Raw genomic sequence first — 45,862 nt, 5'->3', positions numbered from 1 at the left:
GGGGTGGGGTTAGTGGGTTTTGGCGTTGGCTTCGGCTTGGGCCTTCATTCGGGCAGCGCGGTCGATGTCGGCCTGCTGGACGGCCGCTACCGAACCGAAGATGCTGACCGCCTGGTAGTAGGTCCAGGCCAGGCTGTAGCAGGCCGGCCGGACGACCGAGTTGTACGTGGTGCAGACGCGCTTCAGGTCCTCGTAGAAGGCGCTGTCGAGGCGGGACTTGTTGGCGGAGAACTGGCCGACCGCCTTGTAGTTGCGGTAGCCGAAGTCGTGTCGGTAGCAGCCCAGGTTGAAGGTGAAGCCGAGCGGGTTGTCCGGGCTGGACGAGCAGTAGTCGGTGGACCAGTTGAAGTTGTACTCGGCCCAGGGTGCCCGGTTGACCCGGGCGCTGTTCCACGAGTTGTAGCTGGACGCGCTGGTCTGGGTCCAGCTGGACAGCACGGAGAGCCGTTGGGCCGGGGTGACGGCGGCGGCGGGGGACGCGATGGCGAGGGTGGCGAGCAGCGCTAACGCGCCCGAGGCGATCAGGGTGGCGAGACGTCGGGGCACGGGTTACCTCCGCGGGGGTGAGCGGGTGGGACGGAAGTTACCGGCGGGTTACCGGATGTCGATGAGTGTCGATCAGCTGATCAACTAGGCGGTATGCGTATCGCCAACTATTGGTGACATGCGTTGAAACAGACGAATGCCGGCGGGCTGGCGGGGCTCTCGTTCGCCGACCGGTCCAGTGCGGTCAGTCGGTAGGTGTAGCGCCGACCAGGCCCGGCCGAGGTGTCCACCCAGGACTGGTCGTTGCCGGGCGTGGCCCGGACGGTGCCGACCAGGTGCGCGGCGTCGGCAGTGGCGCACCGACCGGGCAGCGTGGTGCCGTCGAACCGATAGATCGCGTACGAGGTGGCGGTGCCGAGCGGACCGACGCCGTCGGCGGGCTGCCGCCAGGTGAGCCGGACCCCGTCGGCCTGCCGGATCGCCTTGCTGACCACCGGGAAGAGCAGCGGCCGGGCCGGCAGGTGGGGCATGGCCGGCACCAGGGCCGGGCGGGAGTAGTGCTCGCCCGCGTAGATGTCGGTGGCGCCGAGGCGGTTGGCGCGCACCTGCACCGCGGAGAAGTGCACGTTGCCCTGCACCTCCGGGTACGACCGGTTGAGCGTCAGGTGGTCGGACAGCTCACGCGGGTTCTGCCAGTACGGCCCGTACGCCGGGTCGCCGCTCTTGTAGTCGGCCTGGCCGATGTAGAGCTGCACGCGGGTGCCGCGCACCGTCTCGGCCCACCACGGCACCAGGCGCGCGTAGTCGGCGGCCGGGTACTGACCGATGTACCAGTAGAGCTGCGGCACCACGTAGTCGATCCACTCCTGCTTGATCCACTTGCGGGTGTCGGCGGAGATGATGTCGTACGACTGGCTGCCGGTGGTGTCCGAACCCAGCGGGTCGGCGGTCTTGTTGCGCCAGATGCCGAACGGGCTGACGCCGAACTTCACCCACGGCTTCGCCGCCTTGATCTTGCCGTTCATCTCCTGGATCAGCAGGTTGATGTTGTCCCGCCGCCAGTCGGCCCGGTCGGTGAAGCCCCGGTTGTGGGCGGCGAAGGTCGCGTCGTCCGGCACCTGGTAGGTGCCGCTGGGGTAGGGGTAGAAGTAGTCGTCGAAGTGGACGCCGTCGATGTCGTACCGATTGACGGCGTCCATCATGGCGGTCTGGACGAACTCGCGGACCTCGGGAATTCCGGGGTTGTAGTAGAGCCGGCTGCCGGCCACGCCGGCCGGTGGGTAGGCGAAGGTCCAGTCGGGGTGCTGCTGGGCCGGGTGGCCGGGGGCGAGCTGGGTCAGGTCCGCACCGGCGCCGCCGGGGGCCGGCATGGAGACGCGGTACGGGTTGAACCAGGCGTGGAACTCCAGGTTCCGCTTGTGCGACTCGTCGACCAGGAACGCCAGTGGGTCCCAGCCCGGGTCCTGGCCGCGTACCCCGGTCAGGTATTCCGACCAGGGCTCGTACGGCGAGGGCCAGAGCGCGTCGGCGGTGGGCCGGACCTGCACCACGACGGCGTTGTGGTGCAGTCGCCCGGCCAGGTCGAGCAGCTCGCGGTATTCGGCCTGTTGGGCCGCGATCCGGTCCGGGTTGGTCTGGGACGCCTTGCTGGGCCAGTCGATGTTGACCACCGAGGAGATCCACATGGCCCGGAACTGCCGTTTCGGGGTGGTCGGGTCGGTGGCGCAGGTGGCGGTGCCAGTGGTGTCGGCCGCGCTGGGTGCGGCGCTCGCGGGGGTGGCGGTGACGAACGTGCCGAGCAGGGCTGCGATCAGCCCGGTGACTCCGAGTCGGGTGGCTTTCATGCGGTGTGTCCCTTCGTTGGGGCTCCCGGATGTTTCGCGCGGTGCGCGGCAAGATTCGCCGTCGATGTCCGCGTTGCTGGTAGGAAATTTTCACAGTCTGGCCGTCGCCGCAAGAGTTCGCGGTTGACCAATCGCGCCGGTGGGTAGCAACGGCGGTCACCGGCCGCCACGGGGGTGGTCGCACGGTGGGAGGGGTGACCGGGTGTCCGTGCTGCGCACAAAACCAATCAAGGACGTGATAGCCCAAGGTGAGGCGGACGGCAGCGACGGCCAGCTGGGGCTGAAGCGACGGCTCGGCGCGATCGACCTCACCGGCTTCGGCATCGGCATCGTGATCGGCACCGGCATCTTCACACTCACCGGGATCGAGGCCCGGGACAGCGCCGGGCCGGGCGTGGTGATCTCCTTCGCCATCGCCGGCGTGGTGGCCCTGCTCGCCGCCCTCTGCTACGCCGAGTTGGCCTCCAGCGTGCCGACCGCCGGCAGCGCCTACACCTACGCGTACGCCACGATGGGCGAGATCGTCGCCTGGATCATCGGCTGGGACCTGCTGCTGGAGTTCGCGCTCGGCGCCGCCGTGGTGGCCCGAGGCTGGTCCGGCTACCTCGCCGAACTGCTCGACCTGCCGACCCGATGGTTCGGCGAGGAGGGCAGCACCGTCAACGTGGGCGCCATCGCGATCGTGCTGATCCTCGGCATCGTGGCGATCGTCGGCATCCGCGAATCCGCCCGGATCACCAACCTGCTGGTGCTGGTCAAGGTGGCCATCTGCGTCTTCGTGGTGGTAGCCGGGCTGTTCTTCGTCAAGGCCGCCAACCTCACCCCGTTCATCCCGCCGGCCGAGCCCGCCGGGAGCGGCGACGACGGCATCAAGCAGCCGGTCACGCAGGCGCTCTTCGGGCTGGAGCCGTCGGTCTTCGGCTTCGTCGGGGTGCTCAGCGCCGCCGCCGTGGTCTTCTTCGCGTACACCGGCTTCGAGGCCGTGGCCAACCTGGGCGAGGAGACGAGGAAGCCCAAGCGGGACCTCACCCTGGGTCTGCTCGGCACGCTGCTGATCTCCACGGTGCTCTACATCGGCGTCTCGCTGGTGGTGGTCGGGATGGTGCCGTACACCGAGATCGACCGGGGCGCCCCGATCGCGTCGGCCTTCGAGTCGGTCGGCGCGGGCTGGGCGGCAGTGTTGGTCTCCATCGCCGCGGTCGCGGGCCTGACCAGCGTCATCCTGGTCGACCTGGTGGCGATGGGCCGGATCGGCTTCGCCATCGCCCGGGACGGGTTGATCCCGCCCTCGATCGCGAAGGTGCACCCGCGCTGGGGCACCCCGTACCGGATCTCGGCGATCATGACGGTGGCGGTCGCGCTGCTGGCCGGCTTCCTGCCACTGTCCGCGCTGGCCGACCTGGTCAGCATCGGCGCGCTCTGCGCGTTCGTCCTCGTGTCGGTGGCGGTGCCGATCCTGCGCCGCAAGCGGCCCGACCTGGAGCGGCCGTTCCGGGTGCCGTTCTCACCGGTGCTGCCGATCGTCTCGGCGTTGGCCTGCTTCTACCTGATGCTCAACCTGTCGGTGGAGACCTGGCTGCGGTTCCTGGCCTGGATGCTGCTCGGCGCGTTGATCTACTTCGGCTACGGCCGCCGCCGCAACCGGCTGGCCCAGCACGAGCCCGCCGTGCAGGAGGGTCGCTGACGGTATGGTGCGCCCGTCACCTCGGGGAGGTTGCGGCGTGCGACACAGACTCAAGGACGTGGCCGAACGGGCCGGCGTCTCCGTCAAGACCGTCTCCAACGTCGTGAACGGCCACGTGCACGTACGACCGGACACCCGGGCCCGGGTCGAGGAGGCGATCGTCGAACTCAACTACCGGCCCAACCTCTCCGCCCGTCACCTCCGCAAGGGACGCACCGGCGTGATCGCGCTGGCCGTTCCGGAACTGGACATCCCGTACTTCGCCGAGCTGGCCCGTCACGTGGTCAGCGCCGCCGCCGAGCACGCCTGGACGGTGCTCATCGACCAGACCGGCGGCCGGCGTGACCAGGAACGGGTGCTTGCCTCCGGTATCACCGACCACCTGATCGACGGGCTCATCCTCAGTCCGTTGGCGCTCACCGCCGCGGACCTGGCCGGTCTGGACGGCACTCCGATGGTGCTGCTCGGCGAGCGGATCGAACACTGCCCGGCGGATCGCGTGGTGATCGACAACGTGGCAGCGGCCCGGGAGATCACCAGCCACCTGATCCAGTTGGGTCACCGCCGGATCGCTGCCATCGGCGCGCAGCGCACCGACGAGGGTGCCAGCGCCCGGCTGCGCCTGGCCGGCTACCGCGACGCGCTGCGCGCCGCCGGCCTCGACCACGACCAGGACCTGGTGGCGTCCGCGCCGGCCTGGCACCGCGCCGACGGCGCGGCCGCGATGCGGGGCCTGCTCACCTGCGGGGTACGCCCCGACGCCGTCTTCTGCTTCAACGACACGCTGGCCCTCGGTGCCCTGCGGGCGCTGCACGAGGCCGGCCTGCGGGTGCCCGAGGACATGGCGGTGGCCGGCTTCGACGACATCGAGGACGGCAGGTTCGCCACCCCGACCCTGAGCACCGTCGCCCCGGACAAGGAGCAGGTCGCCCGCCTGGCCGTCGAACTCCTCGCCAACCGCCTGGAGGGTGATCCCACCGTCTCCGCCCGGGAACTCCGCGCCCCCTACCGCCTGGAACTCCGCGAGTCCACCCGGACCCGCTAGTCGAAGAAGCGGGCCAGGTGGGACTGCGGTGCCGCGTCGGCGTCCTGGGGAAGGGGCGTCAGGTCGGCGAAGATCGAGGCGCCGTCGCAGCCCGCGTGCAGTGGGTACCAGCGCGGCGTGCCCGGTGGCCGCAGTTGGCAGATCCCCTTGAACGTCTGCACGTCCATCAGCCGGACGTGGGTCGGGTCGGCCACCGCGTTCACATGCCCCCACCAGGGGCTCATCACGTGCAGCACCCCACCGGGGCGGAGTACCCGATGACACTCGTCGACCAGCGGCAGGAAGTCGATCAGGTGCTCCAGGATGTGCACCGCGAAGAGGACGTCCACCGAGTTGTCGGCGAGCGGCAGCGAGCCGGACAGGTCCGCCACGGCATTCACGCCGGGTGCCGGGTAGATGTCCAGCCCCAGGTTGCTCGACCACTGCTTGGTCGGCCCACAACCGAGGTCCACCACCACCGGCGCCCGCCCGCCGATGCCGACCCGGCACCAGACGCCGTAGACACCGGCCAGCCGCCCCACCAGGTCCCGCACCAGCCGTAGCTGGGTGGGATCGGCCACGTCGCCGCTCAGATGGGCCACCCCCCGGTCGAACCGCACCTCGACCGCCAGGTCCCGCAACCGATCATCGTGGCGGACCTGGTCCGCCCACGCCTGAGCGAGGAAATCGTCGATCGCCCGCAGCCGGTCGGCCGAGGGCGGAGTCTGTGCCAAAGCGACCATTCGGGCCACCTCCCGCCGCGCGATACCCGCAATCGCGCCCGGTATGCCCCGCTCGCCCGCCTCGTTGCCGACTTCCGGTGCGCGGCCTGGCGCGGTCGGGTCAGCCGGAGAGGGTGCGGCGGCCCCCGCGCATCCGCTGGCGAGGCGGCGGGTCGGCGGGCTTCGGCCGCTTGAGGTGGTAGCGGTGCAGTTCGTGGTTGCCGGGCAGGGACGGGTCCTCGCTCATCGCGACCAACTCCCAGCCCTGGTCGCCGGCCCGGTTCAGGTGGGCCAGCGAGGTGTCGCCGTACGGCGTCACGTCGACCATCGAGCCGTCCGGCCCGTACCAGACGAAGACGACCTCCCAGCCGAGGTCGTTTGTCGCAGCCTGGCGGCGGCGGACCAGCAGGGCGTACTCCCACTTGAGCATGGCGTCATTCTCACCCCGCGCCGGCCCGCGGGCACGGATCAATCTTCGGCGATCCGCCCGGCGTCGACCCGCAGCCGCCGGTTGGTCTCGATGGCGGCCAGCATCCGCCGGTCGTGGGTGACCAGCAGCAGCGTCCCGGGATAGCTGGCCAGCGCCGATTCGAGCTGCTCGATGGCGGGCAGGTCCAGGTGGTTGGTGGGCTCGTCCAGCACCAGCAGGTTGACCCCACGGCCCTGGAGCAGGGCCAGCGCGGCCCGGGTCCGCTCACCGGGGGAGAGGGTGGCCGCCGGTCGGGGCACGTGCGCCGCCCGCAGGCCGAACTTGGCCAGCAGGGTCCGCGCGTCCGCCGGCGACAAATGGGGTACGGCCGCCTCGAACGCGTCGATCAGCGGCACGTCGCCGAGGAACAGCCCCCGGGCCTGGTCCACCTCGCCGACCACCACGCCGGGCCCGAGCGAGGCGGTGCCGGCGTCCAGCGGCAGCCGGCCCAGCAGCGCGGCCAACAGGGTGGACTTGCCCGAGCCGTTCGCCCCGGTCACCGCGACCCGGTCCGCCCAGTCGATCTGGAGGTCGACCGGGCCGAGGGTGAAGCCACCACGGCGTACCACTGCTCCGCGCAGCGTGGCCACGACGGCGCCGGCGCGGGGCGCGGCGGCGATCTCCATCCGCAGCTCCCACTCCTTGCGGGGCTCCTCGACCACGTCGAGCCGTTCGATCAGCCGTTCGGTCTGCTTGGCCTTGGCGGCCTGCTTCTCGCTCGACTCGCTGCGGAACTTGCGGCCGATCTTGTCGTTGTCGGTGGCCTTGCGGCGGGCGTTCCGCACGCCCTTCTCCATCCACCCACGCTGGGTACGGGCCCGAGCCTCCAGCCCGGCCTTCGTGTCGGCGTACTCCTCGAAGTCCGCGCGGGCGTGCCGGCGGGCCACCTCGCGCTCCTCCAGGTAGGCCGCGTAGCCGCCGCCGTAGTGGTTCACCTGCTGCTGCGCCAGGTCCAGCTCCACGACCCGGGTCACCGTGCGGGTGAGGAACTCCCGGTCGTGGCTGACCAGCACCGTGCCGGCCCGCAGACCGGTGACGAACTCCTCCAGCCGCTCCAACCCGGCCAGGTCCAGGTCGTTCGTCGGCTCGTCGAGCAGGAACACGTCGTACCGGCTGAGCAGCAGCGACGCGAGCCCGGCCCGGGCCGCCTGGCCCCCGGAGAGCCCTGTCGTCGGGTGGTCAAGGTCGACAGCCAGCCCCAGGTCGGCGCTTACCTGCTCGGCGCGTTCGTCGAGGTCCGCGCCGCCGAGGGCGAGCCAGCGCTCCAGCGCGTCGCCGTACGCGTCGTCGGCACCCGCCGCCCCGGCGGTCAGCGCCTCGGTCGCCGCGTCCAACGCCGCCTGCGCGGCGGTCACCCCGGTCCGGCGGGCCAGGAAGTCCCGTACCGTCTCGCCCGGCCGCCGTTCCGGCTCCTGCGGCAGGTGCCCGACGCTCGCGGTGGGCGGGCTGAGCCGCACGCTGCCGGCCTCGACCGGCAACAACCCGGCGAGGGTACGCAGCAGCGTCGACTTGCCGGCCCCGTTCGGCCCGACCAGCCCGACCACGTCGCCGGGGGCGACCACCAGGTCCAGTCCGGCGAAGAGCGGGCGGTCGCCGTGCCCGGCGGCCAGGTCCTTGACGATCATCGTGGCGCTCATCAGGACGGCAGCCTATCCGGCCGCCCGCATACGACCGGCCGGCAGCGGGCAGACTCAACGACGTGGTGACCACACTGGCGATCGACTGTGGCGGCGGGGGCATCAAGGCGTCCGTGCTCGACGAGGCGGGAACGATGCGGGCCCGGCCGTTGCGGGTGCCCACCCCGTACCCGTTGCCGCCCGCGCTGTTTGTCCGGACCCTGCGGGATCTCGGCGGGCGCCTGCCAACGGCGGACCGGATCACTGTCGGCGTACCCGGGATGATCCGGCACGGAGTGGTGGTGAGCACCCCGCACTACGTGACCCGCAACGGCCCCCGCACCCGGGTCGACCCGGACCTGCTCGCCGAGTGGTCCGGCTGGGACGCGCGCGGTGCACTGGCCGACGCGTTCGGGGTGCCGGCGCTGGTGCTCAACGACGCCGAGGTGCACGGCGCCGGAGTGGTCGCCGGCACCGGCTGCGAGCTGGTGCTGACCCTGGGGACGGGGCTGGGCAGCGCGCTTTTCGACGGCGGGGTGCTCGCGCCGCACCTGGAGTTGTCGCACGCGCCGGTGCGCTGGGGCACCACCTACGACACGTACGTCGGCGAGCCGGAACGGCGGCGGCTCGGCGACGCCTTCTGGTCCCGTCGGATCCGCCAGGTGGTGGACGGGCTGCGCCCGGTGTTCCGCTGGGACCGGCTCTACCTGGGCGGGGGTAACTCCCGACTGATCCGGCCCGAGCAACTGGCCCGGATGGGCGACGACGTGGTGGTGGTGCCGAACACCGCCGGAATCGTCGGCGGTGTCCGCGCCTGGGAACTTTCTGCCGGACGCCGGGACGCCCGCACCTGACCCTTCGGCGGCCGTCGGCGGCCCGAACTGACCTGATCTCGACCCCGGGAACAGTCGCCAAACTCCCGGTGTTGTGCCAGCGTCGGAACAGGTGACGGTGCGACCCGAGGAGGTGGCAGATGGATCTTCTGGCGGACTACCGGCGGGCGACCATGTTCTTCGAAACCGGTGACCCCAGCGGGGCAGCCCGACTGCTGGAGCCGATCATCGACGCCGAACCCGGCAACGCGGCGGTCCGGCAACTGCTGGCTCGGGCATACTTCCAGTCGGCCCAGCTCAACCGGGCCGAGGAGCATCTGCGCGAGCTGGTCGAGCGGGACCCGAGCGACCACTACGCGCACCACGTGCTCGGTCGGACGCTGGAGCGACTGAACCGACACACCGACGCGCTGCGGCACCTACGGATCGCCGCCGCGATGTACGCGGCCAACGACGACTACCGGACCGCGCTTGAGCGGGTGGAGACCCGCCTCGGCGGCCGGCGCTGAACGTGCGTCGTGACATGGCAGGGGCGGTCCTCAGGGGCCGCCCCTGCCGTCGTCGGAGCAAGCGGCCCGCCGGGCGTGCCTAGGATGGCGGACATGGGACCTGACCGGCCGGGGGCTGCGGCATGAAGCTCAAGCTGGACCTGCACGAGATCTTCAACAAGGGCCAGGACATCGACCGGGCGTTGCGCGGGATCATGGACGAGGCGGTGGCGAAGAAGGCCACCCTCGTCGAGATCATCCCCGGCAAGGGGTCCGGCCAGCTCAAGAAGCGGGTGCTGCGGTTCCTCGACCAGAAGGACGTCAAGCAGCTCTACCACCGCGTGGAGAAGGACTCGAAGAACTTCGGCCGCCTCTTCGTCCACTTCCGCTGGAAGTAGGCCGCGCGCATGTCGACGGTGAACCTGCGTCAAACCGCCCGGGCGATCATCGTCGATGACGACTACCGGGTTCTGTTGCTCCGACTCGCCATTCCGGACCCGGCGGGCACGATCGTCGTGTGGATCACCCCCGGGGGTGGCGTCGAAGACGGCGAGACGCCGCTGGTCGCCCTGCGGCGAGAGCTGCACGAAGAGGTCGGTCTTGCGATCGATGCCGACCCGCCGCAGGTCTGGCGTCAGGAGGTGGTCGCCTCCGGGCACGCTTCCGGCCACGATGGCGTCGCGAACGACTACTTCCTCGTGCGGACCGCGTCGTTCACGCCACGCGGCGCGATGAGCGATGAGGAACTCGCCGCCGAGCACGTCACCGGGTGGCGTTGGTGGTCGCTGTCGGAGATCAGGGAACACCACGGTCCGGAACTGTTCTCGCCACGGGACCTCGCCACGCCGTTGGCCGCATTGATCGCTGACGGAGCACCAACCCAACCCGTCCCGCTTGGCCTCTAGGCAGAGCCGCACCGCCTCGTCGATCATGGAGTTGTGGTGGCCGACAAAACCCCCATATAACGCCGAACCTGGCACCACAACCCAATGATCGACGGGGACAGACTGCCCCTCCTCCGCGATCTTGCGTTTCCTGTCGCGACATAAGCAGGAATTCCGTGCAATTCGGCGACCGAAACTCCAAGATCGGCGCCGGTGGGGCGTCGGTCAGAGGCTGGTGACGAGGAGGCTGCAGGCGAGCAGCGGGAGCAGCGCGGCGAGGGTGCCCACCAGGGTCGACGAGCGGATCCGGGTGCGGGAGATGAGTGCCGCGAGCGTCGCCAGGCTGACCAGCGCTGCGAGGAACAGCGCCGGCAGGGCCACGTAGAGCCCGAAGAGCAACGTCCTCGATCGTTCGGAGTCGCACACCTCGCCGCAGTCCGTCGGGACCGACCCGGAGAGCGTGCCGAGGAAGAGGCCGAACGCCACGACGACGGCCACGTACCAGCCGGCGAGCACCAGGAACGAGGAGCGTGACGGTGACAGGGTCATCGCCGGAGTATCCGCTGTTGCGAGAGGAAGCGTCAGCCCGCGAGAGCTTCGGCGCGGGCGCCGTGGCCGGTGGGGCGTCGGGACCAGCACTGTGGGCGCTGCCGGACGGCGAGCTCCAGGGCCTGATGGTCGGACTCGATCATTTCTCGGGCTATTCGACGCGCCATTTCCAGGCGGTCGACGTGCATGTCAAGATCCGTCGGGCCGGCGCCTGCCATCTCGAACTCCTTGTCAGCGTTCGAACTAGTCGCATCATGCGTCACGCCGAGAATCGTCACCATTCCCCGATCGGTGGAAAGCTTCCGCCGTACGGCTCGGTGTCGCGTACCCCGGTTGCGCCGATGGTAGCGGTGGCCGCGCCATGCCGCCCGGAACTGCGGTTATCTCGTCTTGCCTGCGGTTTGTACATTGCATTGTGCGCGGGTCGGGGGGCGCGACAAGTCCGGTGAGGGATCTTCGTTACGGGAGGACCGCCGTGCAGCATTCGAGCACTACCGATCCCTTGTTCGTCGCCGTCGAATCAGGGTCGATCACCCGAGCGGATGTCGCCGGGCTCATCGCGGGGCGGCTGGCCGCCGTTCGGGTGCCGGGGTTGCTCTCCGCGGCCCGCTGCCAGGCGATCACCGCCGCCCTCGCCAACGCGCCGATGGACCGCTACGACGAGAGCCGGGTCTTTCCCGTCGTCGCCAAGTTCGGTCCGGCCATCAACGACCACCGGTCCGCCGGGGCACTCCGCGAGGACTACTGGGACGCGGCCGGCGCAGCCGAGAAGAGCTGGTCGACGCTGGGCCTGTCGGACTCGCCCCGGGACCTGTGCCTGGCCGCGTTCGGCGATGCCTGGCCGGACGTGGCACCCGGGCGGCGGCAGGGTCGGGAGATGCACGTCGGCATCGTCCGCGAGATCAACGCAGGGCTCCAGGTGCACTTCGACGACGCGGTACGGGAGTACGCGGGTCGGCTGCTCGACGGCGAGGTGGTGGCCCAGTTGGCGTTCAACATCTACATCCGGGTGCCACCGGTCGGTGGTGAGACAGTGTTGTGGCGGCGGCGCTGGCAGCCGAAAGACGAGCCGTTGCGGATCCCCGGCGGGTACGGCTTCCAGGAGGCGGTGGTCGCCGAAGCGCAGTCGTTGACGTTGCGCCCCACGCTCGGGGAGGGCTTTCTGTTTGATCCGCGGCACTATCACACGGTGCGTCCCGCGTCGGATGGCCGACGGATCTCCATAGGATGTTTCGTCGGGCTCACCGACGATGGTCGACTGGCCCTCTGGTCGTAGTGAAGGGCGTTTCCCCATGGTGGACAGAAGCGACGTCGAGGCGGCCGCGGCCCTTGTCGAGGGGCGGGTCCGGGAAACCCCGGTCATCGCCGTCGACGGCGCCGATCTGGGTGTGCCCGGGCAACTCAGCCTCAAGTTGGAGCTGCACCAGCACACCGGCTCGTTCAAGCCGCGTGGCGCGTTCAACCGGATGCTCCAGGGGTCGTTGCCCTCGGCCGGGGTGATCGCCGCGTCTGGTGGCAACCATGGCCTCGCCGTCGCGTACGCGGCCCGGTCGTTGGGCGTGCCGGCGGAGGTCTTCGTGCCGGTCACCGCCTCGCCGGTGAAGGTGCAGCGGTTGGCCGGGTTGGGCGCACAGGTGCGCCAGGTGGGCCAGCACTACGCCGAGGCGTTGGCGGCGAGCACCCAGCGGGCCGGGGAGACCGGCGCGCTGGTAGTGCACGCGTACGACCAGCCGGAGGTGGTGGCCGGTCAGGGCACCGTCGGCCGGGAGCTGGAGCGGCAGGTGGGCGGGCTCGACACAGTGCTGGTGGCGGTCGGTGGTGGCGGGTTGGTGTCCGGTATCGCCAGTTGGTTCGGTGGTTCGGTACGGGTCGTGGCGGTCGAGCCGGAGCAGATTCCCACCCTGCACTCGGCCCTCAAGGCGGGTCGGCCGGTCGACATCGAGGTGGGTGGTATCGCCACCGACTCGCTGGGTGCCCGGCGGATCGGCGAGATCGCCTTCGACACCGCCCGCCGGACCGAGGTGGTGTCAGTGCTGGTCCGCGACGAGGACCTGGTGCGGGCGCGTCGGTTGCTCTGGTCGGAGTTGCGGGTCGCGGCCGAGTTGGGTGGTGCCGCCGCGCTGGCCGCGCTGGTCGGCGGCGCGTACGTGCCGCAGCCGGGGGAGCGGGTGGCAGTGATCATCTGTGGTGGCAACACCGACCCGAGTGACCTGGGCCCGGCCGCGCCGCACTGACCGGTCAGTCGCCGTCGCGCAGCCGGCGCAGCGCGTGTTCCACCTGAAGGGTGTCCAGGTGGGTGTCGCCGAGGAGCCGCCGGCGGTCGGCCAGCAGCTGCTCGTACACCTCGATCGCCGCGTCGACCTGCTCCTCGAGCAGTAGCACCAGGGCCAGGGTGGATCGGATGGCGAGCACCTCGCTGCGGTCGGCGTGCCGGGGTTCGACGGTGGCCAGGGTGGCCCGCAGTTCGGCCTCCGCCTCGGCGAGCCGGCCCTGCGCCTGCATGCAGCGGGCCAGCGTGTGCCGGGCCTGCCAGGTCTCCGGTTGGTTGAGCGGCCACAACCGGTAGCGGACCTCCAGGATGGCGTGCAGCATCTCCTCGGCCTCGGGCGCCCGTTGCTGGGCCAGCACCGCCAGCGCCAGGCTGTGCCGCACGATCATGGTGTCCCAGTGTTCCGGGCCACGTACCTGGTCCTCGGCGGCGACGATCTGCCGCAGCTCCAGCTCGGCCTCCGGCCACTGGCGCTGCGCCATGATCGCCTTGGTGAGCTTGTGCCGGCTGGCGAGGGTGTCGGCGTCGTCGCTGCCCAGCACCCTGGTGCGGTCCGCGATGACCTCGCGGAGCACCCGGTCGGCCATCTCCGGCTGGTTGCGCTCCAGCCAGGTGCGGCCCAGTTCGTGGCGCAGCGCCAGCACCTGCGGTCGGTCCAGGTCGTGGTCGTACGCTGCGCAACCGCGCACGATCGGGTCGAGGATGTCGAAGGCCGAGCCGGGTAGGCCGACCGCGATGAGGTAGCGGGCGGTGAGCCGGGTCAGCTCCAGCGCGCGGCGTACCGTCTCGGGGTCGTGCTTGTGTTTCTGCGGCACGAGGTATTCCCGCACGGCCTCGACCAGGTGCGGCACCAGCACGTCCCAGTTGGTCCAGGCCGCCGAGTCGTCCGGGTTCTGCCCCTCGGTGGCGGCGAGCAGCAGCTTCATGACCAGCCCGTGGTACTCGGCGATCTGCTCACGCACCTCGTCGCGGTCGCGGAACATCGCGTGCACCAGTGGGTGCAGCGAGAGCACGTGCGCGAACGCCGGGTCGGTGACCTCCTCCTGCACGTCGAAGTCGACCAGGGCCAGGTTGCCGATGCCCTCCAGCACCTTCACCCGCTGCCGGCCGGTGAGCCCCTTGAAGAGCGGCGACTCGGCCAGGATGGCCGGCTTGAGCACCACCTCGTAGGGCACCGGGGAGATGCTCAGGCAGGCCAGCACGTTGAGCAGTGGCCGGCTCTGTTGGAGTTGGCGGCGGGCCAGCAGGTCCAGTGAGATGTCGTCGACCTCGCGGACGATCTCCAGGCCGAGGGACTCGTCGAGGTCGACGTCGGCGGCGTCGCGCGGTGAGCGGAACCGACGCTGCACTGCCGTCCGGTAGTCGGCGAAGGTGGTGATTGTGGATGAGCCGCGCCAGACCGGGCTGGCGTTGACCGACCGCAGGTAGTTGCCGGCGGCGCGTAGGGCGAGGGGCAGCCCGCCCAGCTCCCGGGCGAGTTCCCGGGCGTCGACCAGGCCGCCGGCCTGGGCGCCGGCCCGGTCGATGAGCACCTTTGCGCCGGCGTCGGCGTCGAGCGGGCGCACCTGGTGCAGCACCGACCAGGTGCCCCAGGTGGCCCGGTTGCCGTCCCGGCTGGTCACGATGACCATGCCGTCGTCGGCCTCCGGGCTGCGCAGCCAGCCGGTGCCGTCGGCGAGCACTCCGTCGGTGGGGCCCAGGCTGGCGGGCTCGTCGGCACTGTCGAAGATCAACAACCAGGGCTGCGCGGCCTGGTTGAGGTAGCGCCACACCAGGTCGGTGGCGCTGATCATCCCGGCCCACGCCTGGTCGACCTGGGTCTCCGACGCGCCGAGTTGGCTGACCACCTCCCGCATCCCGGAGTTGAGCCGCCCGGCCTGCACCCACCAGACCGTCCGGCCTCCAGCGCGGGCCCGGCGGGCGATCTCCAGCGCGACGTGGCTCTTGCCGGAGCCGCCCATGCCGCACAGGATGTGCACACCGGGCCGGCCCTGGGCAATTTCCCCCGGTTGGACGATCTCGTCGATCAGGTCGTCGCGCCCGTGCAGTGGGCTGTCCAGTCGCCCGAGCGGTGGATCGACGGAGACCCGACTCGGCCGGTCGTACGCAGGCCGAGGCACGCCGGCATCCTCGGGTGGAACGTCCGCAGTCAATGCGGTCCCCCTTCGGTGGCGAATTCACAATGGGGCGGAGGCGTTTGATACCTGTCCATCTGGTGGACAGTCGGAGGGATTGCCGCCCGCACCATGTCGACCGCAAGCGTATCCACCCCCGTACTGGGTTGCACACTCTCCGTTTAGGCCGCCCGGCTGACCAAAATCAGTGTCGGAATTCCCAATTCGCTGCTGATTCCGGCCGATCCGCCGTGCGCGGCACTCGACACGGGCATCCACGATGGACCTATGAACTGGTCGCCAATCCAGGACGTCGTCGACTGGGGTTCCGTGCCGGACTGGTTCGGCGCGGTCGGCTCCATCGCCAGCGTGCTCTTCGTCTACCTCGGACTGCGGCGGGAAATCCGGGCCCGTCGTAACGACGATCTGCGAGTCCGGGCCACCCAGGCTCGGCTGGTCTCGGCGGTGGCCGAGATTCGCGGCACCTCGGTGCTGCGGGTCGCCGTGGCCAACGAGAGTGACGCCCCGGTGCTGGACGTGGTGGCGCTGGCTCGACTCGTTCCACCCGACGATCCGGACGCGCCGCCGGTCGGGCTGGCCGCAGCGAAACAGGTCCGTCGGATCCCCGGCCGCGACGTGCACGACCTCTTCGTCACCGTCGCGGCGGAGCACCGGCTCCGCACGGGCGACACCGTTCTGGTCGACCTCACCTTCACCGACCACGACGGTAATCGCTGGCACCGGGTCGGTGCCGGCCAACCCGAACCGGTGGGCTGACCGGAAGAGAGGGAACGGTGGTCCGGCGGAAAGACCACTCCGCCGGACCACCGTTTCACCTCAGATGGGATAGGTGCGGGCGACCGCCAACATCTCCGAACTGTGCGACCCGACGACGCCGACAGCCGGCGGCCGGGGGCGGAAGCCGGGCAGCGCGTCCAACCCGTCACTGGCGTCCATCACCCGCAGCGCGACCGGGCCGTCACCGAGGCTCGGGTACATGGTCAGTGCGATTTCGACCCCCTCCGCCGGAGGCGCGTGGAACACCACGCCGAAGCCCCAGGGCTTCTGAGTCGCCATCCGGGCAACGTCGAACTGTCGTCCGTTCACCGTCGCCGACGTCACCGCCGTCGGTCCGTTCACATGCAGCGTGAGCAGGCGGACCGGACGCTGCGGGAGGACACGCACCCGCACCAGCCGTTCGTCACCGGAGCGGGTGTCGGACAGCACCTCCACCTTCGGTGCCGGGAGGTCCGCCTTCGGGGCTGGACCGCCGCGCAGCTCCGCATCGCCCAGGCCGGGGAAGTCGTCGACCGTGGTCACCCCGTCCACGTAGCCGTCCGTCCACGGCTGTGGGTCGGTCTCGTGGCTCAGCCAGCGGGCCTGGCCGGTGCCGGCGTCCATCGCGTACATCAGGTGGGTCGGGGCGGGATGGGCGGCGTCGAACCGGTCCACTGCCAACCCGACCCCGGCGAGCACCACGGCGGCCACCGCGGCGGCGCCGGCCGGCAGCACCGCGAGCCGCCGGGCCCGCAGCGCGAGCAGACCGCGTTGGCCGCCGGCCTGCGGGTGCAGCAGGTCGACCACCGGCAGGGCGACCAGGCCGAGCAGCACCGCGACCAGCGCCGCCACCCCGCCCATGGCCATCCCCAGCGCGGGGAAGAGCAGCACCACTGTGGGCAGCAGGATGACCACACCCACGGCCGCGGCGGCCGTCACCGCCACCACCGGCCACGGTCCGTTCTGCCGGGTACGCAGCGCGACCAGCCCGCCGAGGGCGCCGGCCAGCGCCGGAAGGGTGGTGAGGTACGCCCCACCCGGCACCGCCACGGCGAGCAGCACCCCGAGCAGGGCCAGCCAGGCCAGCCCGGCGACGGCGAGCGCGGCCGGGCCGAGCCGGCGGCGGGTCAGCGCGTACCAGGTGAACAGGATGGCGGTGGCGAGCGCCAGGACGGCCAGCCGGTACCAGATCGGCCGGTACGGGTCGAGCAGTTCCGCGTACCCCGGTCGGATCGTGGTGATCGCCAGCCAGAGCAGTTGGGCGGCGACCGGCGCGGCGACGATCGGCACCAGAGCCAGCGCGAAGCCGGCGGCCAGCCGGCCGGTGCTGGCCCGGCCGCTCCGGCGGGTCAGCCAACCCAGGGCGGCAACCAGGGCCACCGCGAGCAGGGCCAGCGGCAGGGTGAGCCAGCCCGGGTAGCGGACCAGCCCGCCGGGGACCGGGAAGTAGGTGGCGTCGTGCCCGGAGCGCAGGTCGGTCAGGTCGGTGTCACCGAACTCCCGGGCCAGGCCCAACGCGTTGTCCCCGTGCTGCTGGAGGCTGCCCCGGTCCATGGCGGCCGGGGTGTCCAACGGTGTGTGGTAGATCGCGCCCCCGTCGATGTACGCCGAGTTCAGCCCGACGAACTTCTGATCGAGGAAGGCGGTGAAGTCGGTGTCGTTGGGCAGCGCGCGGTAGATCTCCACAGCGAACGAGGTGCCGACCGGGTGCGGGGCGGCCCGGCCGAAGATGTCCACCAGCTTCGCGTTGTTCCGCGACGTCTCGAACATGATCACCGGCCCGGTGGAGCCCCGCGCCTCCAGGTTGAGCACCACACCGCCGTCGGCGGCCAGCGGGTGGCTGGCGGCGAACGCGGCCGCGCCGCAGAGGCACGCCTCCTCGGCGTCGGTCAGCACGAAGACGATGTCGTTGCGCGGCCGGGGGCCGGTGGTCAGCGCGCGGGCCACCTCCAGGATGGTCGACGTGCCGGCCGCGTCGTCGTTGCCGCCCGGCCCGGTCTGAACCGAGTCGTAGTGGGAGACCAGGAAGACCCGACCCGTCGAGTCGGTGCCGGGCAGCCGGGCCACCACGTTGCGGACCCGGGCCAGTGTCGCCCCGCCCGCCGCCCCGCTGAGCTGACCGGCCTCCGGCGCCACAGTGTCCTGCACCTCGGTCTCCAGGCCCAGCCCCCGCAACTGCTGCTCCAGGTGCGCGCGGACCTGTTCGTTGGCCGGGCTGCCGGCGACGTGCGGCCGGGCGGCGATCACCTGGACGTCCTCGTACGCGCGGCCGGCGCTGAACGTGCCAGCGGGCGCGTCGGCCGACTTCGGGGCCGGGGTGCGCAGGTCGAGCAGACTGCCGGCGCCGACCGCGGCCAGCGCGACCAGCGCCGCCGCGGCGGCCACGAGCCGCCGACGCGGCCGGGTCAGCGCACGGCCGGCAGAGGGTACGCCCGGAATCGGACGGGGCGGCGTGCCCGTCGTGGCCGGGGTGGTGGGTGCGCCCACGGGAACTCCTCGGGGGGTGGTGGGGCCTGGGGTGGGATCATCCTGCCCGTCGGGTGCTGCGGATGGGATGGCCGGTACGTCCCGCGTCCATCAGCCGCCCGGTTTGTCCACGGCCGCGCAGTGATGCGCCCCATCCCCGCCCGCGCCGCAGGCATCGTGTTGTGTGCGACCGTTGTCTAATACAGGATCAGCAGGGCACTCGGAAGGAGCCCGACATCACCAGCGAACTCCCGCGTCTCGCGGCGGTGACCCGGCCGCACCGGGGGGCCGGCTTGGCCGGTTCCCCAGTTGTGCCGTACCCGCACGGTGGCCTGGCGCGGCACGCCAACCTGCCGCCTGGTGAGCGGTTACGGGTGCTGCTGGTGGAGGACGACGAGGGCGACGCCTTCCTGGTCGGTGAGCTGCTCGCCGAGACGAACTCGATGATCGACCTGCTGGTCGCCACCAGCCTCCGGGAGGCGCGGCAGCGGATCAACGACGTCGACTGCGTCCTTCTCGACCTGGGCCTGCCCGACGCGCAGGGGCTGGACGGGCTGCGCCAGGTGTTGGAGATGTCCAGCGGCGCCGCGGTCTGCGTGCTGACCGGCCGCACGGACGAGCACCTGGGCGTCGTGGCGGTCGCCGAGGGTGCCCAGGACTACCTGGTCAAGGGCCAGGTCGACGGGGTGCTGCTGACCCGGGCGCTGCGCTACGCAGTGGAGCGTAAGCGCGCCGACGAGAACGCCCGCCGGTTGCGCGAGGTCGAGCTGCGCCAGGCCGAGTCGGCCCGACTCGAACGCGGCCTGCTGCCCCAACCGCTGATGACGACCGACCAGGTCTCGGTGCACACCTTCTACCGGCCGGGCCGGCACGCCGCGTTGATCGGCGGAGACTTCTTCGACGTGGTGCAGACCCACCCGGACCGCCTCAACCTGATCGTCGGCGACGTCTGTGGGCACGGGGTGGACGAGGCCGCGTTGGGGGTCGAGCTACGGGTGGCCTGGCGCGCACTGGTGCTCGCCGGAGTGCCGGACGACGAGGTGCTGCCCGCGCTGGAGCAGGTGCTGATGAGTGAGCGCCGCCTACAGGAGATCTTCGCGACGGTGGCCACCGTCCGACTGGACCTGGACGCCAACCGGGCCACCGTCCGACTGGCCGGGCATCCACCGCCGTTGCTGCTCTCCGGCGGCCGGGTCGCCCCGGTGCCCGCGCCCGGCGGCCGGCTGCTGGGCGTACGACCTCGCCGGCCGATCGCCTACGACCTGGAGTTCGACACTGATGACTGGTCCCTGCTGATGTACACCGACGGCCTGATCGAGGGGCGGGTGGGTGCCGGCGACGAACGGCTCGACGTGCCGGGCCTCAGCGGGTTGCTGGACGAGCCGGACAACCGTTCGGTGTCGCTGCCGGAGCTGCCGGCCTGGCTGGTCGGGCGGGCCGAGCGGCTCAACGGTGGCCCGCTCTCCGACGACGTGGCCATGCTGCTGGTCAGCCGGGGTGGTGGCCGGTGAAGCCGGTGGTCGGCGGCTGGAGTCTGCGCCGCCGGGTCATCACCCTGCTCACCGTCGTGGGCTTCCTGTTGATCGGGCTGGCCAGCGCGGAAGCGGCGATGGCCGCCCGCAACCGCACCCAGATCGACGCGGTGCTGAACGAGACCGGCCCGTTGCGGGTACAGTCCCAGGAACTGCTCAACGCGCTGCTCGACCAGGAGACGGCGATCCGCGGGTACGCGGTCAGCGGCGACCAGGACGACCTGAACCCCTACCGGGAAGGGCTCGCCCAGGAGCAGAGCGTCACCGCCTCGATGCGGACGCTGCTCGACGACTATCCAGGGATCAGCCAGGAGCTGCGGACCGTCGAGGAGCGTGTCGCGCAGTGGCGACAGTCGGTTGCGGAGCCGGTGATCACCACCACCGAGCAGAGCGGCACCACCGCCGGCCAGGCGTTGGTCACCGAAGCGGCCCGGCAACAGTTCGACGAGGTGCGCTTGGCGGTGAACGACCTCCAGGAGGAGGTCCTGGCCGCCCGGGAGCAGACCGCCACCAACGTGCGTACCAGCAGCAACGTGCTGGTCGTCCTGCTGATCGTGGCCGCCCTGGTGGTGGTCGTGGCCGGTGCGGTGCTGCTGCTCTCGCTGGATCGGATGGTGGTCCGGCCGCTGACCGGCCTCGCCACCCAGGTCCGCGAGGTCGCCGAGGGCGACTACCAGCACCGCATCGCCACCGTCGGCCCGCCGGAGTTCATCCAACTCGGCGAGGACGTGGACGCGATGCGGCAGAAGATCGCCGCCGACCTGGCTGAGGTCCGGGCCGCCCGCGAGCGCATCGAGTGGGTGAACAGTCAGCTCCAGAAGCAGGCCGAGGAGCTGACCCGGTCCAACCGTGACCTGGAGCAGTTCGCGTACGTGGCCTCGCACGACCTGCAGGAGCCGCTGCGTAAGGTCGCCAGCTTCTGCCAGCTGCTCCAGCGCCGTTACGCGGGGCAGCTCGACGAGCGGGCCGACCAGTACATCGCGTTCGCTGTGGACGGCGCGCAACGGATGCAGCGCCTGATCAACGACCTGCTCGCGTTCTCCCGGATCGGGCGGCTCACCACCGGCTTCGTCGAGGTCGACCTCAACAAGGTGATGGGCGACGTGGCCGGCCAGACCGAGGCCGCCAGGCAGTACGCGGACGCCGAGTTGACCTGGACCGAGCTGCCGGTGATCTCGGGTGAGGAACCGCTGCTGACCAATCTGCTGGCCAACCTGGTCAGCAACTCGATCAAGTTCCGCCGCCCGGACGTGCCGTCGAAGGTGCACGTCTCGGCCCGGTTGGTGGGCGCCGAGTGGGAGATCACCTGCCAGGACAACGGCATCGGGATCGAGCCGGAGTTCGCCGACAAGATCTTCGTGATCTTCCAGCGGCTGCACTCGAAGGACGCGTACCCGGGCACCGGCATCGGGTTGGCGATCGTCAAGAAGATCGTCGAGTACCACGGCGGCCGCGTCTGGGTGGACACCGACGTGCCGGAGGGCACCGCGATCCGGTTCACCCTGCCGGCACTTCCCGAGGACGTCGCGGCGGCTGCCGCCGCCGATTCCGCTGAGGAGCCGAACGCCTCGACCGTGGGCGACGCGACGCCCTCGCCCGAGGCCCCGGCAGAGCCGACGGAGCAGGCCGACGGGCCGGACCAGCCGGACCGGGCCGACGAGACGCTGGAAAGCGGTAGAACGGGTGACATGAGGGAGACGGTGGGATGACCGCGCCGGCGGATGGCAAGAGCCCGATCGAGGTCCTGCTCGTCGAGGACGACCCGGGTGACGTGCTGATGACCCAGGAGGCGTTCGAGGAACACAAGCTGCGTAACCGGCTGACCGTCGTCTCCGACGGGGCCGAGGCGCTCGCCTACCTGCGCCAGGAGGGTCAGTACGCCGACGCGGTGGCGCCCGACCTGATCCTGCTCGACCTCAACCTGCCCCGGCGCGACGGCCGGGAGGTGCTGGAAGAGATCAAGAAAGACGAGAACCTGCGCCGGATCCCGGTGGTGGTGCTCACCACCTCGCAGGCCGACGAGGACATTCTGCGCAGCTACCAGCTGCACGCCAACGCCTACGTGACCAAGCCGGTGGACTTCGAGCGCTTCATCTCGGTGGTCCGTCAGATCGACGAGTTCTTCGTCAGCGTGGTCAAGCTGCCGCCGCGTGGCTGACACCCTGCTGGACGACGTCGGCGGCCTGCTCTGGGAGGCCGCCGACCAGGTCGTGCTGCCACTGTTCCGCAAGCTCGACGACGCTGACGTGTCGGAGAAGGCGCCCGGCGAGGTGGTCACCGTCGCCGACCGCCGGGCCGAGGAGTTGCTCTCGGCGGGGCTGCGCCGGCTGCGGCCGGGCTCGACGGTGGTCGGCGAGGAGGGTGTCGCCGACGATCCGGGGTTGCTGCGGCACCTCCGCGACAGCGGGGACGTCTGGCTGGTCGACCCGGTCGACGGGACCGCCAACTTCGCCGCCGGTCGCCGGCCGTTCGCCCTGATGGTGTCGCTGCTGACCGACGGGCGGCCGACGGCCGGCTGGATCCTGGACCCGCTCGCCGGCACTCTCGCCGCCGGCTCGGCGGACGAGGGCACACTGCTCAACGGTCGACCGGTGGACGGCGCCGGCCCGGTGCCGCCGCTCGGCGAGCTGCGCGGCGCGGCGATGACCCGGTTCCTGCCGCCGGAGACCCGCGACCGGGTGCGCGCCGGGGGCCGGCGGCTCGGTGAGCTGCTGCCCGGCCTGCACTGCGCCGGTCGGGAGTACCTGGACATCCTCACCGGCGAGCAACAGTTCGCCCTCTTCTGGCGCACCCTGCCCTGGGACCACGCCCCGGGCGCCGTGCTGGTCCGTGCCGCCGGGGGTGTCGCCCGCCGGTTCGACGGCGTCGACTACCACCCCGCCGACGACGGCCGCGGTCTGCTCGTCGCGGCCAACGAGCAGGTCTGGGCCGAGGTGCGCGACGCGCTCCTCAGCACCTGATCCGCGCGCTGCGCGACCACGTCGGGACGCTCCGTCGACATCGGGACAGCCCGAGGGTCGGCGGGCTGGTCACCGGCCCACGATCCGGTATCGTGACCGGCGGTCTCCGCCAGCAGGCCGCCGACCGGCGCCGCCGTGCAGTGTTCATCGGGGGCCGGCGGTCGACGGAAGGACGCTTTCGTGCCCAGGACCAGGCTCAGCCCGCGGCTCGGTCGCCGCGCTCTGTTCGCCGTGCTCGCCGCCGTCGCGCTGGTGCTCGGCGGTGCCGCCGTGCCCGCGTACGCGGAGCCTGGCGAGGGCGGCAGCAAGAAGTTGCAGGACGCGCTGGAGCTGACCGCCAAGGGCCACATCGAGGCCAAGGCCAAGCTGGACAACTCCAAGCGTCGCCAGACGGCGCTGACCGGCGAGCTGACGACGCTGGAGGGTCGGCTGGTCGGGCTCAGCAGCCAGGTGGGCGAGGTGGCCGCCCAGTCGTACCGGGTGGGTCGGCTGAGCGCGGTGTCGATGCTGCTCAACACCGCCACGCCGGAGGCGTTCCTGCAACGCGCGGGTGACCTCGACCTGATGGCCCAGCGGGACAGCAAGCGGCTGCGTGACCTCACCGAAGCCCGGCAGCAGGCGCAGCAGGCCAAGGTCGCCATCGACGCCGAGGTCCGCGAGCAGCAGAAGCAACTCGCCGTGATGGCGAAGAAGAAGAAAGAAGCCGAGGAGGCGCTCGCCGAGGTCAGCTCCGGCGGCAGCAACGGTTTCAGCGGTGGCAGCTCCGCCTCGGCGAAGCCGGCGCCGCGCAACTCCGACGGGTCCTGGCCGTCGGAGTCCTGCTCGGTGAAGGACCCGACCACCTCCGGGTGCATCACCCCGCGCACCCTCAACGCGCTCAAGCAGACCCAGGCGGCCGGCTACAAGCGGCACGTCTCCTGCAAGCGCAGCGGTGGCGGCGGCGAGCACCCGAAGGGCCGGGCCTGCGACTTCTCGGCCGCCACGAACGGCTTCGAGGACAAGAACGCGACCGGCGGCGACAAGGCGTACGGGGACAGCCTGGCCGCCTGGCACGTGCGCAACGCCGACCGGCTGGGCGTGCTCTACGTGATCTGGTACCGGCAGATCTGGCATCCCGGCACCGGTTGGCGCTCGTACAGTGGAAGCGGCTCTCCGGCGGCGTCGCACACGAACCATGTTCATCTCTCGATGTACTGACCCGAAGCACCAGCTTCGCTGCGTACCATCGCGACGATGAGCTCCCCACCGTCCGACGTAGCGGCCCTGCCGGCACCTCCGGCCCCGCCCGTGCCGGTCACCGGCCGGGCGCTGCCCAACGGCCTGGCCGCCTTCCTGGTCTTCTTCTCCAGCGGCGCCGTGCTGGTGCTGGAGACCGTCGCGCTGCGCCTGGTCGGCCCGTACGTAGGGGTGACCCTTCAGGTGACCAGCTCGGTGATCGGCATCGCGCTTGCCGCGATCGCGTACGGGGCGTGGTCCGGCGGTTGGCTGGCCGACCGGCGCAACCCGCGGGGCCTGCTGGCGCCGGCGTTGGTGCTGGCCGGCATCGCCACCGCTGTCACCCTGCCCGTGGTCCGGTACGCCGGTGAGGTGCTGCGCGGTGGTGCGGCCAGCGGCATCCTGCTGCTTGTCGCGTTGGCGGTGTTCGTGCCGGCCGCGCTGCTGGCCGCGGTCACCCCGCTGGTCGTGAAACTTCAGCTCGCCGACCTGCGCCGCACCGGCCAGGTGGTCGGTCGACTCTCCGGGATCGGCACCCTCGGCGGCATCACCGCAACCCTGCTGACCGGGTTCGTGCTGGTCGCCGCGCTGCGCAGCACCGTCATCCTGCTGGCCCTGTCGCTCGCGCTCGGGCTGGTCGGCATCGGCCTCGGCTGGTACCTGCGCCGGCAGGAGCCCACCGAGCTGCCCGGTCCGGCCCGGGCCCGGGCCGCGCTGGCCGTGCTCGGCCTGGCCGGGGCGGGGCTTACCACCGTGGCGCCCAACCCGTGCGACATCGAGACGGCGTACCACTGCGCCCGGGTCACCGCGGACCCCTCCCGGCCCAGCGGGCGGACGCTGCTGCTCAACTCCGCCCAGCACTCGTACGTGGACCTCGCCGACCCGAAACACCTGGAGTACGCGTACACGAAGTGGATCGGCGCGGTCGGCGACGTCGCCGCGCCGGCCGGTCAGCGCCTGGACGCGCTGCACCTGGGCGGCGGTGGGTTCACCGTGCCGCGCTACCTGACCGCGACCCGACCGGGCACCGACAACCTGGTGTTCGAGATCGACGGCGGGCTGGTCGAGCTGGGTGAGCAGGAGCTGGGCGTACGGCCGGGGCAGGACCTGCGGGCGGTGGTGGGTGACGCCCGGATGCTGGTTGCCGGCGAGCCGACCGACAGCCGTGACCTGGTGGTCGGTGACGCGTTCGGGCACCTGGTGGTGCCCTGGCACCTGGCCACCCGGGAGATGGCCGCCGACGTCCGGCGGGTGACCCGCCCCGGCGGCGTGTACGTGCAGAACGTCATCGACTACCCGCCGCTGCGGTTCATCCGCGCCGAGTTGGCCACGGTGGCCGCCGAGTTCGGGCACGTCGCGTTGATCGCGCCGCCGGAAGCGCTCGCCCAGGAGCAGGGCTCCAACTTCCTCATCGTCGGCTCCGACGCGCCGTTGCCGCTGGAAGCCGTCCGGGCCCGGCTGGCCGAGGTGGACCCGAAGGTCAGCCTGCTGTCCGGTGCGGCGCTGACGGACTTCGTCGGCGAGGCGATGGTGTTGACCGACGACTACGCCCCGGTGGACCAACTGCTGGCAACCGCCTGATCGGGTGACAATCCTGACCGATTCCGATACTCCAGGTGTAGGCGGGCCGTTCCTGGGCAACATCGCTCACCATGGGTGGTGGGGACCGAAACGGCGCGCAGCTGCTCGATGAGCGGTACCGGCTGATCGAGCAGCTCGGCGCGGGCGGCATGTCGGTGGTCTGGCGTGGCTACGACGAGGTGCTCGGCCGCCAGGTCGCGGTGAAGGTGTTGGCGTCCCGGCTGGCCAGCGACCGGGCCTTCCGCCACCGCATCCGGATCGAGGCGCAGGCCGCCGCGCGGCTCTGCCACCCCAACATCACCAACGTGTACGACTACGGCGAGTCCGAGCAGGTCGGTCTGACAGTGCCGTACGTGGTGATGGAGCTGGTCGACGGCGCTTCGCTGGCCAGTCGGTTGGGTCGGGAGAGCCAACTGCCGTGGCGGGAGGCGGTGACCATCGGCGCCGAGGTCAGCTCGGCGCTGGCCACCGCGCACGCTCGCGGGGTGGTGCACCGCGACGTCACCCCGGGCAACGTCATGCTCACCTCGACCGGGGTCAAGGTGGTCGACTTCGGCATCTCCGCGCTCGTCGGGGAGAGCGAGAAGGGCCCGGACGGCACGCTGTTGGGCACGCCCGCGTACCTCGCACCGGAGCGGCTGGACAACGGCCAGGTCTCCCCGGCCACCGACGTGTACGCCGTTGGGCTGCTGCTCTACCGGATGCTCACCGGCCGACTGCCGTGGCAGGCCAGCACTACCACCCAGATGCTGCGCGCCCACATGTACAACGACCCGGAGCCGATGCCCACCGTCCCGGGGCTGCCCGACGGAGTGGCCGACTTGGTCGGGCGTTGCCTGGCCAAGCGGCCCGCCGACCGGCCGGCCACCGCCGAGCTGACCCGGACGCTCGCCGAGGCGGCCGGCATGCTCGCGGCGGTGCCGGTCTCCCCGGCCGCCGGGCCGCTGGACGCGGCCATGCTCGGCAGTGCGCGTACCACGATCCTGCCCTGGTCGGCGGCGACCGACGCGTTGCCGCTGTCGCGGACCCGCAACCGGGACCGTCGGACGCGGCAGCGGGTGACCCGGCGTCGGCGGGTGGAGGCCGGAGTGGCCGCCGTCGGGCTGATCGCGGTCACCGGGGCGATGTGGGGGTTCACGTCGCGCAGTCCGGCCAGCGGCGGGGACCGGCCGACGACCGAGGCTCGGATGGGTCTGCCGGCGGCGGCGCCCTGCGAGGTGGCGTACGCCTTGCGCACCGACTCCGGCACCGAGTTCGCCGCCGAGCTGACTCTGACCAACACCGGTGGCGGTGAGCTGCGGGACTGGGCGATGAGCTTCACCTTCCCCGGGCAGCAGAAGGTGACGAAGGCGGAGCCCGCGCCGGTGCACCAGCAGGGGAGCACCGTGCTGATCCGACCGGCGGCCCAGCGCACCACGCTGGCCCCCGGTGCGGCCGAGAAGGTGACCCTCACGGGTAAGTACAGCGGGGCGAACCCGTTGCCTGTGGAGTTCCGGCTCGGCGAGGCGACCTGTGGGGTTCGGGTGTCCGGCGTCGCCGGCAGCGCGCCGTCCACTGCCCCGCCGACCAAGGCCGCCACGACGAAGGCTCCGCCCAAGGCAGCGAAGGTGCCCAGCGGCTCCGGTTCGGGCGGCGGCGCGTCGAAGGCCAAGCCGCCGAAGCCTGCGAAGGCCCCGGCGAAGCCCGCGAAGGCCGCCGGTGGTGGTCCGGGAAAAGCGGAAAGGTGACCAAGGGGCCGCGTGGTCACCGGAAGTGAGCAGGCCACACCGCGTCGCCCGTGCGTTGGGGCCGTCGGACCAGTTGGTCCGACGGCCCCGATCGATCTTGCCCTGCTGCGCAGGTCAGCGCATCCCCGCGAATCGCTGCACCTGGTCGATCCCACCCTCGACGATGAGCACCCCGCCCTGGGGAAGCGTGGTGTCGTCGGCGGTGTACCGGAAGCGTTCGCCCGGCAGCTTGGCGCCGACCACGCGTACCCCGAAGCGCTCCTCCGGTTTCAGGTCGAGCAGGGTGCGCCCGACCAGGGACTCCGGCACCCGGACGGTGGCGATGGCGAAGTCGTCGTCGAACTCGATGAAGTCGAGCAACCGGCTGACGATCAGGTGCGCGACCCGGTCCCCGGTCTCCGCCTCCGGGAAGATCACGTGGTGCGCGCCCACCGACGACAGGATCTTGGCGTGCTTCTGTGAGGTGGCCCGCGCCCAGATCTGGGGCACACCCAGCTCGACCAGCGCCAACACGGTGAGCACGCTCGCCTCCACCGAGGCCCCGATGGCCACCACCGCCCGCCCGAAACTGGTGATGCCGAGCTGCCGCAGCGCCCCCTCCTCGGTCGCGTCGGCCTGAACCACCCGGTCGAGCTGCGCCGACCAGCGCTGCACCTTCGCCGGGCTGCGGTCGATGGCCAACACCTCGCGGTCCATCCGGGTCAGCGCCCCGGCCAGGTGGCAACCGAATCGACCCAGCCCGATCACCACGATGCCGCCGCTGTCCGCCCGTCTAGCCGACACCTCGGCCCTCCCTGCTTCCACTGGCGTGTCTCCGACGCGCGGGCCGGCCGACACTTCCGAAACACGCACTAGCCGACAATGGGTTGCTCCTGGGGGTAGCGGTAGAGCCGGCGTCGGGTGTTCAGGGCGATCGCCGACCCCAGGGTGAGCGTCCCGATGCGGCCGATGAACATCAGCACGGTCAGCACCAGTTGGCCGCCGGGCGGCAGGTCGGCGGCCAGACCGATGGTCAGACCGGTGGTGCTGAACGCCGAGGTGATCTCGAAAAGGGCCGCGACGAAGCGGACGCCCTCGGTGAGCAGCAGCAACAGCATCGTTCCGGCCGTCACCAGCGCGACGCTGAGCAGCGCCACGGTGACCGCCTGCCGCTGGCTCGCGGTGGCCACCCTCCGATGCCCGATCGTCACGTCGGGCTCACCCCGCAACTCCGCCCAGATGGTGAACGCCAGCAGGAAGAACGTGGAGACCTTGATGCCACCGGCCGTGCTGGCGCTGCCGCCGCCGATGAACATCAGCACGATCAGCAGGGGATAGCTCTCCTCCTGAAGAGCGGCGATGTCCAGGACGCTGTAGCCGCCGGTGCGGCTCAGCGCGATCTGGGTGAACGACGCGAGGATCTTCCCGGGTACGTCGTACTGGCCGATCGTGCTCGCGTTGGTCCACTCGGCGGCGAGCAGACCAGCGAAGCCGACCAGCAGCAACACCACGCTGCCCCAGATGGTCAACTTCGTCGCCACCGCCCAGTGCGCCGGCTGACGCCACTCGCGGACCGCCTCGAACAGCGCGGGAAACCCGAGCCCGCCGATGATCGCGCCGATCGCCAGGGGCAGCGACACCCACGGGTCACGGCTGAAGGCCAGCAGGCCGTCGGTGTAGAGCGCGAAGCCACCGTTGTTGAACCCCTGCACGGCGTGGAAGGCACCCGACCAGAGGGCCTGCCCGAACGGGTAGTCGTAGGCCAGCCAGAGCCGACCGGCGACCAGCACTGTCATCACGGCCTCGCAGGCGAAGACGGTCAGTGCGATCCGGCGGAGCAACCGGCCCACGTCACCGATGCCGAACTCCGCCGTCTCGGCCTGCACCAGCAACCGGTTGCGCAGCCCGAGCTGGCTGGAGACCACCAGGATGACCAACGCCGCGACGGTGAGGATGCCGAGACCCCCGAGCTGGGTGAGCAGGGTGATCACCACCAGTCCCGGGCCGGACCAGTAGTTCGGCGTGTCGGTGATGGCCATGCCGGTGACCGACACGGCCGAGGTGGCGGTGAAGAGCGCGGTGACCACGGGTGGGCGTACGTGTTCGGCGGTCGCCCAGCGCGCCATGAGCAACAGGGTGCCGAGCAGGATCGGCACCAGGAACGCGAACGGCACCAGCCGCACGGGATTGCGGAAAAACCGGCGCACCAGACAATCTTCCTGTCCGCCCGCCCGCCTGGAGTGGGAACGGGCATTCCGGAGATTCATCTGCCGGCCAGCCATCGACCAACTCCCGGCAAATCACGGGCGGTCTGCTTACCCGGACCATCGATGACAGGAGACGGCGTTGCGACGTACCCTCTCGACCCTCGGCGTGGCCGGCGCTCTGCTCGCCGCCGCCGTGGCCCTGCCGACCATGGCCGCGGCCGAACCAACGGCCAACGCGGACCGCTCCCGGGCCAACGACCGACCAATCGTGATCGGGCACCGTGGCGCCAGCGGCTACCGGCCGGAGCACACGCTGGAGGCGTACCGGTTGGCGATCCGGATGGGTGCCGACTACATCGAGCCGGACCTGGTCTCCACCTCCGACGGAGTGCTGGTCGCCCGGCACGAGAACGAGATCTCCGGCACCACCGACGTGTCGGCCCGCCCGGAGTTCGCGGCCCGCAAGGCGACGAAGACCATCGACGGTGTCGCGGTGACCGGTTGGTTCACCGAGGACTTCACCCTCGCCGAGCTGAAGACGCTGCGGGCCAAGGAGCGGCTGCCGCAGGTACGCGTGGCGAACACCGCCTTCGACGGCCGCTTCGAGGTGCCCACCCTCCAGGAGGTCATCGACCTGGCCCGGGCCGAAGGGCGGGCACGGGGCCGCACCATCGGCATCTACCCGGAGACCAAGCACCCGAGCTACTTCGCCTCGATCAAACTGCCGTTGGAGGAGCCGCTGCTGCGGGTGCTGCGGCAGAACAAGCTGGACCGGAAGAACTCGCCGGTCTTCATCCAGTCTTTCGAGACGGCCAACCTGCGTCGCCTGAGCCGCCTGACCGACGTGAAGCTGGTCCAACTGCTCGACGCGACCGGCCGCCCGTACGACTTCACCGTCGCCGGTGACGCCCGCACCTACCAGGATCTGGTCACGCCGGCCGGCCTGAAGTGGATCGCCGGGTACGCCGACGGCATCGGCGCGAACAGGAACCTGATCGTCCCCCGGAACGCCGCCGGCGCCCTGCTCGCCCCGACCACAGTGGTGCGCGACGCGCACCGGGAGCACCTGCTCGTGCACTCCTGGACGTTCCGCGCCGAGAACCAGTTCCTCCCGGTGGACTTCCGGATCGGCGCCGACCCGAACGCGCGCGGCGACATCACCGCCGAGTACGAACTCTTCCTCGGCCTGGGCCTCGACGGTGTCTTCAGCGACCACCCGGACACTGCCGTCGCCGCACTCGCCGGCCGCTGACCCACACTCGGCCCGGAGCTGATCCGCTCCGAGCCGACCACCGGGCCGACCACGCCCGGCCCACACGCTGGCCCGTCGTCCGTCACCCGGACGACGGGCCAGCGGCACGTTCGGGCGGCCCGCGTCCGCAAGATCACATTCGATCTTGAAGGGGTGGCCCTGACCGAACCGGGCGAATGGCGCGGGGCGACACACGGCTGGGGTGGCCCGTGGGGGTTCGGGCCATCGAGAGCGTGGGCTCCCGGCTGGTAGTGCGGCCCGTTGTAACCTCCGGCCACCTCATTCCTGTTACTTGTGTGTTTCCGCCACATAGCTCGTGGGTGACGTCACTTCTAGCGTGAGCCGTCACGAAGAAGTTCTCTCCCTCTGAGTCCTCATGTGGAGTCGCAATGACGGTCCGGACGACGCGGCGGGCGTTCCTCTCCGCCGCCACGATGATGGCCGCGGCGCTGGCCGCCACGGCCTGTGGCAGCCCGCAGGACACCGCCACCGGCGGCGGCGACAGTGCCGCGCCGGTCAAGGTCGGCCTGGTGTACTCCCAGTCGGGAGCCCTGGCCAGCTACGGAAAGCAGTACATCGAGGGGTTCAAGGCGGGGCTGGACTTCGCCACCAAGGGCACCGGCAAGGTCGGTGACCGGACGATCGAGCTGACCGAGGTCGACGACGCTGGCGACCCGGCCAAGGCGGTCTCCGCGGCGAAGGACCTGATCGGTAAGGGCACGAAGATCATCGCCGGCTCCACCGCCTCCGGTGTGGCGCTCCAGGTCGCGCCGATCGCTGCGCAGAACAAGGTGCTGTTCATCTCCGGCCCGGCTGCCACGGACGCGGTGACCGGCGCGAACAAGTACACCTTCCGCTCCGGTCGGCAGTCGTACCAGGATGTGGTGACCGCCAAGTCGTTCATCGGAGACCCCACCGGCAAGAAGGTGGTGGTCTTCGCCCAGGACGGCGCGTTCGGTGACGCCAACGAGGCCGCCGTCAAGGCCGTCATCGGCAGTGCGGGCGCGACGGTGAGCAGCGTCCGGGCCCCGGCCAGTGCCACCGAGTTCACCCCGTTCGCCAGCCAGATCAAGGCCGCCAAGCCGGACCTGCTCTTCGTGGCGTGGGCGGGTACCACCGCCCCGGCCATGTGGCAGACCCTCGACCAGCAGGGCGTCCTCTCGTCCACCACTGTCGTCACCGGCCTGGACATCCGCGCCTCGTGGCCGACCTTCGGTGCTGCCGGCGCGAAGATCTCCTTCCTGTCGCACTACTTCGACGGTGCCAGCGACACGGAGGCCAGCAAGGCGCTGAAGGCCAAGGTCAACACCATCGACCTGTTCCACCCGGACGGCTTCGCCGCCGCGCAGATGGTGGTCCGGGCCGCGCAGGAGGGTGGGGACGACGTCGACAAGATGGTCACCGCCCTGGAGGGCTGGAGCTTCGACGGGGTCAAGGGCAAGATGACCATCCGGGCCGCCGACCACGCGCTGCTCCAGCCGATGTTCCAGGCCAAGCTGACCGGCAGCGGCACCGCGTTCACCGCTACCGCGCAGAAGAGCCTCACCGGTGACGAGACCGCGCCGCCGGCCGTGGCCATGAAGGGCTGACCATGCTCGCCACCCGCGGTCTGACCTGGCGGATCGGTGAGGTCGCCATCGTCGACAGCGTCTACCTCGATCTGGCACCCGGGGAGTTCCTGGGCGTCATCGGGCCGAACGGCGCCGGTAAGACCTCACTGTTCAACCTGATCACCGGCCTGCGCCGGGCCACCGAGGGCCGGATCGTTCTGGACGGGCAGGACATCGGGGCGCTTCCGCCGCACCGGCGGGCCCGCCTCGGTCTGGGCCGTACCTTCCAGGCGTCCTCGGTCTTCGGCTCGCTGAGCGTGCGGGAGAACGTCCGGCTCGCCGTGCAGGCGCACCGCGGGGGCTCGATGGCGCTGTGGCGGCGGGCGGCGGCCGACCGGGAGGTCGCCGCCGCCGCCGACGCGGCGCTCGACCGGGTCGGCCTCGCCCACCGGGGTACGGCCCTCGCCGGCACCCTGGCCCACGGCGAGAAGCGCAAGCTGGAGATCGCACTGCTGCTCGCCGGGGAACCGCGGGTGATGCTGCTGGACGAGCCGATGGCTGGGGTCAGCGCCGAGGACGTGCCGGAACTGGTCGCCGTCATCAAGTCGTTGACCGGCGACAGCGGCCGCGCGGTGCTGATGGTCGAACACCACATGGACGTCATCCTGGAACTCGCCGACCGCATCGCCGTCATGCACCACGGCGCGCTGCTGGCCTGCGACACCCCGGAGACGGTGATGGCCAACCCCACGGTGCAAGAGGCATACCTGGGGGAGTCGCTGTGAGCGCGAGGAGTGAGCCGGGTTTGCGAGCCCCGCAGTCGCGAACGGAGGCACCCCTGATGGAACCAGTTCTCAGTGTGGAGGAGTTGTCGGTCCGGATCTCCGGGCTGCACATCCTCCAGGGGGTGTCCTTCACTGTCGCACCGACCGGCGTGACCGTCCTGCTCGGTCGCAACGGCGTCGGCAAGACCACCACGCTGCGCGCGATCGTCGGCCTCACCCCGCCCGCCGGGGAGGTCCGCGGCACCATCCGGATGGGCGCGCAGAGTCTGCTGGCCCGGCCGACGCACCGGCTGGTCCGCGGTGGGCTCGGCTACGTGCCCGAGGACCGCTGCGTGTTCGCCGGGCTCACCGTCGCGGAGAACCTGCGGCTCGCCGAGCGGCGCGGCACCACCCCGGCGTACGACAAGGTCTTCGCGCTCTTTCCGGAGCTGGACCGGCGCGGACGGCAACGGGCCGGTTCGCTCTCCGGCGGGCAGCAACAGATGCTCGCCATCGGCCGGGTGCTGCTCAACGACAACCGGCTGCTGCTCGTCGACGAGCCGACCAAGGGGTTGGCGCCGAAGGTGGTGACCGAGGTGGCCGAGGTGTTGGAACGGGTCGCGGAGTCGGTGCCGGTCCTGCTGGTCGAGCAGAACCTGGCCGTCGTACGCCGACTGGCCCGCGACGCGGTCGTGCTGGCCGCCGGCAAGGTGGCCTGGACCGGCGACGCCCGCGAGTTGCTGTTGGAGACCGCGTTGACGAAGTCGCTGCTCGGTGTCGGCTCGGCGGAGGTGGCCGCGCCGAGCGCGAGGAGTGAGCCTGCGGGCCCCGCAGTCGCGAGGGAGGACCAGCACTGATGGGCACCGTGATCCTGTTGGCGTTGACCGGGCTCGGCCTGGCGGCGCTGTACTTCCTGGTCGCCTCCGGCCTGTCCCTGGTCTTCGGCCTGGCCGACGTGCTCAACTTCGCGCACGGGCTGTTCCTCGGCGTCGGCGCGTACGGCACCTGGTGGGCGGCGGGCAACCTGCCGGGCGCCGGCCCGGACGGGTTCGGCTTCGTGTTCGCTGTCGCCTTCGGGGTGGCCGCCGGCACGCTGGTCGCGATCCTGGTCGAGCTGGTGCTGATCCGCCCGCTGTACTCGCGCACCATCGAGCAGGTGCTGGTCACCGTCGGGCTGTCGCTGGCCGGGGTGGCGTTGCTCCAGGCCACCTGGGGTGCGGACGCCCGGCCGTTCCCGCGTCCGGACTGGACCCGGCAGGTGACCGGGATCTTCGGCGCGCAGGTGCCCAACGGTGGCCTGCTGCTGATCATCGCGGCGGTGCTGGTGCTCGGCGCGATCCTGGCGTTCCTGCGCTGGACCCGGTACGGCCTGGTGATCCGGGCCGGGGTGGAGAACCGGGAGATGGTGACGGCGCTGGGCATCGACGTCCGCAAGGCGTTCACGCTGGTCTTCGCGATCGGTGGGGCGGCCGCCGCGCTCGCCGGCGCGCTCGGCGGGGTCTACTTCGGCACCGTCTCGCCGGGGCAGGGCGGCTCGCTGCTGATCTTCGCGTTCATCGTGGTGGTGATCGGCGGGATGGGCTCGGTGGTCGGCTCCGCGTACGCGGCGGTCGTGGTCGGGTTGGTGCAGCAGTTCGTCAACTACTACGGCACGTCCGGGCTGGGCGACATCTGCGTGGTCGGGCTGCTGGCCGTGGTGCTGCTGCTGCGCCCGCAGGGCATCGCCGGAAAGGTGGCAACGGCATGACGGTGATCGACGCTCCTCGCGCACAGGTGCCCGACGAACTGAGTCCGCAGCGGGGGCGGTGGCACCGGGTACGCCCGTTCCTGCCGCTCGTCGCACTGGTCGTGCTGGCGATCCTGCCGTACTCGACGATCTCCCTGCCGGGGATCTTCGAGGGGCCGGTCAACTCACCCGGCACCCTGCAACTGCTCGCCATCTGCCTGATCTTCGGCGGGCTGGCGGCCGGGTACGACCTGCTCTTCGGCCGGACCGGGATGCTCTCCTTCGGGCACGCGCTGTACTTCGCCGCCGGTGTCTACGGCACCGACATCCTCATCACCCGGGCCGGTCTGCCGCTGTGGCAGGCGGCGCTGCTGACCGTTACCGGCGGCACCATCCTCGCCGCGCTGCTCGGCGCGGTGGCGCTGCGCACGGTGGGCATCGCGTTCGCCATGGTCACGTTGGCCTTCGCCCAGGTGGGCGCGATCCTGGTGGCCCGCGACTTCGGCGGGCTCACCGGTGGCGAGGAGGGCCTGCCGCTGGACGTGTCGGGGCTGCCCGCCGGGCTGGTGGGGGTGACCAACACGGTCAACCTGTACTGGTTGGCGCTGGCGTACCTGACCCTGGTGGTCTTCGTGGTGCACCGGGTGAGCGGGTCACCGACCGGTCGGGTGCTCGCCGGGCTGCGCGACGACGAGCGGCGGATCGGCGTGCTCGGGTTGGACCCGTACCGCTACAAGCTGGTGGCGTTCACACTTGCCGGCGGGTTGGCGTCGGCGGGCGGGGTGGTCTACGTCCTGATCGTCGGCGGCGCGTCGCCGCACATCACGTCCTCCGAGCTGACCCTGTCGCTGCTGGTCATGGTGGTGCTCGGCGGGCCGGGCACCCGGTGGGGTCCGGTCCTCGGTGGTGTCCTCTACATGTACCTGGACCACCGGCTCACCGCCTTCGGCACGAGCGACGCGGTGGACAACCTGCCGGCCGTCCTCAGCCGTCCGCTGAGTCAGCCGCTGTTCGTCCTGGGCACTGTCTTCATCCTGGCCGTCTACTTCTTCCCCGGTGGCCTGACCAGCCTGGCCCCCCGTCTGTCCCACCTGACCCGAGCCCTCCGCCCCCGCTCCCCCCACTCCCCCCACGACGCCGCTGACCCACGCTGACCGCGTTGATCAAGAGGTTTGCGTCGGAATCCGGCCGAATGATGACGCAAACCTCTTGATCAACAGGGGGATGACGGACGGCGCTGGTAGAAATGCCGGGTGGAGACAGCAGAGCGGGCAGCGGTACGCGAGCGGGCCGAGGCGGTGCTGCGCCGGCTGGCCGGTGACCACGCCCGGCTGCGCGAGGATCAGTGGCGCGCCATCGAGGCGCTGGTCGTCGACCGGCGGCGGGTGCTCTGCGTCCAGCGCACCGGTTGGGGCAAGTCGGCCGTCTACTTCGTGGCCACCGCACTGCTCCGGGACCGCGAGCAGGGCCACCAGGCCGGACCGACGGTCATCGTCTCGCCGCTGCTGGCGTTGATGCGCAATCAGGTCGAGGCCGCCGCTCGGGCCGGCATCCGGGCCCGCACGATCAACTCGGCGAACCTCGACGAGTGGGACGAGATCACCACCGAGATCCAGACCGGCGCTGTGGACGTGCTGCTGATCAGCCCGGAACGGCTCAACAACCCGGATTTCCGCGACGGCGTCCTGCCGAAGTTGGCAGCGACCACCGGCCTGCTGGTGGTCGACGAGGCGCACTGCGTCTCCGACTGGGGGCACGACTTCCGGCCGGACTACCGGCGGCTGCGGACGTTCCTCGCCGAGCTGCCCGAGCGCACCCCGGTGCTGGCGACCACCGCCACCGCCAACGCCCGGGTCACCCAGGACGTCGCCGAGCAGCTGGGCGACGCCCTCATCCTGCGCGGCACCCTGGACCGCGAGTCGCTGCGCCTCGGGGTGCTCGACCTGCCCAGCCCGGCGCACCGGTTGGCCTGGCTCGCCGACCACCTGGACCAGCTGCCCGGCTCGGGCATCGTCTACACGCTGACCGTGGCGGCAGCGGGGGAGACTGCCGAGTTCCTGCGCTCCCGGGGCTACCCGGTCGCCTCGTACAGCGGGCAGTCCGACGACGCCGACCGGCGTGCCGCCGAACAGGACCTGCTCGACAACAAGATCAAGGCGCTGGTCGCCACCAGCGCCCTCGGCATGGGCTTCGACAAGCCTGACCTGGGCTTCGTCGTCCACCTCGGCGCGCCACCCTCGCCGATCGCGTACTATCAGCAGGTCGGCCGCGCCGGCCGCGCCGTCGAGCACGCCGAGGTGCTGCTGCTGCCCGGCGTCGAGGACGCCGCGATCTGGCGTTACTTCGCCTCCCTGGCGTTCCCACCGGAGCAGCAGGTCCGGACCGTGCTGGCCGCCCTGCACACCGACCGCCCGCTCTCCACCCAGGCGCTCGAACCCCTCGTCGACCTGCGCCGGGCCCGGCTGGAGCTGATGCTCAAGGTGCTCGACGTGGACGGCGCGGTCCGCCGGGTGCGCGGTGGTTGGCTCGCCACCGGCGAGCCGTGGGTCTACGACGAGGCCCGGTTGCGCCGCGTCGCCGAGGCGCGCACCGTCGAGCAACAGGCCATGCGGGAGTACGCAACCACGTCCGACTGCCGGATGCGGTATCTACGGGAACGCCTGGACGACACCGAGGCGGTCGACTGCGGCCGATGCGACAGGTGCGCCGAGCCCCTCTTCGCCGCCGACGTGTCGACTGCCGCGCTCGCCGCCGCGCAGACCTTCCTGGGCCGACCCGGCGTGGAGATCGCGCCGAAGAAGCTCTGGCCGACGGGGCTCGACGCGGTGGGCGTACCCCTCAAGGGCCGTATCGCCCCCGCGGACCAGGCGCTGCCGGGCCGGGCCGTCGGGCGCCTCTCCGACCTGGGCTGGGGCGGCCGGCTGCGCTCTCTCGTCGGCCCGGAAGCGCCGGACGCGCCGCTGCCCGACGACGTCGCCGGCGCGGTCGTGGAGGTGCTGAAGGCGTGGGCGCACGGCGACGACCCGTGGCCCCGACGGCCGGTGGCGGTGGTCGCTGTCGGTTCCCGTCGGCGGCCCCGGCTGCTCGGCTCGCTCGCCGAGCGGATCGCCACAGTGGGCCGGCTGCCGCTGCTCGGCGAGGTCACCGCGGCCGGCTCCGACGGCCCGGCCGGGCCGCGCGGCAACAGCGCCCAACGGGTACGCGCTCTGCACGACGCCTTCACCGTGCCCACCGACCTGGCCGACGCCCTGGCCGGGCTGGACGGCCCGGTGCTCCTCGTCGACGACCTGATCGACTCGGGCTGGACGATGACGCTGGTGGCCCGGGCCCTGCGCCGGGCCGGCGCGACCGACGTGCTCCCGCTCGCCCTCGCCGTGGCCGGCTGACCCGCTGCCCTCGGGGTCGGGTGGGAAAGTTCCCGGGCGGTGTCGAGTGCGACAGTCGCCACGCTGTCCGGGCGTCGGCCTGACGCGGCCGGGCGCGACGGTACCGTGGGCGGCATGACCGACCGGCAGCCCGTCACCCGTGCGCGCACCCTTGCGGGCAGGACCGTTGGCGGCGAGGCCGGCCAGGCGCGGGGCGTCGGTCGTGCTGATCAGGGTCCCGTGGAGCCGGACCGGAGCACTCTCCGGCTGGCGCTGGTGGTCGGCGGGCTGGTGCTGGCGGTGCTGCTCGGCTTCGGCCTCGGCCGGCTGAACGCCAACGGTGCCGTCACCGGCAGCCCGTCGTTGGCCGCCGAGCACACCGACCCACCGGGCGTCGCGCCGCACAACCACGGCTCGGCCACGGCCACCGATCAGGGCGCGGCCACCGAGCCGGGCGGTCTCGCGGTCAGTTCGGCCGGGTTCACCCTGGCGCCGCTGGCCACCGAGTTCGCGGCGGGTCGTCCCGGTCAGCTCCGCTTCCAGGTGCGCGACGCGCAGCGCCGGCCGGTGACCCGGTTCGCCATCGTGCACGACAAGCCGATGCACCTCATCGTCGTCCGGCGGGACCTGACCGGTTACCAGCACCTGCACCCGACCATGGCGGCGGACGGCACCTGGTCGGTGCCGTTGACCCTCGCGCAGCCCGGCCTCTGGCGCGCGTACGCCGACTTCACGGTGGTCGCCGACAACGGCGCGCAGACCGCTGTGACCCTCGGCACGGACCTGGTGGCGCCCGGCGACTACCGACCCCGTCCACTGCCGGGGCCGGCCACCTCGACGACCGTGGACGGCTTCACCGTCGGCTACCAGGGCACTGCGCAGGCCGGGGCGACAGTGCCGCTGACCTTCCGGGTCGACGGCGCTGACGGCGCAGCCCCGCTGGAGCGGTATCTAGGGGCGTACGGCCACCTGGTGGCGTTGCGCGAGGGCGACCTCGGCTATCTGCACGTGCACCCGGAGACCGAGTTGGTGGACGGTCAGATCAAGTTCTGGTTGACCACCCCCGGCCCGGGCCGCTACCGCCTCTACCTCGACTTCCAGGTGAACGCCGAAGTCCGAACCGCCGAGTTCACCCTCACCGTCCCCTAACCCGCCCCGCCCCCTCGCCCACTCCCGTTGATCATGAAGTCATTGCCTCTCGGCGCGGCGTGTCGTGGCAATAACTTCATGATCAACGCCGACGGGGGGTGGGGGTGGGGGTTAGCTGGCTCGGCGGATGGGGCGGCGGGCCAGGTAGCGGAGCAGGTCGCGGATGTGGTGCTTCTCCTCGGCGGGGACCGTGGGGTCGGCAAGCCGGTCCAGGATGGCCCGGACGTCGGCCTCGACCGGGCCGTCGTCGTGGCGTCGGCGGGGCGCTGGGCCGGCGTCGGGTAGCCCGAGCGCCCGGAACGCGGCGGCGACCGGCAGATCCAGCGCGGCGCAGAAGCCGCGCACCTTGGCCAACTCGGGATAGTCCTGCCAGTCGCCGGCCAGCCAGCGGAACACGGTGGAGCGGCCCACGCCCGTGTGCGAGGCAAGATCAGTCACGGTCCAGCCACGTTCGTCGCGAGCGTCATCGATGGCGCGCCGGACGAAGCGGGCGAAGGCCATCTGCGGTGATACGTCGGCTGATCCCATCCCTGTGTGTCTTCCCCTCCTGCCGGAGCACCGGGACGATGCGCCTTCCGAGGGTAGTACGCCAGGAGCCGGAAACAATTGACTGACCGCACAAACTGTCCCGTGGGCGAGACTTTTTCTCTGGAAGCGTGTGTGCAGAACGAAAATTGCATCGAGCGATATTCATCGTTCTTCCATTAAGCTCGGTGCCCGTCCCGACATCGCGTCTGTCGCCTGCCGCCTCCGACCGGACCACCGCCGAGGAGCACCATGGCCGAATCGAGCCGCCCCCAGCCGTACCAGCCCGGTGCGGTGAGCCTCTTCTTCGTCGCCAAGGCCGGCGTCTTCGCCGCCGCGTTCTGGATCTGGTTGCTGGTCCTGGTGCTCCGCACCGACTCCGCGACCGGCCTCCAGGTGCTGGCCGCCACCGGCACCATCACCACCACGCTCGTCGCGGTACTGCTCGGCGCCCGGATGGCGTTGCAACACAACGCCGCCATCCGGCACGCCGAGGTCAAGAAGTTGCTGGTGGACATCTCCTGGAACGCCTTCGCGGCGGCCGGCAACGCCGAGACCGGGGGCAAGGTCGTGCCATTCCCGACCGCCCCGGCCGACGGTGAGTGGGCCGCCCAGCGGCCCGCCGCCGACCGGGTGTCGGTCCTCGACCGTGGTGTCAGCGAGCGCAACGGTGGCCGCGACCGCCGACGCTAGCCACCCAGGAGCTAAGCGGGTGTCTCTCCGGTGGCCAGCAGGGTCTCCAGCCGGGGAGTGACCTGCCACTGGTCCACCAGCTCGCGGTATTCCGCGCGCTGCGGCTCGGTCGCCTCGGCACCGGTACGACGGGCGCGGATCAGCAGGTTACGCGGGGTGTGCTGCGAGTCCACGAACTCCACCACCTCGGTCCGGTACCCGTGCACCCGCAGCAGCCCGGCACGCAGCGCGTCGGTGAGCACGTCGGCGAAGCGCTCGCGCAGGATGCCCTGCCGGGTCAGCAGCTCGTACGGGGCCGGGGTGGGGTGGGCGCGGAGCTGCTTCGCCAGATCGTGGTGGCAGCACGGCGCGGCCAGCACCCAGCGGGCCTCCCAGCGCACCGCGCGGGCCAGGGCCTCGTCGGTGGCGGTGTCGCAGGCGTGCAGCGCCAGCACCAGGTCGGGGGCGGGGTCGACGACGGCGTCGGCGATCGTCCCGGCCACGAAGCTGACCTGGTCGGCCCAGCCCAGCCGCTGCGCCAGCTCGGTGTTGCGCCGCCGCTGGTCCTCCCGGACGTCCACACCGACCAGTTGGACGTCGAGCCCCCGACTCGTCAGGTAGCGGTACGCGGCGAACGTCAGGTAGGCGTTGCCGCAGCCCAGGTCGACCACCCGTAGCGGACCGGTCAGGTCGTCGGGCAGGGTCGCGGCCAGGGCCCGCAGGAACGCGTCCACCTGGCGGCGCTTGGCCGCCGAGCCGCCGATCTCCGCGAAGATCGGGTCACCCGGGTCGAGCAGGTATTCCTTCGTCCGGTCGTTTCCGGTGGGCGTCGCCGCCGGACGGGACGTCGCGGCCCTGTGCACCTGCGCCTCGCCGGACTTGGTCACCCGCAGTTGGAGGGTGGCGTCGGCCGTCTCGACGTGCCAGTTGCCGAACGGCTCGGCGAGCAGTTCGTCGATCGCCGCGGCGGCCTCCGGACCGGAGGCGAGGTTGCGGGTGTAGGGGCGAGCACCGTCGGACGTGGTGATCTGCATTCGGGGCCCGGCCTTGAGCCGCACCGGCCGCAGTTCGGCCCGCTCAACTGTGGGGCGGCGACCGCGTCGACGTCCGGCGGCGACCGCCCGGGTCAGCGCGGGGTCGAGCAGCAGCGCCCGAACCTCGGTCAGGGCGGCGTCCAGTGGTTGCGGCATCGTTCCATCTTCGGCAGGTGGGGTGGGAGAAGGGAACATCCCCCGCACCGCGCGAGGCGGTGCGGGGGATGTCAGGTGTGGCTGGTGGTCAGTCCGCGGTCGCCTCGGCCGGCGCATCCGCACCGGAACCGCCACCACGGCGGCGGCGTCGGCGGCGCGGCTTGGACGCCTCGCCGTCGGACGCGGTGGCCGGCTCGGAGGGGCCGGCGTCGGCGGAGATCACAGCGGTCGCCTCGGCCGCGACCACCTCGCCGGCCCGGCGGCGACGCCGGCGGCGGGGGGTACGGGTGCCTTCGTCGGCGGCGTCGGCCGCAGGTGCCTCGGCGACGGCCGGCGTGCCGGCGTCGGAACGGTCGCGGCGGCCATCGCCCCGACCACGGCGCTCGCCGCGACCCTCACCACGGCTCTCGCCGCGTCGGGGGCCCCGACCGCCGCTGTCGCCCCGACGGGAGCGGGTCGTCCCACCCAGATCCTCTTCGATCTCGGCGGACAGCCCGGCCCGGGTGCGCTCGGCCGTGGGCAGCGTGCCGCTGACCTCGGTGGAGATGTGCAGGTCGGTGTAGAGGTGCGGCGACGTGTGGTACGTCTCCGGCGGCTCCGGCATCTCCAGACCCAGGGTCTTGTCGATGATCCGCCAGCGCGGCATGTCGTCCCAGTCGACGAAGGTCACCGCCACACCCGTCGCGCCGGCCCGGCCGGTACGACCGATCCGGTGGGTGTAGGTGTCCTGGTCTTCCGGGCAGTCGTAGTTGATGACGTGGGTGACGCCGGTGACGTCCAGCCCACGGGCCGCCACGTCGGTGGCGACCAAGATGTCGATCTTGCCGGCCCGGAAGGCCCGCAGAGCCCGCTCGCGGGCGCCCTGGCCGAGGTCACCATGCACCGCGGCGACCGCGAACCCGCGGAAGTCGAGGTCCTCGGCGACCCGGTCGGCGGCCCGCTTGGTACGCGTGAAGATCATGGTCAGCCCACGCCCCTCCGCCTGGAGGATGCGTGCCACCACCTCGACCTTGTTCATCGAGTGGGTGCGGTAGACCAACTGCTGGGTCTGCGGCGACGGGCCGGTCTCGGCGGTGTGCCCGGCGTGGATCGTCATCGGCTGGCGCAGGAAGCGCCGAGACAGGGTGACGATCGGGTCCGGCATGGTGGCCGAGAAGAGCATCGTCTGCCGGTCTTCCGGAAGCATCGCCAGGATCTTCTCGACGTCGTCGAGGAAGCCCAGGTCGAGCATCCGGTCGGCCTCGTCGAGGACGAGTGCGTGCACCCGGTCGAGCCGGAGGTGCTTCTGCTTCTGCAGGTCCATCAGACGGCCGGGCGTGCCGACCAGGATCTCGACGCCCTTGCGAAGCGCGTCGATCTGCGGCTCGTACGCCACGCCGCCGTAGATCGGCAGCACCCGGACGCCACGCGTCCGGCCGGCGGCGGCCAGATCCTTGGCGACCTGGATGCCCAGCTCACGGGTGGGGACGACGACCAGCGCCTGGGGGACACCGTCGCTGCCCTCGCCCGGGGCGAAGACCCGGTCGAGCAGCGGTACGCCGAAGCCGAGGGTCTTGCCGGTGCCGGTGGGCGCCTGACCGATCAGGTCGACGCCGCGCAGCGCGATCGGGATCGCGTACTCCTGGATGGCGAAGGCGCGGGTGATGCCGGCCGAGGCCAGGGCCTCGACGGTTTCGGCGCGGGCGCCGAGTGCGGCGAACGTGGGGGCCTCCGGTCGAACCGGGGCGGTGGGGGCCAGTTCCTGGCCGTCCAGCAAATCTTGAGTCAGGTCGCTCATGTGGATGTGGGGGTGCCCTCTCGTGGGTGCGCCCGTCATGTCCTCAGGGCGCGTTCGGTATGACGCGGGCCACACGGTCGGCGGCAGATTGCCGAGCCGGACCGGGCCGCACGCGCGCCGCGGGCTGAGCTTCGATCAGATCGGCGCCCACGGCAACTGCTCCATGTTACCTGAACAGGCATGCCCCCGTCCCGATTCCCGGTCGGCCACTCGCCACGCGGGGCAAGCAATTGTGACCTACGCCACACTTATTGCCCGCCGCCCGCCCGTCGACCGTGAGCGTGGAGCTCGGTCGGGGTGCGCAGTGGGTGGGCCGCGCGTGAGGGCCGGTACGCGATAGCCTGCCGCTCGTGTCCGCCTCCGGTTCCGCGTACGCCGACCTGCTGGGTCTGGTCGCCTTCGGTGAGCTGCTCGCCTTCGAGCGAATGGCGGGCGATGCCCGGCTCGCTCCTGACCTGCCTCGCCGGGCCGCGCTGAACGAGATGGCCGCGGCCGAGATCGCCAACTACCGGCGCCTCGCCGACCGGCTCACCGCGTTGGGCGTACCGCCCGAGGATGCGATGGCGCCCTATGTCGAGCCGTTGCAGGCGTACCACGACTCGACCGAGCCAAGGGACTGGGCGGAAGTGGTCACCAAGGCGTACGTGGGCGACGCGATCACCGACGACTTCGTTCGCGAGATCGCCGATGCGCTGGAGGAACCGGACCGGGCGCTGGTGCTGGACGTCCTGCACGACTCCCGGTACGCGGACTTCGCCGCTGCGGAGATCCGGGTGGCCGTCGCCGACGACCCCCGGGTGGCCGGTCGGCTCTCGATGTGGGCCCGGCGGCTGGTCGGCGAGGCGTTGTCCCAGGCCGGCCGCGTCGCCGCCGAGCGGGCCACCCTCACCGCGCTGATCGCACGCGACGGCCGGGTCGACGTGCCGGGGCTTTTCGGCAGGCTCACCACCGCGCACACCGCGCGGATGGCCGCCGTCGGGCTGAACAACTGACCACCCGGCCGGGTCGGCCGGTGCCGGCCTGCGGCAGGTGGGCCGAGTGCCGACCTGCCGCGATGGCCGGACCAGTCAGCGGACGGTGAACCCGACCGCCCGGGACGACGCCTCGGCGATCTCGACGTAGGCGACCTTCTCGACCGGAACGATGACCCGCCGGCCCTTCTCGTCGGTCAGGGAGAGCGTGCCGCCGTTGCCGGCGAAGGCGTCGGTCACGATCTGCTCGATCTCGGCCGGCGACTGCGCGCTGTCCACTACCAGCTCGCGTGGCGCGTACTGCACGCCGATCTTGACCTCCACTGTGCCTCCTCAACTGGGGCGAAAGAACCGCCCTGCGAAGGCTATCCGATCACGGGGCCGGAGGTCAGGCTGACTCACCTTGCAGCGGGAAGCTCGCGATGCCCCGCCACGACAGCGCCGCCACCAACGCCTCCGCCTCGGCCTTCGGCACCTGCCGGCCGCCGGCCAGCCAGAACTGCGCTGCCGTCTCCGCCGCGCCGACCAGCCCGGAGGCGAGCAGCTCGGCGTGCGCCCGGCTCACCCCGGTGTCGGAGATGATGGTGTCGGTGATCGCCGCGATGCAGCCCTGCTCGACCCGCTCCACCCGCTGCCGCACGGCCGGGTCGTTGCGCAGATCCGACTCGAAGACGAGCCGGAACGCCTCGCTCTCGTGGTCGACGAAGTCGAAGTAGGCCCGTACCGATGCGCTGACCCGCTCCTTGTTGTCGCTGGTACCGCGCATCGCATCCTGCACCTGAGCGACGATGGCGTCACAGTGCGTGTCGAGCAGCGCCAGGTAGAGATCCATCTTTCCGGGAAAGTGTTGGTAGAGCACCGGCTTCGAGACCCCGGCCCGCTCGGCGATGTCGTCCATCGCGGCGGCGTGGTAGCCCTGCGCGACGAACACCTCCTGCGCCGCAGCGAGAAGCTGCTTACGACGCGCGGAGCGGGGCAGGCGGGTGGGCCGGCCAGCGGTCTGTGCACCGTTCCCCGCAGCGGTCATGGGATCCTCCGAGTTCTCCGTACGAGCCGGCGTTTTCCCCCCAGACCGGGCGAGGCCCGTGACCTCGGTCGTGGAAATGGCCCGCCGCTGTAACTTATCGCCACTCTCGGCACACGGTAGCCTCAGCGGGGGCGACCAAGGAGCGCGCGGTGAGTGAAACAGGGCAACCCGGAGCCGCCACCCCGGGAGAGCACGGTGACGGAGCGGGTCAGCACGACGACCCGAGCCGTTCCGTCAGTGGGTGGGCGCCTCCGGCGGGTGGGTGGCCCCGAGCCGCCGACCGCGAGGACGCCCGGGATGAGGCGCCGCGCTGGCAGCCCGACCCCGCGTCGGGCTGGCGGACCTCCTCGACACGGCACGGCGATCTGCCATCGCCGCTGGTCGGCCGGTCGGGCGACCCCGAGTCGCCGGCCCGCACCAACGGCCACCACGTCAACGGCGCGAACCACCCGGACGACGTCAACGGCG

42 protein-coding genes and 1 pseudogene are annotated in these 45,862 nt (G+C 71.4%); 28 read left to right on the top strand and 15 right to left on the bottom strand.

The window, feature by feature from the left end; genetic code table 11:
• Positions 1-9: 9 nt before the first annotated feature.
• Both KBX08_RS23385 and KBX08_RS23380 read right to left on the bottom strand, forming a co-directional pair.
• Positions 10-546 carry a phospholipase gene (locus KBX08_RS23385; RefSeq protein WP_210785531.1) on the bottom strand — a complete coding sequence of 179 codons (537 nt, stop codon included), beginning with the start codon at positions 544-546 and terminating at the stop codon, positions 10-12.
• A gap of 107 nt (positions 547-653) precedes the next feature.
• Positions 654-2,330 carry a glycoside hydrolase family 10 protein gene (locus tag KBX08_RS23380; RefSeq protein ID WP_210785530.1) on the bottom strand — a complete coding sequence of 559 codons (1,677 nt, stop codon included), beginning with the start codon at positions 2,328-2,330 and terminating at the stop codon, positions 654-656.
• 202 nt (positions 2,331-2,532) lie between these two features.
• Between KBX08_RS23380 and KBX08_RS23375 the strand changes: the two genes are divergently transcribed.
• Positions 2,533-4,014 (top strand): amino acid permease, encoded by a 1,482-nt coding sequence (locus tag KBX08_RS23375; RefSeq protein WP_210785529.1) that lies wholly within the window; start codon positions 2,533-2,535, stop codon positions 4,012-4,014.
• Between the two features lie 37 nt (positions 4,015-4,051).
• Positions 4,052-5,059 carry a LacI family DNA-binding transcriptional regulator gene (locus KBX08_RS23370; protein WP_210785528.1) on the top strand — a complete coding sequence of 336 codons (1,008 nt, stop codon included), beginning with the start codon at positions 4,052-4,054 and terminating at the stop codon, positions 5,057-5,059.
• Here the strand turns inward: KBX08_RS23370 and KBX08_RS23365 are convergent.
• The 3 genes from KBX08_RS23365 to KBX08_RS23355 form a co-directional block, all read right to left on the bottom strand.
• Complete coding sequence (locus tag KBX08_RS23365) at positions 5,056-5,781, bottom strand: methyltransferase domain-containing protein (protein ID WP_210785527.1); 726 nt, start codon at positions 5,779-5,781, stop codon at positions 5,056-5,058. The genes KBX08_RS23370 and KBX08_RS23365 overlap by 4 nt on opposite strands.
• Before the next feature lie 100 nt (positions 5,782-5,881).
• A complete protein-coding gene (locus KBX08_RS23360; protein WP_124822832.1) occupies positions 5,882-6,190 on the bottom strand; it encodes a hypothetical protein in 309 nt (102 codons plus the stop codon).
• Positions 6,191-6,228: 38 nt separating this feature from the next.
• The gene (locus KBX08_RS23355) at positions 6,229-7,866 is read right to left on the bottom strand and encodes an ABC-F family ATP-binding cassette domain-containing protein (RefSeq protein ID WP_210785526.1); all 1,638 of its coding nucleotides are present in this window, start codon (positions 7,864-7,866) and stop codon (positions 6,229-6,231) included.
• A 62-nt stretch (positions 7,867-7,928) separates the two neighbouring features.
• Between KBX08_RS23355 and KBX08_RS23350 the strand changes: the two genes are divergently transcribed.
• From KBX08_RS23350 to KBX08_RS23335, 4 genes are all read left to right on the top strand, one after another.
• Positions 7,929-8,699 (top strand): ROK family protein, encoded by a 771-nt coding sequence (locus KBX08_RS23350; protein ID WP_210785525.1) that lies wholly within the window; start codon positions 7,929-7,931, stop codon positions 8,697-8,699.
• 119 nt (positions 8,700-8,818) lie between these two features.
• Positions 8,819-9,187 (top strand): M48 family metallopeptidase, encoded by a 369-nt coding sequence (locus KBX08_RS23345; protein ID WP_112584722.1) that lies wholly within the window; start codon positions 8,819-8,821, stop codon positions 9,185-9,187.
• A gap of 122 nt (positions 9,188-9,309) precedes the next feature.
• On the top strand, positions 9,310-9,564 hold the full coding sequence (locus KBX08_RS23340; protein ID WP_007465523.1) for a Smr/MutS family protein: 255 nt from the start codon (positions 9,310-9,312) through the stop codon (positions 9,562-9,564).
• 9 nt (positions 9,565-9,573) lie between these two features.
• The gene (locus KBX08_RS23335) at positions 9,574-10,071 is read left to right on the top strand and encodes an NUDIX hydrolase (RefSeq protein WP_210785524.1); all 498 of its coding nucleotides are present in this window, start codon (positions 9,574-9,576) and stop codon (positions 10,069-10,071) included.
• Positions 10,072-10,275: 204 nt separating this feature from the next.
• Here the strand turns inward: KBX08_RS23335 and KBX08_RS23330 are convergent, their stop codons facing one another.
• The gene (locus KBX08_RS23330; protein WP_210785523.1) at positions 10,276-10,599 is read right to left on the bottom strand and encodes a hypothetical protein; all 324 of its coding nucleotides are present in this window, start codon (positions 10,597-10,599) and stop codon (positions 10,276-10,278) included.
• On the opposite strand from KBX08_RS23330, the gene KBX08_RS23325 reads away from it, so the two are divergent.
• From KBX08_RS23325 to KBX08_RS23315, 3 genes are read left to right on the top strand one after another with little or no spacing between them, the layout of a single operon-like run.
• On the top strand, positions 10,587-11,048 hold the full coding sequence (locus tag KBX08_RS23325; protein WP_210785522.1) for a hypothetical protein: 462 nt from the start codon (positions 10,587-10,589) through the stop codon (positions 11,046-11,048). The genes KBX08_RS23330 and KBX08_RS23325 overlap by 13 nt on opposite strands.
• A gap of 26 nt (positions 11,049-11,074) precedes the next feature.
• The gene (locus KBX08_RS23320; protein WP_210785521.1) at positions 11,075-11,875 is read left to right on the top strand and encodes a hypothetical protein; all 801 of its coding nucleotides are present in this window, start codon (positions 11,075-11,077) and stop codon (positions 11,873-11,875) included.
• Positions 11,876-11,891: 16 nt separating this feature from the next.
• Positions 11,892-12,833, top strand: coding sequence for a threonine/serine dehydratase (locus tag KBX08_RS23315; RefSeq protein ID WP_210785520.1), 942 nt, complete (start codon positions 11,892-11,894; stop codon positions 12,831-12,833).
• 4 nt (positions 12,834-12,837) lie between these two features.
• On the opposite strand, the gene KBX08_RS34770 is transcribed toward KBX08_RS23315, so the two are convergent.
• Complete coding sequence (locus KBX08_RS34770; RefSeq protein ID WP_210785519.1) at positions 12,838-14,988, bottom strand: tetratricopeptide repeat protein; 2,151 nt, start codon at positions 14,986-14,988, stop codon at positions 12,838-12,840.
• Between the two features lie 282 nt (positions 14,989-15,270).
• On the opposite strand from KBX08_RS34770, the gene KBX08_RS23305 reads away from it, so the two are divergent.
• Positions 15,271-15,759, top strand: a complete 489-nt coding sequence (locus tag KBX08_RS23305) for a hypothetical protein (protein WP_210785518.1) — start codon at positions 15,271-15,273, stop codon at positions 15,757-15,759.
• Between the two features lie 60 nt (positions 15,760-15,819).
• On the opposite strand, the gene KBX08_RS23300 is transcribed toward KBX08_RS23305, so the two are convergent.
• Positions 15,820-18,246, bottom strand: a complete 2,427-nt coding sequence (locus KBX08_RS23300) for a M28 family peptidase (RefSeq protein ID WP_210785517.1) — start codon at positions 18,244-18,246, stop codon at positions 15,820-15,822.
• A 290-nt stretch (positions 18,247-18,536) separates the two neighbouring features.
• Here KBX08_RS23300 and KBX08_RS23295 point away from each other — a divergent pair, with 290 nt between their 5' ends.
• The 7 genes from KBX08_RS23295 (at position 18,537) to KBX08_RS23265 (ending at position 27,240) form a co-directional block, all read left to right on the top strand.
• A complete protein-coding gene (locus KBX08_RS23295; protein WP_210785535.1) occupies positions 18,537-19,736 on the top strand; it encodes a PP2C family protein-serine/threonine phosphatase in 1,200 nt (399 codons plus the stop codon).
• On the top strand, positions 19,733-21,466 hold the full coding sequence (locus KBX08_RS23290) for an ATP-binding protein (protein ID WP_238689094.1): 1,734 nt from the start codon (positions 19,733-19,735) through the stop codon (positions 21,464-21,466). The genes KBX08_RS23295 and KBX08_RS23290 overlap by 4 nt, the downstream gene beginning before the upstream one ends.
• Entirely contained in the window at positions 21,463-21,915 is a 453-nt protein-coding gene (locus KBX08_RS23285) for a response regulator (protein ID WP_196929407.1), read from the top strand. Before KBX08_RS23290 ends, KBX08_RS23285 begins: the two co-directional genes overlap by 4 nt.
• The gene (locus KBX08_RS23280; RefSeq protein ID WP_210785516.1) at positions 21,908-22,717 is read left to right on the top strand and encodes an inositol monophosphatase; all 810 of its coding nucleotides are present in this window, start codon (positions 21,908-21,910) and stop codon (positions 22,715-22,717) included. Before KBX08_RS23285 ends, KBX08_RS23280 begins: the two co-directional genes overlap by 8 nt.
• 180 nt (positions 22,718-22,897) lie before the next feature.
• Positions 22,898-23,914, top strand: a complete 1,017-nt coding sequence (locus KBX08_RS23275) for a hypothetical protein (RefSeq protein WP_210785515.1) — start codon at positions 22,898-22,900, stop codon at positions 23,912-23,914.
• Between the two features lie 36 nt (positions 23,915-23,950).
• Positions 23,951-25,513 (top strand): fused MFS/spermidine synthase, encoded by a 1,563-nt coding sequence (locus KBX08_RS23270; protein WP_247669911.1) that lies wholly within the window; start codon positions 23,951-23,953, stop codon positions 25,511-25,513.
• Positions 25,514-25,584: 71 nt separating this feature from the next.
• Positions 25,585-27,240, top strand: a complete 1,656-nt coding sequence (locus KBX08_RS23265; protein WP_210785514.1) for a serine/threonine-protein kinase — start codon at positions 25,585-25,587, stop codon at positions 27,238-27,240.
• Between the two features lie 114 nt (positions 27,241-27,354).
• On the opposite strand, the gene KBX08_RS23260 is transcribed toward KBX08_RS23265, so the two are convergent.
• Together KBX08_RS23260 and KBX08_RS23255 are read right to left on the bottom strand one after the other, a co-directional pair.
• On the bottom strand, positions 27,355-28,023 hold the full coding sequence (locus KBX08_RS23260; protein WP_210785513.1) for a TrkA family potassium uptake protein: 669 nt from the start codon (positions 28,021-28,023) through the stop codon (positions 27,355-27,357).
• 68 nt (positions 28,024-28,091) lie between these two features.
• A complete protein-coding gene (locus KBX08_RS23255; RefSeq protein WP_307850615.1) occupies positions 28,092-29,426 on the bottom strand; it encodes a potassium transporter TrkG in 1,335 nt (444 codons plus the stop codon).
• A gap of 139 nt (positions 29,427-29,565) precedes the next feature.
• On the opposite strand from KBX08_RS23255, the gene KBX08_RS23250 reads away from it, so the two are divergent.
• From KBX08_RS23250 to KBX08_RS23215, 8 genes are all read left to right on the top strand, one after another.
• Positions 29,566-30,678: a glycerophosphodiester phosphodiesterase gene (locus tag KBX08_RS23250; RefSeq protein ID WP_210785511.1), complete on the top strand. Its 1,113-nt coding sequence runs from the start codon at positions 29,566-29,568 to the stop codon at positions 30,676-30,678.
• 389 nt (positions 30,679-31,067) lie between these two features.
• Positions 31,068-32,267: a substrate-binding domain-containing protein gene (locus KBX08_RS23245; protein WP_210785510.1), complete on the top strand. Its 1,200-nt coding sequence runs from the start codon at positions 31,068-31,070 to the stop codon at positions 32,265-32,267.
• 2 nt (positions 32,268-32,269) lie between these two features.
• Positions 32,270-33,013 carry an ABC transporter ATP-binding protein gene (locus KBX08_RS23240; RefSeq protein WP_112584733.1) on the top strand — a complete coding sequence of 248 codons (744 nt, stop codon included), beginning with the start codon at positions 32,270-32,272 and terminating at the stop codon, positions 33,011-33,013.
• A 56-nt stretch (positions 33,014-33,069) separates the two neighbouring features.
• Positions 33,070-33,849: an ABC transporter ATP-binding protein gene (locus KBX08_RS23235; RefSeq protein ID WP_210785509.1), complete on the top strand. Its 780-nt coding sequence runs from the start codon at positions 33,070-33,072 to the stop codon at positions 33,847-33,849.
• On the top strand, positions 33,849-34,739 hold the full coding sequence (locus KBX08_RS23230) for a branched-chain amino acid ABC transporter permease (protein ID WP_091402581.1): 891 nt from the start codon (positions 33,849-33,851) through the stop codon (positions 34,737-34,739). The genes KBX08_RS23235 and KBX08_RS23230 overlap by 1 nt, the downstream gene beginning before the upstream one ends.
• Positions 34,736-35,872: a branched-chain amino acid ABC transporter permease gene (locus tag KBX08_RS23225; protein WP_210785508.1), complete on the top strand. Its 1,137-nt coding sequence runs from the start codon at positions 34,736-34,738 to the stop codon at positions 35,870-35,872. Before KBX08_RS23230 ends, KBX08_RS23225 begins: the two co-directional genes overlap by 4 nt.
• Positions 35,873-35,971: 99 nt before the next feature.
• Positions 35,972-38,104: a RecQ family ATP-dependent DNA helicase gene (locus KBX08_RS23220; protein ID WP_210785507.1), complete on the top strand. Its 2,133-nt coding sequence runs from the start codon at positions 35,972-35,974 to the stop codon at positions 38,102-38,104.
• Positions 38,105-38,218: 114 nt separating this feature from the next.
• Positions 38,219-39,232: a hypothetical protein gene (locus KBX08_RS23215; protein WP_247669910.1), complete on the top strand. Its 1,014-nt coding sequence runs from the start codon at positions 38,219-38,221 to the stop codon at positions 39,230-39,232.
• A gap of 111 nt (positions 39,233-39,343) precedes the next feature.
• Here KBX08_RS23215 and KBX08_RS23210 read toward each other — a convergent pair whose 3' ends face one another.
• On the bottom strand, positions 39,344-39,760 hold the full coding sequence (locus KBX08_RS23210) for a helix-turn-helix domain-containing protein (RefSeq protein WP_210785506.1): 417 nt from the start codon (positions 39,758-39,760) through the stop codon (positions 39,344-39,346).
• Between the two features lie 249 nt (positions 39,761-40,009).
• Between KBX08_RS23210 and KBX08_RS23205 the strand changes: the two genes are divergently transcribed.
• Complete coding sequence (locus KBX08_RS23205) at positions 40,010-40,450, top strand: hypothetical protein (protein WP_210785505.1); 441 nt, start codon at positions 40,010-40,012, stop codon at positions 40,448-40,450.
• An 11-nt stretch (positions 40,451-40,461) separates the two neighbouring features.
• Here KBX08_RS23205 and KBX08_RS23200 read toward each other — a convergent pair whose 3' ends face one another.
• Both KBX08_RS23200 and KBX08_RS23195 read right to left on the bottom strand, forming a co-directional pair.
• Complete coding sequence (locus tag KBX08_RS23200) at positions 40,462-41,619, bottom strand: SAM-dependent methyltransferase (protein ID WP_210785504.1); 1,158 nt, start codon at positions 41,617-41,619, stop codon at positions 40,462-40,464.
• A gap of 88 nt (positions 41,620-41,707) precedes the next feature.
• Positions 41,708-43,396 carry a DEAD/DEAH box helicase gene (locus KBX08_RS23195; RefSeq protein WP_210785503.1) on the bottom strand — a complete coding sequence of 563 codons (1,689 nt, stop codon included), beginning with the start codon at positions 43,394-43,396 and terminating at the stop codon, positions 41,708-41,710.
• A gap of 350 nt (positions 43,397-43,746) precedes the next feature.
• On the opposite strand from KBX08_RS23195, the gene KBX08_RS23190 reads away from it, so the two are divergent.
• Positions 43,747-44,388 (top strand): ferritin-like fold-containing protein, encoded by a 642-nt coding sequence (locus KBX08_RS23190; protein WP_307850614.1) that lies wholly within the window; start codon positions 43,747-43,749, stop codon positions 44,386-44,388.
• 75 nt (positions 44,389-44,463) lie between these two features.
• Here KBX08_RS23190 and KBX08_RS23185 read toward each other — a convergent pair whose 3' ends face one another.
• Positions 44,464-44,691 carry a DUF3107 domain-containing protein gene (locus KBX08_RS23185; RefSeq protein WP_088950288.1) on the bottom strand — a complete coding sequence of 76 codons (228 nt, stop codon included), beginning with the start codon at positions 44,689-44,691 and terminating at the stop codon, positions 44,464-44,466.
• A gap of 64 nt (positions 44,692-44,755) precedes the next feature.
• The gene (locus KBX08_RS23180) at positions 44,756-45,394 is read right to left on the bottom strand and encodes a TetR/AcrR family transcriptional regulator (RefSeq protein ID WP_030489514.1); all 639 of its coding nucleotides are present in this window, start codon (positions 45,392-45,394) and stop codon (positions 44,756-44,758) included.
• Between the two features lie 149 nt (positions 45,395-45,543).
• Here KBX08_RS23180 and KBX08_RS23175 point away from each other — a divergent pair.
• A pseudogene (locus KBX08_RS23175) lies at positions 45,544-45,862 on the top strand (hypothetical protein); the annotation flags it as partial.

It is taken from the genome of Micromonospora sp. H61, from assembly GCF_018070325.1.
GTDB classification, from domain to species: Bacteria; Actinomycetota; Actinomycetes; order Mycobacteriales; family Micromonosporaceae; genus Micromonospora; species Micromonospora salmantinae.
This window is presented reverse-complemented; position numbering and strand designations above follow the sequence as displayed.

Coding starts and splice junctions, on each gene's coding strand:
- KBX08_RS23355 (WP_210785526.1), bottom strand. CDS start 7,866: ATGAGCGCCACGATGATCGTCAAGGACCTGGCCGCCGGGCACGGCGAC.
- KBX08_RS23340 (WP_007465523.1), top strand. CDS start 9,310: ATGAAGCTCAAGCTGGACCTGCACGAGATCTTCAACAAGGGCCAGGAC.
- KBX08_RS23270 (WP_247669911.1), top strand. CDS start 23,951: ATGAGCTCCCCACCGTCCGACGTAGCGGCCCTGCCGGCACCTCCGGCC.
- KBX08_RS23215 (WP_247669910.1), top strand. CDS start 38,219: ATGACCGACCGGCAGCCCGTCACCCGTGCGCGCACCCTTGCGGGCAGG.
- KBX08_RS23265 (WP_210785514.1), top strand. CDS start 25,585: ATGGGTGGTGGGGACCGAAACGGCGCGCAGCTGCTCGATGAGCGGTAC.
- KBX08_RS23335 (WP_210785524.1), top strand. CDS start 9,574: ATGTCGACGGTGAACCTGCGTCAAACCGCCCGGGCGATCATCGTCGAT.
- KBX08_RS23230 (WP_091402581.1), top strand. CDS start 33,849: ATGGGCACCGTGATCCTGTTGGCGTTGACCGGGCTCGGCCTGGCGGCG.
- KBX08_RS23210 (WP_210785506.1), bottom strand. CDS start 39,760: ATGGGATCAGCCGACGTATCACCGCAGATGGCCTTCGCCCGCTTCGTC.
- KBX08_RS23205 (WP_210785505.1), top strand. CDS start 40,010: ATGGCCGAATCGAGCCGCCCCCAGCCGTACCAGCCCGGTGCGGTGAGC.
- KBX08_RS23285 (WP_196929407.1), top strand. CDS start 21,463: ATGACCGCGCCGGCGGATGGCAAGAGCCCGATCGAGGTCCTGCTCGTC.
- KBX08_RS23180 (WP_030489514.1), bottom strand. CDS start 45,394: ATGACCGCTGCGGGGAACGGTGCACAGACCGCTGGCCGGCCCACCCGC.
- KBX08_RS23360 (WP_124822832.1), bottom strand. CDS start 6,190: ATGCTCAAGTGGGAGTACGCCCTGCTGGTCCGCCGCCGCCAGGCTGCG.
- KBX08_RS23305 (WP_210785518.1), top strand. CDS start 15,271: ATGAACTGGTCGCCAATCCAGGACGTCGTCGACTGGGGTTCCGTGCCG.
- KBX08_RS23345 (WP_112584722.1), top strand. CDS start 8,819: ATGGATCTTCTGGCGGACTACCGGCGGGCGACCATGTTCTTCGAAACC.
- KBX08_RS23245 (WP_210785510.1), top strand. CDS start 31,068: ATGACGGTCCGGACGACGCGGCGGGCGTTCCTCTCCGCCGCCACGATG.
- KBX08_RS23315 (WP_210785520.1), top strand. CDS start 11,892: ATGGTGGACAGAAGCGACGTCGAGGCGGCCGCGGCCCTTGTCGAGGGG.
- KBX08_RS23225 (WP_210785508.1), top strand. CDS start 34,736: ATGACGGTGATCGACGCTCCTCGCGCACAGGTGCCCGACGAACTGAGT.
- KBX08_RS23365 (WP_210785527.1), bottom strand. CDS start 5,781: ATGGTCGCTTTGGCACAGACTCCGCCCTCGGCCGACCGGCTGCGGGCG.
- KBX08_RS23240 (WP_112584733.1), top strand. CDS start 32,270: ATGCTCGCCACCCGCGGTCTGACCTGGCGGATCGGTGAGGTCGCCATC.
- KBX08_RS23200 (WP_210785504.1), bottom strand. CDS start 41,619: ATGCCGCAACCACTGGACGCCGCCCTGACCGAGGTTCGGGCGCTGCTG.
- KBX08_RS23195 (WP_210785503.1), bottom strand. CDS start 43,396: ATGAGCGACCTGACTCAAGATTTGCTGGACGGCCAGGAACTGGCCCCC.
- KBX08_RS23235 (WP_210785509.1), top strand. CDS start 33,070: ATGGAACCAGTTCTCAGTGTGGAGGAGTTGTCGGTCCGGATCTCCGGG.
- KBX08_RS23380 (WP_210785530.1), bottom strand. CDS start 2,330: ATGAAAGCCACCCGACTCGGAGTCACCGGGCTGATCGCAGCCCTGCTC.
- KBX08_RS23330 (WP_210785523.1), bottom strand. CDS start 10,599: ATGACCCTGTCACCGTCACGCTCCTCGTTCCTGGTGCTCGCCGGCTGG.